General features: G+C 69.3%; 51 protein-coding genes, 1 tRNA gene and 1 pseudogene (1 of these 53 running past the window's edge). 28 read left to right on the forward strand and 25 right to left on the reverse strand.

Going from position 1 to position 57,671, the window contains the following annotated elements:
• From FLL47_RS44335 to FLL47_RS31780, 5 genes and pseudogenes are all read left to right on the forward strand, one after another.
• Positions 1-146: pseudogene (locus FLL47_RS44335) on the forward strand (non-reducing end alpha-L-arabinofuranosidase family hydrolase); the annotation flags it as partial.
• A gap of 129 nt (positions 147-275) precedes the next feature.
• Complete coding sequence (locus FLL47_RS31765) at positions 276-1,874, forward strand: endo-1,4-beta-xylanase (protein ID WP_222106292.1); 1,599 nt, start codon at positions 276-278, stop codon at positions 1,872-1,874.
• Positions 1,875-2,112: 238 nt separating this feature from the next.
• Positions 2,113-4,149, forward strand: a complete 2,037-nt coding sequence (locus FLL47_RS31770; RefSeq protein WP_144126508.1) for a family 43 glycosylhydrolase — start codon at positions 2,113-2,115, stop codon at positions 4,147-4,149.
• 234 nt (positions 4,150-4,383) lie between these two features.
• Positions 4,384-5,073: a hypothetical protein gene (locus FLL47_RS31775; RefSeq protein ID WP_144126034.1), complete on the forward strand. Its 690-nt coding sequence runs from the start codon at positions 4,384-4,386 to the stop codon at positions 5,071-5,073.
• A 77-nt stretch (positions 5,074-5,150) separates the two neighbouring features.
• Positions 5,151-5,633 carry a hypothetical protein gene (locus FLL47_RS31780; protein ID WP_144126037.1) on the forward strand — a complete coding sequence of 161 codons (483 nt, stop codon included), beginning with the start codon at positions 5,151-5,153 and terminating at the stop codon, positions 5,631-5,633.
• A 71-nt stretch (positions 5,634-5,704) separates the two neighbouring features.
• Here the strand turns inward: FLL47_RS31780 and FLL47_RS31785 are convergent, their stop codons facing one another.
• Positions 5,705-6,571: an alpha/beta fold hydrolase gene (locus tag FLL47_RS31785; RefSeq protein ID WP_144126040.1), complete on the reverse strand. Its 867-nt coding sequence runs from the start codon at positions 6,569-6,571 to the stop codon at positions 5,705-5,707.
• A 181-nt stretch (positions 6,572-6,752) separates the two neighbouring features.
• Between FLL47_RS31785 and FLL47_RS31790 the strand changes: the two genes are divergently transcribed.
• Positions 6,753-8,255: a class I SAM-dependent methyltransferase gene (locus FLL47_RS31790; protein WP_144126043.1), complete on the forward strand. Its 1,503-nt coding sequence runs from the start codon at positions 6,753-6,755 to the stop codon at positions 8,253-8,255.
• A 25-nt stretch (positions 8,256-8,280) separates the two neighbouring features.
• Here FLL47_RS31790 and FLL47_RS31795 read toward each other — a convergent pair whose 3' ends face one another.
• Both FLL47_RS31795 and FLL47_RS31800 read right to left on the reverse strand, forming a co-directional pair.
• Positions 8,281-9,072, reverse strand: coding sequence for a hypothetical protein (locus FLL47_RS31795; protein WP_144126046.1), 792 nt, complete (start codon positions 9,070-9,072; stop codon positions 8,281-8,283).
• A 146-nt stretch (positions 9,073-9,218) separates the two neighbouring features.
• The gene (locus tag FLL47_RS31800) at positions 9,219-9,902 is read right to left on the reverse strand and encodes a HEAT repeat domain-containing protein (protein WP_186316024.1); all 684 of its coding nucleotides are present in this window, start codon (positions 9,900-9,902) and stop codon (positions 9,219-9,221) included.
• Between the two features lie 157 nt (positions 9,903-10,059).
• On the opposite strand from FLL47_RS31800, the gene FLL47_RS31805 reads away from it, so the two are divergent.
• Positions 10,060-10,773 carry a GNAT family N-acetyltransferase gene (locus FLL47_RS31805; RefSeq protein WP_144126052.1) on the forward strand — a complete coding sequence of 238 codons (714 nt, stop codon included), beginning with the start codon at positions 10,060-10,062 and terminating at the stop codon, positions 10,771-10,773.
• Positions 10,774-10,827: 54 nt separating this feature from the next.
• Here FLL47_RS31805 and FLL47_RS31810 read toward each other — a convergent pair whose 3' ends face one another.
• The 8 genes from FLL47_RS31810 to FLL47_RS31845 form a co-directional block, all read right to left on the reverse strand.
• Positions 10,828-12,207 (reverse strand): thrombospondin type 3 repeat-containing protein, encoded by a 1,380-nt coding sequence (locus tag FLL47_RS31810; RefSeq protein ID WP_144126055.1) that lies wholly within the window; start codon positions 12,205-12,207, stop codon positions 10,828-10,830.
• Positions 12,208-12,485: 278 nt separating this feature from the next.
• The gene (locus tag FLL47_RS31815; protein WP_144126058.1) at positions 12,486-12,980 is read right to left on the reverse strand and encodes a hypothetical protein; all 495 of its coding nucleotides are present in this window, start codon (positions 12,978-12,980) and stop codon (positions 12,486-12,488) included.
• 70 nt (positions 12,981-13,050) lie between these two features.
• The gene (locus tag FLL47_RS31820; protein ID WP_144126062.1) at positions 13,051-13,548 is read right to left on the reverse strand and encodes a hypothetical protein; all 498 of its coding nucleotides are present in this window, start codon (positions 13,546-13,548) and stop codon (positions 13,051-13,053) included.
• A 273-nt stretch (positions 13,549-13,821) separates the two neighbouring features.
• Positions 13,822-14,808, reverse strand: a complete 987-nt coding sequence (locus FLL47_RS31825; protein WP_144126065.1) for a CU044_5270 family protein — start codon at positions 14,806-14,808, stop codon at positions 13,822-13,824.
• Positions 14,805-15,392, reverse strand: a complete 588-nt coding sequence (locus tag FLL47_RS31830) for an RNA polymerase sigma factor (RefSeq protein ID WP_144126068.1) — start codon at positions 15,390-15,392, stop codon at positions 14,805-14,807. The genes FLL47_RS31825 and FLL47_RS31830 overlap by 4 nt, the downstream gene beginning before the upstream one ends.
• A gap of 286 nt (positions 15,393-15,678) precedes the next feature.
• Positions 15,679-16,860: a DUF4241 domain-containing protein gene (locus FLL47_RS31835; protein WP_144126071.1), complete on the reverse strand. Its 1,182-nt coding sequence runs from the start codon at positions 16,858-16,860 to the stop codon at positions 15,679-15,681.
• A gap of 27 nt (positions 16,861-16,887) precedes the next feature.
• Positions 16,888-17,439: a DUF6036 family nucleotidyltransferase gene (locus FLL47_RS31840; protein WP_144126074.1), complete on the reverse strand. Its 552-nt coding sequence runs from the start codon at positions 17,437-17,439 to the stop codon at positions 16,888-16,890.
• Positions 17,436-17,939, reverse strand: coding sequence for a helix-turn-helix domain-containing protein (locus tag FLL47_RS31845; protein WP_144126078.1), 504 nt, complete (start codon positions 17,937-17,939; stop codon positions 17,436-17,438). The genes FLL47_RS31840 and FLL47_RS31845 overlap by 4 nt, the downstream gene beginning before the upstream one ends.
• A gap of 258 nt (positions 17,940-18,197) precedes the next feature.
• On the opposite strand from FLL47_RS31845, the gene FLL47_RS31850 reads away from it, so the two are divergent.
• Positions 18,198-19,610 (forward strand): MFS transporter, encoded by a 1,413-nt coding sequence (locus FLL47_RS31850; RefSeq protein ID WP_144126081.1) that lies wholly within the window; start codon positions 18,198-18,200, stop codon positions 19,608-19,610.
• Positions 19,611-19,686: 76 nt separating this feature from the next.
• On the opposite strand, the gene FLL47_RS31855 is transcribed toward FLL47_RS31850, so the two are convergent.
• Positions 19,687-21,093, reverse strand: coding sequence for a dihydrolipoyl dehydrogenase family protein (locus FLL47_RS31855; RefSeq protein ID WP_144126084.1), 1,407 nt, complete (start codon positions 21,091-21,093; stop codon positions 19,687-19,689).
• Between the two features lie 110 nt (positions 21,094-21,203).
• Here FLL47_RS31855 and FLL47_RS31860 point away from each other — a divergent pair, with 110 nt between their 5' ends.
• From FLL47_RS31860 to FLL47_RS31880, 5 genes are all read left to right on the forward strand, one after another.
• Positions 21,204-21,737: a hypothetical protein gene (locus FLL47_RS31860; protein ID WP_144126087.1), complete on the forward strand. Its 534-nt coding sequence runs from the start codon at positions 21,204-21,206 to the stop codon at positions 21,735-21,737.
• 13 nt (positions 21,738-21,750) lie between these two features.
• Positions 21,751-22,764 (forward strand): hypothetical protein, encoded by a 1,014-nt coding sequence (locus tag FLL47_RS31865; RefSeq protein ID WP_144126090.1) that lies wholly within the window; start codon positions 21,751-21,753, stop codon positions 22,762-22,764.
• Positions 22,765-22,777: 13 nt separating this feature from the next.
• A complete protein-coding gene (locus tag FLL47_RS31870; RefSeq protein ID WP_144126093.1) occupies positions 22,778-24,088 on the forward strand; it encodes a Dyp-type peroxidase in 1,311 nt (436 codons plus the stop codon).
• 28 nt (positions 24,089-24,116) lie between these two features.
• Entirely contained in the window at positions 24,117-24,986 is an 870-nt protein-coding gene (locus FLL47_RS31875; protein WP_144126096.1) for a bile acid:sodium symporter family protein, read from the forward strand.
• 164 nt (positions 24,987-25,150) lie between these two features.
• Positions 25,151-26,416: a serine hydrolase domain-containing protein gene (locus FLL47_RS31880; RefSeq protein WP_222106293.1), complete on the forward strand. Its 1,266-nt coding sequence runs from the start codon at positions 25,151-25,153 to the stop codon at positions 26,414-26,416.
• A 39-nt stretch (positions 26,417-26,455) separates the two neighbouring features.
• Here FLL47_RS31880 and FLL47_RS31885 read toward each other — a convergent pair whose 3' ends face one another.
• Both FLL47_RS31885 and FLL47_RS31890 read right to left on the reverse strand, forming a co-directional pair.
• Complete coding sequence (locus FLL47_RS31885) at positions 26,456-28,489, reverse strand: carboxypeptidase-like regulatory domain-containing protein (protein WP_144126099.1); 2,034 nt, start codon at positions 28,487-28,489, stop codon at positions 26,456-26,458.
• A 174-nt stretch (positions 28,490-28,663) separates the two neighbouring features.
• Positions 28,664-29,269, reverse strand: a complete 606-nt coding sequence (locus tag FLL47_RS31890) for a TetR/AcrR family transcriptional regulator (RefSeq protein WP_186316025.1) — start codon at positions 29,267-29,269, stop codon at positions 28,664-28,666.
• A gap of 66 nt (positions 29,270-29,335) precedes the next feature.
• On the opposite strand from FLL47_RS31890, the gene FLL47_RS31895 reads away from it, so the two are divergent.
• From FLL47_RS31895 to FLL47_RS31900, 3 genes are all read left to right on the forward strand, one after another.
• Positions 29,336-30,241 carry an alpha/beta fold hydrolase gene (locus FLL47_RS31895; RefSeq protein ID WP_186316026.1) on the forward strand — a complete coding sequence of 302 codons (906 nt, stop codon included), beginning with the start codon at positions 29,336-29,338 and terminating at the stop codon, positions 30,239-30,241.
• A 95-nt stretch (positions 30,242-30,336) separates the two neighbouring features.
• Entirely contained in the window at positions 30,337-30,483 is a 147-nt protein-coding gene (locus tag FLL47_RS43210; RefSeq protein ID WP_186316027.1) for a hypothetical protein, read from the forward strand.
• Positions 30,484-30,706: 223 nt separating this feature from the next.
• Positions 30,707-31,687, forward strand: coding sequence for a YihY/virulence factor BrkB family protein (locus FLL47_RS31900; protein ID WP_186316028.1), 981 nt, complete (start codon positions 30,707-30,709; stop codon positions 31,685-31,687).
• Positions 31,688-31,819: 132 nt separating this feature from the next.
• On the opposite strand, the gene FLL47_RS31905 is transcribed toward FLL47_RS31900, so the two are convergent.
• Positions 31,820-32,104, reverse strand: a complete 285-nt coding sequence (locus FLL47_RS31905) for a hypothetical protein (protein WP_144126111.1) — start codon at positions 32,102-32,104, stop codon at positions 31,820-31,822.
• Between the two features lie 133 nt (positions 32,105-32,237).
• The gene (locus FLL47_RS31910) at positions 32,238-34,406 is read right to left on the reverse strand and encodes a hypothetical protein (RefSeq protein ID WP_144126114.1); all 2,169 of its coding nucleotides are present in this window, start codon (positions 34,404-34,406) and stop codon (positions 32,238-32,240) included.
• 209 nt (positions 34,407-34,615) lie between these two features.
• Between FLL47_RS31910 and FLL47_RS31915 the strand changes: the two genes are divergently transcribed.
• The 4 genes from FLL47_RS31915 (at position 34,616) to FLL47_RS31925 (ending at position 41,619) form a co-directional block, all read left to right on the forward strand.
• Positions 34,616-36,094 (forward strand): tetratricopeptide repeat protein, encoded by a 1,479-nt coding sequence (locus FLL47_RS31915; protein WP_144126117.1) that lies wholly within the window; start codon positions 34,616-34,618, stop codon positions 36,092-36,094.
• Between the two features lie 361 nt (positions 36,095-36,455).
• Positions 36,456-39,065, forward strand: a complete 2,610-nt coding sequence (locus tag FLL47_RS31920; RefSeq protein ID WP_144126120.1) for a glycoside hydrolase family 97 protein — start codon at positions 36,456-36,458, stop codon at positions 39,063-39,065.
• Between the two features lie 265 nt (positions 39,066-39,330).
• On the forward strand, positions 39,331-39,492 hold the full coding sequence (locus FLL47_RS43215; protein ID WP_186316029.1) for a hypothetical protein: 162 nt from the start codon (positions 39,331-39,333) through the stop codon (positions 39,490-39,492).
• A gap of 147 nt (positions 39,493-39,639) precedes the next feature.
• Complete coding sequence (locus tag FLL47_RS31925; RefSeq protein ID WP_144126123.1) at positions 39,640-41,619, forward strand: HEAT repeat domain-containing protein; 1,980 nt, start codon at positions 39,640-39,642, stop codon at positions 41,617-41,619.
• A gap of 91 nt (positions 41,620-41,710) precedes the next feature.
• Here FLL47_RS31925 and mraY read toward each other — a convergent pair whose 3' ends face one another.
• Entirely contained in the window at positions 41,711-42,823 is a 1,113-nt protein-coding gene (mraY, locus tag FLL47_RS31930; RefSeq protein ID WP_144126126.1) for a phospho-N-acetylmuramoyl-pentapeptide-transferase, read from the reverse strand.
• Between the two features lie 484 nt (positions 42,824-43,307).
• On the opposite strand from mraY, the gene FLL47_RS31935 reads away from it, so the two are divergent.
• The 4 genes from FLL47_RS31935 to trhA all read left to right on the forward strand — a co-directional run bounded on the left by FLL47_RS31935 (position 43,308) and on the right by trhA (position 47,629).
• Complete coding sequence (locus tag FLL47_RS31935) at positions 43,308-45,317, forward strand: hypothetical protein (protein WP_144126510.1); 2,010 nt, start codon at positions 43,308-43,310, stop codon at positions 45,315-45,317.
• A 29-nt stretch (positions 45,318-45,346) separates the two neighbouring features.
• A complete protein-coding gene (locus FLL47_RS31940; RefSeq protein WP_144126129.1) occupies positions 45,347-45,742 on the forward strand; it encodes a hypothetical protein in 396 nt (131 codons plus the stop codon).
• 373 nt (positions 45,743-46,115) lie between these two features.
• Positions 46,116-46,958 carry a SigB/SigF/SigG family RNA polymerase sigma factor gene (locus FLL47_RS31945; protein ID WP_144126132.1) on the forward strand — a complete coding sequence of 281 codons (843 nt, stop codon included), beginning with the start codon at positions 46,116-46,118 and terminating at the stop codon, positions 46,956-46,958.
• Positions 46,959-47,005: 47 nt separating this feature from the next.
• On the forward strand, positions 47,006-47,629 hold the full coding sequence (trhA, locus tag FLL47_RS31950) for a PAQR family membrane homeostasis protein TrhA (protein ID WP_144126511.1): 624 nt from the start codon (positions 47,006-47,008) through the stop codon (positions 47,627-47,629).
• Positions 47,630-47,707: 78 nt separating this feature from the next.
• Here the strand turns inward: trhA and FLL47_RS31955 are convergent, their stop codons facing one another.
• The 3 genes from FLL47_RS31955 to FLL47_RS31965 form a co-directional block, all read right to left on the reverse strand.
• On the reverse strand, positions 47,708-48,487 hold the full coding sequence (locus tag FLL47_RS31955) for a GAF and ANTAR domain-containing protein (RefSeq protein ID WP_246158925.1): 780 nt from the start codon (positions 48,485-48,487) through the stop codon (positions 47,708-47,710).
• Positions 48,484-49,218, reverse strand: a complete 735-nt coding sequence (locus FLL47_RS31960) for a GAF domain-containing protein (RefSeq protein WP_144126135.1) — start codon at positions 49,216-49,218, stop codon at positions 48,484-48,486. Before FLL47_RS31960 ends, FLL47_RS31955 begins: the two co-directional genes overlap by 4 nt.
• A gap of 519 nt (positions 49,219-49,737) precedes the next feature.
• On the reverse strand, positions 49,738-50,157 hold the full coding sequence (locus FLL47_RS31965) for an STAS domain-containing protein (protein ID WP_144126139.1): 420 nt from the start codon (positions 50,155-50,157) through the stop codon (positions 49,738-49,740).
• 255 nt (positions 50,158-50,412) lie between these two features.
• Between FLL47_RS31965 and FLL47_RS31970 the strand changes: the two genes are divergently transcribed.
• Both FLL47_RS31970 and FLL47_RS31975 read left to right on the forward strand, forming a co-directional pair.
• Complete coding sequence (locus FLL47_RS31970) at positions 50,413-51,054, forward strand: carbonic anhydrase (RefSeq protein ID WP_144126142.1); 642 nt, start codon at positions 50,413-50,415, stop codon at positions 51,052-51,054.
• A gap of 389 nt (positions 51,055-51,443) precedes the next feature.
• Entirely contained in the window at positions 51,444-52,721 is a 1,278-nt protein-coding gene (locus tag FLL47_RS31975) for an MFS transporter (protein WP_281286755.1), read from the forward strand.
• Positions 52,722-53,217: 496 nt separating this feature from the next.
• Here FLL47_RS31975 and FLL47_RS31980 read toward each other — a convergent pair whose 3' ends face one another.
• Complete coding sequence (locus FLL47_RS31980; protein WP_144126148.1) at positions 53,218-53,889, reverse strand: hypothetical protein; 672 nt, start codon at positions 53,887-53,889, stop codon at positions 53,218-53,220.
• 222 nt (positions 53,890-54,111) lie between these two features.
• The gene (locus FLL47_RS31985) at positions 54,112-54,336 is read right to left on the reverse strand and encodes an SHOCT domain-containing protein (RefSeq protein WP_144126151.1); all 225 of its coding nucleotides are present in this window, start codon (positions 54,334-54,336) and stop codon (positions 54,112-54,114) included.
• A 338-nt stretch (positions 54,337-54,674) separates the two neighbouring features.
• On the opposite strand from FLL47_RS31985, the gene FLL47_RS31990 reads away from it, so the two are divergent.
• Entirely contained in the window at positions 54,675-54,899 is a 225-nt protein-coding gene (locus tag FLL47_RS31990; RefSeq protein WP_144126154.1) for a hypothetical protein, read from the forward strand.
• Between the two features lie 282 nt (positions 54,900-55,181).
• On the opposite strand, the gene FLL47_RS31995 is transcribed toward FLL47_RS31990, so the two are convergent.
• Together FLL47_RS31995 and FLL47_RS32000 are read right to left on the reverse strand one after the other, a co-directional pair.
• Positions 55,182-55,256 (reverse strand) — tRNA-Val (locus FLL47_RS31995).
• A gap of 206 nt (positions 55,257-55,462) precedes the next feature.
• Positions 55,463-55,894, reverse strand: coding sequence for an SsgA family sporulation/cell division regulator (locus tag FLL47_RS32000; RefSeq protein WP_120318938.1), 432 nt, complete (start codon positions 55,892-55,894; stop codon positions 55,463-55,465).
• Between the two features lie 293 nt (positions 55,895-56,187).
• Between FLL47_RS32000 and FLL47_RS32005 the strand changes: the two genes are divergently transcribed.
• Positions 56,188-56,616, forward strand: a complete 429-nt coding sequence (locus FLL47_RS32005) for a TIGR02611 family protein (RefSeq protein ID WP_246158927.1) — start codon at positions 56,188-56,190, stop codon at positions 56,614-56,616.
• A 198-nt stretch (positions 56,617-56,814) separates the two neighbouring features.
• Here FLL47_RS32005 and FLL47_RS32010 read toward each other — a convergent pair whose 3' ends face one another.
• A protein-coding gene (locus FLL47_RS32010) for a VWA domain-containing protein (protein WP_144126159.1) crosses the window boundary here: on the reverse strand, positions 56,815-57,671 show its 3' portion. 295 nt of this gene lie beyond the right edge of the window; 857 of the gene's 1,152 nt are visible here — the last part of the coding sequence; the start codon falls outside the window, past its right edge; it ends in the stop codon at positions 56,815-56,817.

The raw sequence follows: 57,671 nt of genomic DNA on the forward strand, positions 1-57,671 counted from the left end.
GCGAACTCATCCGCACCAACGCCGACCAGACCATGACCATCGACCCCTGCAACCTGCAGCTGCTCTACCAGGGCCGCTCACCCAACTCCGGCGGCGACTACGGCCTGCTGCCCTACCGGCCCGGCCTGCTGACCCGGCAGCGCTGACGCCCCGACCGCGTCCGGGCCGGGTGTCACCGCCGCCCGCCCGGACGCGGCCTGATCGGCAGGCCCGCCTGCCCGAGGCGAGCCGCCCGCCAATCCACGGAACCGCCGACCGCTCCTAGGAGACAGCACATGAACCCGATACTCGGAGGCCGCCCGTTGCGGGCGGCGTTCGCCGGCACCATGCTCGTGGCGATCGTCGCCGCGACGACTGCCGTCCTGGCCACGTCCGCCAGCGCAGGCACGACGCTGGGCGCGTCGGCGGCCGAACGCGGCCGCTACTTCGGCGCCGCCATCGCCGCAGGCAAGCTCGGTGACTCGACCTACGTGAACATCCTCAACCGCGAGTTCAACTCGGTCACCGCCGAGAACGAGATGAAGTGGGACGCCACCGAGCCGTCCCAGAACAACTTCAATTACACCAACGCCGACCGGATCGTCAGCCACGCCCAGAGCAGGGGCATGAGCATCCGCGGCCACGCCCTGGTCTGGCACTCCCAGCAGCCCGGCTGGGCGCAGAACATGAGCGGCAGCGCGCTGCGCTCGGCGATGGTCAATCACATCACGCAGGTCGCGACCAAATACCGCGGCAGGATCCACTCGTGGGACGTCGTCAACGAGGCCTTCGCCGACGGCAGCGGCGGCGGTCGGCGTGACTCCAACCTCCAGCGCACCGGCAACGACTGGATCGAGGTCGCGTTCCGCACCGCCCGAGCCGCCGATCCCGGCGCCAAGCTCTGCTACAACGACTACAACACCGACGGGATCAACGCCAAGTCCACCGGCATCTACAACATGGTGCAGGACTTCAAGTCCCGCGGCGTGCCCATCGACTGCGTCGGCTTCCAGTCCCACCTGACCAACTCGGTCTCCTCGGACTACCAGGCCAACCTGCAGCGCTTCGCCAACCTCGGCGTCGACGTCCAGATCACCGAGCTGGACATCTCCGGGTCCAACCAGGCCAACGTGTATTCCACCGTCACCCGTGCCTGCCTGGCCGTGTCCCGCTGCAACGGCATCACCGTGTGGGGCATCCGCGACAGCGACTCCTGGCGCACCGGCCAGAACCCGCTGCTGTTCGACTCCTCCGGCAACAAGAAGGCCGCCTACACCTCGACCCTCAACGCCCTCAACAGCACGCCGCCCACGAATCCGCCGCCGTCGCCTTCGACGTCGCCCCCCACGCCGGGCGGGCCGGTCGACACCAGCGCGTGGTACATCCTGGTCAACCGCAACAGCGGCAAAGCCCTCGACGTCTACAACTTCTCCACCGCCGACGGCGGACGCATCACCCAGTGGACCCGAGGCACCGCCAACAACCAGCAATGGCAGTTCGTCGACTCCGGCAGCGGCTACTACCGGATCAAGTCCCGCCACTCCGGCAAAGTCCTCGACGTCTCCGGCTTCTCCACCGCCAACGGCGGAGCCATCGTCCAGTGGACCGACAACAACAGCAACAACCAGCAGTGGCGCCTGGCCGACTCCGCCGGCGGCTACGTCCGCCTGATCAGCCGGCACAGCAACAAGGCACTGGAGGTCCAGGGCGCGTCCACCGCCGACGGGGCCAACATCGTGCAGTACGACGACTGGGGCGGCAACAACCAGCAATGGCAGCTCGTCCGCGTCGGATCGGTCACGGCCGCCTTCGGCGCCGCAGCCCACGACGTCGGGCTCACAGCGCAGCGGTCCATCGCGCTCGGCTCCCTGACCGCGGCGACGTCCCGGTCATGACACCGGACGAGACCACACCATGATCAGCCGCCGGTGCGCGGATCGCCGCATCCCCGCACCGGCGGCCTTTTACCTGCTCGGCGACCACGATCGCCGCGGACGTCCACGGCGACCTGCGCCACCCCCACATCCCGGCCCATCGCGGCCACGAGACAAGGAGGATGCCCCCGTGAGCGGCATCGGCACCATCCCGCGAGTCCTGCCCCCGCGACGACGCTGGCGCACCGCATTGATCACCATGCTGGTCACCGCACTGGCCAGCACGGGCCTGGTCGTCCTCGCCAACAGCAGCGCGCAGGCCGCGAGCGTCGACACCAGCGCGTGGTACATCCTGGTCAACCGCAACAGCGGCAAAGCCCTCGACGTCTACAACTTCTCCACCGCCGACGGCGGACGCATCACCCAGTGGACCCGAGGCACCGCCAACAACCAGCAATGGCAGTTCGTCGACTCCGGCAGCGGCTACTACCGGATCAAGTCCCGCCACTCCGGCAAAGTCCTCGACGTCTCCGGCTTCTCCACCGCCAACGGCGGAGCCATCGTCCAGTGGACCGACAACAACAGCAACAACCAGCAGTGGCGGCTCGCCGACTCGGCCGACGGCTACGTCCGGTTCATCAGCCGGCACAGCAACAAAGCTCTCGAAGTCCAGGGTGCCTCCACGGCCGACGGGGCCAACATCGTGCAGTACGACGACTGGGGCGGCAACAACCAGCAATGGCAGCTCGTGCGCGTCGGCACCGACCCGACCCCGAGCGCGTCGTCGTCACCGCCGCCCAGCGGCGGCAACTACACCAACCCGGTGCTGTGGCAGGACTTCGCCGACATCGACATCATCCGCGTCGGTGACGCCTACTACTACTCCGCCTCGACCATGCACTACTCCCCGGGCGCGCCGATCCTGCGTTCGTATGACCTGGTCAACTGGGAGTTCGCCGGGCACTCGGTGCCGGTGCTCGACCATTCCAGCGCCTACAACCTCAGCGGCGGGCGCGCCTACGTCAAGGGCATCTGGGCGTCCACCCTCAACTACCGCCCCTCCAACAGCACCTTCTACTGGATGGGCTGCATGGAGTTCAACAAGACCTACGTCTACACCGCCTCGGCCGTCGACGGCACCTGGACCAAGCGTTCCACGATCAACAACTGCTATTACGACGCCGGCCTGCTCGTCGACGACAACGACACCATGTACGTCGCCTACGGCAACAGCAACATCAGCGTCGCCCAGTTGTCCGCCGACGGACTCAGCCAGGTCCGCACGCAGCAGGTGTTCACGACGCCGTCCAGCGTCGGCACCCTGGAGGGCGCGCGCTTCTACAAGCGCAACGGCAGCTACTACATCTTCCTGACCCGCCCCGCCAACGGCCAGTACATCCTCAAGTCGTCCAGCCCTTTCGGCCCGTACACGATGCAGCAGCTCCTGCTCAACCTGCCCGGCCCGATCTCCGGCGGCGGCGTCCCCCACCAGGGCGGCCTCGTGCAGACCCAGAATGGCGCCTGGTACTACATGGCCTTCGTCGACGCCTACCCCGGCGGGCGCGTCCCCGTGCTCGCCCCGGTCACCTGGACCGCCGACGGCTGGCCCCAGATCCAGCTCGTCAACAACGCCTGGGGCGCGAGCTACCCCAAGCCGAACCTGCCCACCCGCGCGGTCAAACCCATGATCGGCACCGACACCTTCAGCGGCACCGCGCTGGGCCCGCAGTGGGAGTGGAACCACAACCCCGACACCAGCCGATACTCCGTCAACAACGGCCTGCGGCTGCAGACCGCCACCGTCACCAACGACCTCTACAACGCCCGCAACACCCTGACCCACCGCATCCAGGGACCGACCTCCACCGCCACGATCCAGCTCGACTACTCGACCATGCGCGACGGCGACCGCGCCGGGCTCGCGATGCTGCGAGACTCCTCGGCCTGGATCGGCGTCAAACGCGACAACGGCGCGACCAGAGTCGTGATGACCAACGGACTGACCATGGACGGCAGTTGGAACACCACCGGCACCGGCACCGAGAACGCCTCCGCGGCGATCTCCGGCGGCCGGATATGGCTGCGTGCCAACGCCGACATCCGGCCTGGCAGCGGACGCCAGGCACGCTTCTCCTACAGCACCGACGGCACCAACTTCACCTCGCTGGGCTCCGCGTTCACCCTCAACAACGCCTGGCAGTTCTTCATGGGCTACCGCTTCGGCATCTTCAACTACGCCACCCAGGCACTGGGCGGCTCGGTGACCGTGTCCCGGTTCGACCTGACCACCCCGTAGCGGGTGCCCCGGCCGCTACCAGTTCTGGATGCCGGTAGCTCGCCGCAGGCCCGCCGCCGACGGCCGGTGCGGATCTCACCGCTCCGCACCGGCCAAGTCGGGAGCGTACGGCGGCGCCTCCGCCTGCCCCAGCGAGATGCCCACGCGCCCACAACGCGACGGACGGCCGATACTACGCCGCATGCGCGGTGCGGCACCGTAGGAGGCTGCCGACTCGCGACCCCGAGGATGACCGTGCCCGACGCCGAAGACCTGCTGCTGATGTACTTCTTCTCCCTGCTCGTCAACGTGGCGCTGATCGCCCTAGCCGCCTCCCTCCTGGGCCGCATCGCCGACCGATCGGAGCGGCTCAGGAAGCGGCGCGCGGCGGACCTCGCCGCGGCGGAGATCTTCTACGCCGCGCATGGCGAGTTCCACGGCATCTGGCAGGAATGGAAGGCCGTCCGCAGGCAGGCGTTCGCCGCGGCCGACCGTGAGCAGCACCGGTGGGCGCTGTTCGGCCGGGCCTCGGCGGTCGACGCCCGCGTGGAGGCGCTGGTCGCCAGGCTCGCCACGGAGCGCCACCTCACCGACAAGGACCGCACGGTGCTCGGCTGCTACCGCCAGGCGTACCGGATGCTCGGCAGCTGCCTGGAGGCGGACCTGCCGCTCGGGGTCATCCTGCGACGCCAGCCGGACGGCGGGATCCTGCCCGCCGACCACGAGGCCTGGACCGACGCCAGGACCCGTTCGTACGTGACGTTCACCGAACTGGTGACCGCGGTCGGCGCGCTGATCGCCCACTCGGGCGTCGTCCCGTCGGAGGCCCACGCCCGAACGTCGATGCGCGTGATCACCGACAGCGGATTCGACAGCAGGTCCTGGGTGCCACGCGCCCGCGCCGCCCTCGATCTGGCCCCGATCAGCGAACCGACGCAGGGATAGGGCGTCCGGCAGAGGTTTCGCGAAGCCCACCCGGCATGATCGCAACGACCGATCCGCCCCGCTGCAGGGAGACGACCATGAACGACGGCCGCGCCGACTTCGACTTCATCTTCGGCCGGTGGCAGGTGCGCAACCGCAAGCTGCGCGACGTCACCGATCCCGGCTGCGACGAGTGGGTCGAGTTCGACGCCACGGCGCACGCCGAGCCGATCCTCGGCGGCCTCGGCCACGTCGATCGCATCTGGACCGACGCACCGCCCGGCGAGCAGCCCTTCGAGGGGTACACGCTGCGGCAGTTCGACCCGCAGGCCCGTGTCTGGCGGATCTGGTGGGCGTCCAGCCGCAACCCCGGCCACCTCGACCCGCCCGTCGAGGGCGCCTGGCGCGACGGGCGGGGTGTCTTCGACTGCGACGACGTCCTCGGCGGTCACCCGGTCAAGGTCCGCTTCGAGTGGACCCGTGACGGCGCGGACGCCGCCCGGTGGCAGCAGTCGTTCTCCTACGACCAGGGCGTGACCTGGCGGACGAACTGGATCATGGAGCTGTCCCGCACCGCCTGAGCAACCGGCTCCCTGCCACGAACATCGCAGCAGCAAGCGGGGCGGCGCTGCGGCCGCCCCGCCCGGGACCGTCAAGCCTTCTCGGCGAGCACCTCACGCAGCTTGGCGGCGAACTCCTCCGGCTTGCCCGGCATACCGAACTCGCCGCCCATGAAACCGCCGTGGTTGCTGGGGAACACGACCGCCTCGGTGCCGAGCTGCTCGGCGACCGCGACCCCACCGCGGTAGGCCATCTGCCCCTCGGATTCCTCGCCGACCGCCGACACGATCCGGGTCGACGCCGCACGCAGCGCGTCGAGGTCGTATTCGTAGTGCGTGCAGCTGATCAGGTTCTGACCCAGCAGCACGTCGTCACGGGAGCCGTCGTCCTCGGCCGGCATGCCGAACTGGGCAGGGTCCGGCGCCACGGCGTAGTCCGCGGGAAACTCGCCCTGGTGGCCGACCGCGGCGATGAACGCCGCCATGCCGGCACCCGAGCCCTTGGCCTGGTACAGGTCACGGATGAACCGGATCGCGGCCAGCGCCCGCTCCCGGTCCGGCAGCAGCTGCCCCGCCGGCGGCTCGTGCGCGACCAGGGTGCGCACGTCCGCCGGGTGCCGGGCGACCAGGGCCAGTGCGTTGACCGCCCCGCCGCTGCTGGCGAAGATGTCGACCGGTCCCCCGCCGAGCTCGGCGATCAGCCGGTGCACGTCGTCGGCGTGCACGTCGGGGGTCGACTCCCCGGCGTCGGCGGTGCGGACGCTGCGCTGGGCGCCCCGAGGGTCGTAGGTGACCACCGTGCGGTCGGGGAAGAACCCGGCGAGCGTGGTGAACCCGCGGGCGTCCATGGGCGAGCCGAACAGCATCAGGATCGGCTCGGCGCTGTCGGTGTTCTCGCGCACGTCGTAGTGCAGGACCACGCCGGGAACATCGAGTGTGTAGGTCTTCGACTCAGCCATCGGAGCAACTCCTTCTCGGGTCATGTCCAGGTAGACCGTCGCCGCCCGCGAAACTCATCGGTCCGGCGCCGAGAATTTCCCGGAGTCACCGAAACGGGCAAATGCCATCAAGCATAGTGCTGTGATGGGTGGACGCGCCCGCGGTGAACGGGCCCGATGCCGCGTGCGGTATCAACTCCGCATGGAATACGTGCTGTTCCCCGGACGACACCACCTGCTGACCCGCTTCCAGGCGGGCCGGCTCGTCGCGCTGGCCGCCCGGCACGGCGCGACCATCGTCTGGGCGGTGACCTCGGCGAACCACGACAACACCCGCCGCAACCCGGTGCCCTACCACCGGCGGGAGGCCGCGATCGAGCGGTTCAGCGCCATCACCACGCTGCGCTCGGTGGTGGTGCCGGTCTTCGACATGCCGCCGACCCCGCGCTTCGCCGAGGTGACCCTCAAGAACATCACCGTGGCCACCGGTATCGAGCTGACGCCGCACAACACCGTCGTGGCCTGCTCCACCCCTGACGTCGCCGCGCTGTACGAGCGGCTCGGCTTCGCGATCGACCCCGTCGAGGCCGGGCAGACCCCCGCCGCCGAGCGCCCCTGGGACGTCCTTCTGCGCCTGGCCACCGGTGACGAGACGTGGCGGGACCTGGCACATCCCGCCACCGTCGACGTCTTCGACCGCTACCGGCTCGTCGAGACCGTACGCACCGTCGTCAACGACCCGGTCGTCGGCGACGAGGGCGGGCTGACCGCGACCCGCGACTACCGCGCCTACGTGGAGGCGTTCGCCGACAGCGCCGCCCGCAAGTGGGCTGCGGCCCGCGAGCACGTGCAGCCCGGCCGGGTCGTCGACATCGGCTGCGGCGCGGGCGCGGTGCTCGAACTGGCCGACCGGGAACCGGCCCTGCGCGAGAGCGACCTGATCGGGGTCGAGGTCGCCCGCCACCTGTTCGACGAGTGCGTACACCGCAAGGCGCAGGGGGTCTTCCAGAACCCCAACGTGTTCTTCTACCGCCGCAACGTGCTCGGCGGCGCGGTGTTCCCCGCCCGGTCGATCAACACGACGCTGACCTTCGCACTGACCCACGAGATCTGGTCCTACGGCGAACAGGAGAAGTCACTGCGCGCCTTCGCCCAGGCCATCTACGAGCACACCGCGCCGGGCGGCGTATGGATCAACAGCGACGTCTGCGGCCCCGACGACCGCGACCGGCAGGTGCTGCTGCGCCTGGAACGTGGCGACGGCGAGAACCCCGACCAGCCGTGCCCCGACCTGGCCGGGCTGCCGTCGGCGCAGGTCGCGGACTACGTCGCCGGCCTGTCCACGCGGGCCCGCTTCGACCAGTTCACGGTCGATTTCGCCTTCCCGGTGCCGCACACACCGGTCGACGACACCGTCCGGCTGGCGCTGGGTGACGCCATGGACTACCTGACCCGCAAGGACTACTCGGCGAGCTGGCTGTCGGAGACCCGCGAGCAGTTCTGCGGCATGGCGTACGCCGACTGGCGGCGGCTGCTCACCGACGTCGGATTCGAGCTGGACCCGGCCTCGGGGACCAGCCGCAACGACTGGATCGTCGACAACCGGATCGCCCCCGTGGCCGCCCTGAGCGACCTCGACGGCACGCCGCTGGACTGGCCGGTGACCCATCTGCTGCTGGTCGCCCGGCGGCCGCTGAACTCCTGACGTGGGAGGTGGGTCGGCAAACTCGTCAGCGGATGCGGCCGCCCTCGGTGACCAGCCATTCGCCGGTCTCCCAGTCGGACGGCCCGTCCTCGCCGCGGTAGCACAGGTCGAAGCGGATGCCCAGGCCCGGCCACGGATGGCGGATCGGCACGACACGGAAGACGTCCGCCAGGCCCGGGAAGGTCAGCCCCTCGGGCTCGGGGAACATCAGCTCCAGCTCGGCCCGGGTCAGGTCGGTCCATAGGGCGATCTGCCACGTCGTCTGCGTCAGCCGCTGCTCCTGGACCAGCTCGAACCTCGGCTCGCGGCCGACGACGAAGTCGCCGATGTCGCCGGTGCACTCCTCGGACGTCGCGGGCAGGACGAACGGCCACTGCTCGCCGGTCGGGTAGCGGTACATCGCGGAGGCGGCAGCGACGGCGCCCACCAGGTCGTCCCACTGCTCGGCTGGGGTGCCGACCGGAAGGTTCACGCCCGTGTGGTCGACCCGGCGGACGTGACCGGCAAGGCGGCGGGTCAGCTCCGCCAGCTCGACCCGGCCCGGCAGGGTGACCGCTTCGGTCCCGGGGCCGCGGCTGACACCGATGACGTGGCCGGTGTCCAGCGCGACCTCGGGCTCGGGCACGTCGGCCAGCGCGAAGGTCGTGACGGGAAGGGCACCGCGAGGCAGCGGCGGAGTCAGCGTCAGGCGATCGGGACCCATCTCGGCGGAACGGGCATACGGCACGTCGGCCAGCAGCTGACGCAGCCCGTCGATGAAGGCGCGAGACTCGGTCGCCTCGGGCAGCCGGAAGGTGATCTCGGAAAGGCAGTCCATGCGCCAGACCGTAACCGCGTCCGTATCGCATCCGGTGTGACAATTTCCCTGCCTGCGACGCTTCGGCCGGGCGTGGAGCCGACGTCGTCTTCGACCCGCTGACCGTCTGGACCGTCCTGCTCGGTGCGGTGATCTGGCGCAGCGGCTCAGCCGAGCGCTGACCAGCCGCGATGCTCGGCGACCAGGTGCGTTCGAGCGAGTTCGCGGATCTGCTCATCGGGGTCGTCCAGCAGGTCGGCGAGCGACCGGGCGACGCGTTCGGGATCCGCGCCGGAGATCTCCTCAACCATCGCGTACAGGGCGTGGTAGCGGGTGTCCGCCTCCTCGTCCCGGCACAGTGTCCGCAGCGCCTCCAGCGCGCCCGGCTCTATCAGCTCCGGGTCCGCCAGCGACGGAAGCGCCGCCGCGACGTGGAAGCGAACCCACGCGTCCGGGTGCCCGGTGAACCGGAGGACCGCGTCGAGTGCCTCCCGCGCACCGTTGTATCCGAGTGCGGAGATCACCCACCTGAGCACCCGCGGGTCCTGCTCCTGATCGAGCCGCTCGACCAGCAGCGGTATCGCCTCCGCGCCGAACGGCCGAAGCCCTGCCTCGTCTCGCGGCCCCAGTTCGCGCAGGACTCGGGCGCCGAGTTCCCGTGCATGCGGGGCGTCGTCGCGCAGCAGCCGGATCGCGGTGTCGTACACCTCCCGGGTCGGCCGCTCATGCAGGGCGACCAGGTGCGGGACCGGGTCCAGGTAGTCGCCCTCGGGGACCTCCCTCGCCGCGGCGGCGAACAACTCCGTGTCCGACATCCGCGCCGGGTTCACCGGACCGCCGTGACTCCCCATCAGCCCATTGTCGGCGGGTGCACAACGCGATTTCGCTCCCGTCCCGCGTCGGCGGTGAGCGGGCCACGGCCGCGGTGTCCGCCGACTTACAATCCATTCACGACCTTGACTGTCGAGCTGGAGTCCGTGCCAGCCCTCACCCCGACCCGAGGACGCCATGGCCGATCCGCTTGACGACCCCGTGCGATCCGCGCTGACCGGAGCGCACGCCCACCTGGCGCAGCGGCGGGGCCGTATCGTGCGCTACCCGCCGGAGCTGTCCAGGTTCATCTCGATCCCGCATCCGACCACCGCCGACGACTGGGCGGACGCCGCCGCGCTGGTCGGCCCCGGGCAGGCCCCGATCGCCGGCATCGTCGTGGCTCCGCACGACGATTGGAAGGTCACCGGCGTCGGCCCGGGCCTGCAGCTCGTCGAGGACGGCGTCGAGCCGCGCAGCGACGACGAGGCGGTGCGCCTCGGTCCGGCCGACGTACCCGAGATCGTGGCGTTCGTCGCCCGCCACCGCAACGGCCGCCTGTTCACGCCACGCACCCTCGAACTGGGCACCTACCTGGGCATCCGCCGCGGTGGGGCGCTGGTGGCGATGGCCGGGGAGCGGCTTCGGCCGGTGGGCTGGAGCGAGCTCAGCGCCGTCTGCACCGATCCCGCCCACCGCCGTCAGGGCCTGGCCATGCGGCTGGTCCGGGCGCTGATCGCCGGCATGCGCGAACGCGGCGACTCCGCTTTCCTGCACGTGGGCCACGACAACACCGGCGCACGCGCCCTGTACGAGCGGCTCGGCTTCCGGCTGCGCCGCCCGATCTCGATGGGATCGGTCCACATCCCCGAAGACCAGCTTTCGGTTGCGTTCCGGCCGGGCCCCGGCTGAGGGCCGGTCCGGCCGCCGGAGGCGTGCGCGCCTCCGGCGGCCGGTCCGGGGTCGTCAGCGGCAGGACGGGCAGTCCTTGGGCGCGGGCTGACCCGGAAGAGGCAGGTCGTCGCGGAACTCAGGCTGGGCCTTGGTGATCCGGGGCGGCGACACCAGCATGAAGCCGGGAGACAGATCGGAGTCGATCAGCGCCACCAGGTTCGGGTCCTTCGGGTTGGCCACATCCCCCTCGAAACCGGGCGCGGCCCAGCCGGGCACGGTGTTCACCGCCGCGCCACGGGTACGCAGCACGTTCTTCTCCGCCTCGAACGTGACGATGGTGGTGTCGGCGTCGGGGTTGTAGTACTCCTCGTCATCGACGGTGTCGCTGTCCTCGTAGTCGGAGTCCACCACGGTGCAGTTGCCCGCGCCGTCGCAGTCCTCGACCGTGGTGTCCGCCGAGCCGTACTCGCCGTCGGCGGAGACGTAACTGACCACCGTCGTCACCTGCGAGCCGGTCACGTTGCCGTTCTCGTCCCGGACGTACTTGGTGGTCGTCGTCATCGTGCTGACCGCCCCGCCGGCGAAGCGGTGCTCGTCGGTGTAGGTGACGCTGTCCAGGTTGCCGTCGGCGTCGGTGGTGGTCTGCTTCTCCTCGTGCCGGGTGCCGCCGTCGCCGTCGCTGGATTCCCGGGACTGCCCGGTCGTCTGGGGACCCGCGCTCCCGTCGGCGTTCGTGGTGGTCCTGGTGAACCCGCCCTCGCCGTCGGACCTGGTGGTCTGGGAGGCGCCGTCGTTGAACTCGGTGTGGGTGCCGGTCCCGCCGTCGATGGGCTTGGTGCTCTTGACGCCGCCGTGTTCCTGGCCGAAGCGGTACTTCGGGTTGTCCGCGCCAGCGGAGATCAGCCCCATGGAGATACCGCCGATGCGGGCGCCGGGCAGCGAGCCGAGCCCGCCCTTGCCCGCCAGGCCGATGGTGAACCCCTGGGTGGGATCGACGTCGACCCCGCCGGTCTGGAGTTCGCCGAAGGTGAGGCCGAAGTGGGTCAGCGTGTCCCGCCGGGAGGCCATGTCGAACGCGCCGAGCACGTCCATGCCGACCTTGTCGCGCGCGTCCACGATCTCCTGCGGCACGGCGAGGAACGCGCCCAGACCGGCCTCGAAGGACGGCAGTTTGCGATCCAGCGCCAGCTCCACGACCAGTTCCAGGGGCGGGCGGCTGTTCGCGTCGTACGGATTGGTGCCCGCCATCAGCTCGTCGGCGTCGCTGATGCCGTCGTGATCGGAGTCGACCACCCGCCAGGCCGTGTAGCAGCCGGTCGGGTCGCAGACGCGCAGGGTGGACTTGGGTACGGGACGATCTGCCGCGTACGCCGGCTCGACCGCCACGGTGGCGGCCAGCAGCACGGCTGCGGCAACGGTCGCGGCGGTACGCCGCGGGATGTCGAACATCATGCGCCGAGCGTCGGCGAGCCTCCCGGCGGAAGCTCTGGACTGCGCAGTACCCGTCTCTGTCCGAAACCGGCCTGAGCAGCGGTGGCGTGACCACGCAGCAGGCCCGGCAACCCGTTGCGGGCTGCCGGGCCTTTGCCCCTGCCCCAGCGGTGGTTCATCGCCCGGCCCACCAGCGGCTGCCCAGCCCCAGCAGCACGAGGGCGAAACCGGCGATCAGCAGCGACACGACGTCGGGACCGCCCGTCACCGGGAGCACGCCGGTCGCCGCCGCCACCCGGTCAGCGAACAGCCTGAAACGTCACGCTCCAGTTCGTCGTCCACGTCATACCCTGGCAGGCGAGGGGCGCGTCGCCGAACTTCACGCCGTCGGTGACGGTGACGTTGGCGCTACCGCCGCTCTTGGCCAGCGTCGGCAGCGGGTCCGGCAGCGTCCCTTGGCTGGTGACGATGTAGTCCTTGCACGTGTTCACGGCGTCCGCAGGGATCCCGCCGATCGAGATCGGGCCGGGGCTGATGCCGGTGATCTTGGCCTTCACGTTGTCGTTCGGGTTGGCGATGGTCAGCTTCACGTTCGACGTCTCGCCGGGCAACAGCGGCGAGTTGAGCTGTAGCCCGACGACGGTGATCTCCTTCACCATCTCGGCGCCGCCGTTGGCTCCGGCCACGATGGTCGAGCCGAAGACGGCCCACGCCGCGGTGGCGACCATGACGGTGCCGACGATGGCCGTGCCGACGATGGCGGTGGTCCGCTTGGTGTTCCTGGCGTGCTTCATGGCGTCCTCCTGGACAGGGTGGGTCGACCCGCGCGCCCACACGACGCGCCGGCTGCTGGTTGACGTGGTATTACGCCGCGGACATGGGTGTCGCGGGGACAGTGGGCGACGGCTCGGCCGTCGCGTGTTCGGCCGTGGCGGTCGCGGCGGCGGTCTCCTCCGTCGCGGGCCCGGGTGGCGCGGTTTCGGTCGATGCGGGTTCGGGCGGCACGGAACCCGGCGCCGGATCCGGGAACGGCTCCTCAGCGGGTGTCTCCGGGACAGCCGAGGCCGTCGGTGTCGGCGTCGGGCTCGGACCGGTGGACGCGGAGGCGTCCGGAACGTCAGGGCTCGGCCGGTCAGCGGTGGCGGTCGGCACCGGCGCGCCGGGGGTGGCGGTAGGCACGGCAGTGGCCGACGGCGTAGGCCACCGCCCGGCGTGGCCGTCGACCGGGGTCTGCGCGGTACCCCTCCAGGCCGGAGCCGCGGCCGCGACGGCACCGGCCGTGACCATCACGGTGGCGGCGGCGAGCGCGCCGGTGATGGCGAGCGTGCGCCGGCCTCGCCGGGTCAGCGGCTGGTGCACCACGGGCGGCCTCCTGTGTCGGGTGCCGCTGCGCGGATCGCCGGGAGGCGTCCGGTTGCGGCCACGCGAACAACCCTGCCGCATCGGATACGGAAAGGGGCATAGAGCACACGGTGCGTTACAGCTGACACATGGGGCAGCTGAGCAGCGCGGATGTGTAGCCGAGCCCCTCCGGGCGAACTACCCAGAAAGGGTGAACAGTACATATAGATATGTACTGCAGACGATGCGGCGGGCCGCGGCGATGAGTGCCGCGGCCCGCCGTGCGAACGGGTGTTACGCGCCGACGCGGTCGACGATCCCGACCGTCAGCACCGCGCTGGAGAAGAGCACCTGCCCGGCCGTCAGCCCGTCGCCGTCCTGCAGCGCGACCGTACGGGTGCCGAGGTAGGCGTGGCTGGCGCGGTCGAAGATGAGCTCGGTGCGGGTGCCCTGCACCTCGCGCAGGGCCACCGCGACGCCGGCGCGACCGGCCTCGTCGGTGACCTCGCCGATCACGCTCACCCCGGGAATCTCCGCCACGGCGCCGAAGACCGCGGCCAGCGAAGCCGGAGCCAGGTACGCCTCGTCGACGAGGTCCGCCGCGGCGGAGAACGCCTGCTGGTCGCGGGGGTTCTTGTTCGGGTGGTCGTCGACGCCGCGGTAGAGGTGGGCCAGCATCGCGTCCGGATCGCTCGGCAGTCCACCGACGTAGCCCGGGGTCGGCGTGCACGCCTGCGTGCCGGTGACCCCGCCCTTGGACTGCGTCATGACCCCGTCGCGGCAGCCCGGCAGGGGTGTTTCCGACCAGTCTCCACCGCCTGAGCGCGGCCGCTGCCGGATGAGCCCGTCGTGGGTCCCGTCCGCCGACAGCCACACCTGGCGCGCGATCGTGCTCGTCGAGGACTCCCTGGTCGCCTCGTTCATGCCGAGCACCGTCGCGACGGACTCGACGCGGACGAACTGGTCCCCGCGCACCCGCACCTCCGGCTGGAGCCGGGCCTGCGCCGCGGCGCCGGCGAGGATGTCCGCGGCCTGCGCCTGGGCCGCCGGCTCGCCACCGCCGATCGGGATGACCTGCGCCGCCAGGACCACCGCGGTGAGCACCGCGGCCAGCCCACCGACGACCGCGACCCGCGTCCCGGCCCGTCCGGCGAGCAGGCGACGCCACAGCGGCTGCGGGCGTACGGCCCCGGTGAGCACCCGGCGGCGCAGATCCTGCGGCAGCGGACCGGCCGGGTCCAGGGCCGAGCCCAGCTCGTCCAGCAGTTTCATCTCGTTCATCGCTCCACCTCGAAAAAGTCGGTCATCGTGTCCTCGCCGAGCGCCTCGCGCAGCTTGCGGCGCGCCCGGTGCAGCCGGGAGCGCACCGTGCCCACCTTGATCCGCAGCGTCTGCGCGACCTCCTCGTAGCTCAGGCCGCTCCACGCGATGAGCAGCAGCACGTCGCGGTCGCCCGCCGCGAGCCGGCCCAGCCCGTCGGCGAGCGCACCCCGGGCCGACTGGGCGCTGACCGCCGCGTCGACGTCGTCGGCGAACCCCTCGACGACGTCGCCCTCGGCTGCTCGGCTCAGCGCCCGATATCTGGCCTGCTCGGTCCGCCACCGCCGGGCTATCTCCTTGGTGAGGATCCCGAACAGCCACGGGCGGGCGTCCTCGCGGGCGAGGTCGTAGCGGCCGCGGTGGCGGAAGGCGGCGAGGAACGTCTCCGCGACCGCGTCCTCGGCCGACTGCGGCCCGAGCCGCCGGTACGCGTACCGGTGCAGCCCGGTGGCATACCTGTCGTAGATGACGCCGAACGCCTCCGCGTCGTGCCGTGACGCCGCGATGGCCGCCGCGTCCCCGGCGTGCTCGGCCGTCGCCGTCATTGCCGTAACCAATGCACTGTGGTCCCTCCCACCGAATCCGACCTGACACCCGTGTCTCTGCGCCAGGACCGATTCGAGTTCACGGCCGCGCGGCGGCCGCGTCGCGCGACGGCAGCGCCCGGCGGACCCACCGTGCCGGATCATCGTTGCCTGATGCCGTACAACCTGCGGTGTTGCAGGTTCGCGAGATCGCGGCGAAGGTCATCGCACAGAGCACCGTGTGACGAGGACGGCCGAGTCCGTCGGACTCGGCCGGTTCCCCTCCCCCGGCGGCCGTCCGCCTCGGTCAGGCGTCGTCGTCCTCGTCTTCGTCGTCGGCGAACAACAGCATGTCCGCCACGAAGCAGGCGACATCGCGGCCGCCGTCACGGCCGATCCACACCGGATAGGCTCCGTCACCCCAGCCGCTGGACCAGGCCGCCATCGTGTCGTCCTCGACGACGGTGAAGCGCGGATCGACCAGACCGCCCAGGTCCCTGCCCGCCGCCACGAGCCGGCTGCTCGATGCGGCGTCGGTGAAGCAGGCCGTGCCGCCGTCGACACCGAAACCGAAGTACTCGCGATACCCCAGCGCCAGCGGGTCCTGTCCGTCCCGCAGCGCCAACTCCCACGTGACGACGGGCCGTTGCGTGATCGCGAGCCGGACGGCCGCGACGCGGGTGTGCTGCGGGTCGTCGACGAAGCGGGCCAGGCTCACCGTCACCGGATACACACCCGGCGGCACGCCGACGGTGTACGGCCTGGCATCGAAGTCGAGCGCCGACGGGTCGGCCGCGACCACCCGCCCCGACGGCAGCCGCAGGGCGCCCGCCTCGTGCAACTCGATCCGCAGCACACGGCCTGGAATATGGTGCTCGGCGCCTGCGTGGAACAAAGCCTCCACGTCCCCGGCCGCCAACGGCGACGGCGGCCGCCACGGCGGCGCGTCGGCGACCGCGACCGGCAGCATCGGGTCGGTGGCGTCGGCCACCTCCACGGGCCCGAATCCCGCGACCGCGAGCAGTTCGTGCCACCTTCCGAACGTCGGGACCGGCAGCCGGCGCGGCTCCCCCTGCTGCTGCGTGTGCGTACTCGGGCCGCGGTCCCCGAGCGGCTCGTCGACGTCGGTCCGATGGCCGTCCAACCTGTACCAGGTGTGCCGGCGCGCGGCCACGTGCGGGAACTCGTGCTCTCCCGCATCGTCGGGACCGTCCCAGGTGCGGCTGTCGAACAGGAACAGCTCGCCGTCGCCCGCGCGCCGGAACACCTGGGCCGCGACGGTCCGGCCGCGAGCGTCGAAGCGGACCACCTCGCCGTACCCGTCACGCCACGACAGCTGCAGCACCGCGGCGACGTGGCCGTCTCCGACCAGCACGACCGCGTACGGGTCACCGCACGCGTCACGCGCCTGCGCCTCGGCGGGCGTCATCGGGTTGACCACCGCTTTGCGCCAGCCGTCGCCGTACACCGCCGCCAACGTGATCGCCATGACGCAGCAGCGTAGTGGCAGAGCACGTCAGAGGACTTGCCCCGGTCGTGCGTGGTAGTCGATCCATTGGCGCAGGCGCTGGCGGTGGGCCTCGGACACGTCGACGGTCTCCACCCGTTCGGCGAGCACGGCCGCGTCGATCAAGCCGTGTTCCAGCAACGCCGCCGCGAACACATGGTCCTTCTCCCTGCCCGCGACGAGCTTCGACACCACACAGTCGTGCGGGTCGAGCAGGTGACCACGTCCGGGCGCGGTGCCCGGCGTGTCGACGATCACCAGCCGCTGCCGCCAGCCTGCCGGAAGCACCGCGGTGGAGACGCTCACGCCCTGGGCGTAGTAGCCGAAGGTCTCGTGGAAGGGCGACAGCTCGCCGATCGCCCCGTCCACCCGGTCTGCCTTCGCATCGTCCGGGTCGTCGAAGAACGCGACGTCCACCTCGATCGACGCCGTCGCCGCGGCGGGCAGCCGGTCTTCGGGGATCGCGCCCAAAATCGACTGGCTGCCGATGACCAGGATGTCCGGCTCCTGCGCGATCTGCGACGCGGCCCGCAGCACATGCTCCAGCTGCTGCCGCTTCACGCCATCCGCTCCCGGCGCCAGCGCTCGGCGAACGCGGCCAGCACAGCCTGGCGCGTGCTTTCGGGCAGCACGCCGGCGAAGGGCGAGTTCTGGCGCAGCTCGGCGGCGTCGCGGCTGCGCGACGTCAGGACTTCGAGCACCGCCTCGACTCCGGCGTCGAGGACCTGGCGCCAGCGTTCGAGCCACATCGCCGCCATGCCGTCCGGGTGTACACGCTGGAGCCGGCGCAGGTTCTCGGCGGCGTTCGCCAGCACGTCGTCGGGGTCGGCGACCAGGCGACCGGCCACGGCTCGGTGCAGCCACAGCGACTTGAGCTGGTCGCGGGTCAGTTCCGGACGCAGCAGCGCGAGCACGTCCGCCCGCGCGAGCCGTCGGTGCGTCCCCACCCTGACGAAGGGGAGGACACCTCGCTCGCACAGGTCGACGACGTGCTGCCGGGACGAGCGCAGCAGCGTGGCCGCCTCGGTCGTCGTCAACAGGTCGTCGGGACTGCTTTCCATACGTCCACCATGCCTCAGCAAACACCAAAAACGCAACCAGTCCCGCGCCTGCTTGGTCATCGGGGAGTTGTGGCAAGGACACGCCGCCGACCCGTGCCATAGGTTCATGATCATCCCGAGAGGGGGGACCGGCGGAGGATTATCCGGTATAGCGGCATGAATCGGACAGGTTTACTACGCTGTAGCGCACGGACGGTTTCCGCCGGCCGTGAGTCCGGACGGCCGGCTCGACGGGGCCGGGCGATCGAGGAGGCATCCATGTCCGCGGCCGAGTCCATCGCTGCCGGGCCGCCGGCGGGGTCGCTGCGGCAGATGCTCGTCCCGCTCGCGCTGGCGCAGTTCATCTGCAGCTTCGCCGGATCCAACATGAACGTGATGATCAACGACATCAGCACGGACCTGAACACGACCGTGCAGGGCGTACAGATCGCCATCACGATCTTCCTGCTGGTGATGGCCGCCCTCATGATCCCGGGCGGCAAGCTGACCGACCGGTACGGCCGCAAGCGCTGCTTCCTCGCCGGACTCACCCTCTACGGCATCGGCGCGCTGCTCAGCGCCGTGTCACCCGGGCTGGGCGTGCTCATCCTCGGCAACTCGATCCTGGAGGGCGTCGGCACCGCGCTGCTCATCCCGCCCGTCTACATCCTCACCACACTGCTGTTCACCAGCACGACCTCACGCGCCAAGGCGTTCGGCCTGATCAGCGCGATGGGCGGCGTCGGCGCCGCGGCGGGTCCGCTCATCGGCGGCCTGATCACCTCTGCACTGAGCTGGCGTTGGGCGTTCGTGTTCCAGGCGGTCGTGGTGGGTGTGATCGTCGTGCTCGGCCGCAAGGTGCACGACCCGCTGCCCCCGGACCCGACACGGCCGTTCGACACCCGCGGCGCGGTGCTGTCGGCCGCCGGGCTCATCCTCATCGTCGCGGGCATCCTCGCCGCCGACCAGAACCTCTGGCTGATGCTCGTCCTGATCGCCGCGGGCGTGCTGCTGCTGTTCCTGTTCTTCCGCTGGGTACGCGCCCAGGAACGCGCCGGCCGCGAACCGCTGCTGTCCACCACGCTGTTCCGCAACCGCACCTCCAACCTCGGCCTGGTCACCCAGAACGCCCAGTGGCTGATCCTCATGGGCACGTCCTTCACCGTGGCCGCATACCTGCAGGTGGTCCGCGGCTACGACGCGATCCAGACCGGCGTCATTTTCACCGCCGCGACGGTCGGCCTGCTGATCTCGTCACTGGCGGCCGAGCGCCTGGCCAAGCGCCGTCCGCAGCGCACCCTCATCCAGGCCGGCTTCGTCCTCACCGCGATCGGCGTGGTCGTGCTGCTCGCCCTGGTCACCGGCACGCCCAGTGTCTGGGCGTTCGCGCCCGGCCTGCTGCTCATCGGGCTCGGACTCGGGCTGATGCTGACCCCGTCGGTCAACGTCGTGCAGTCCAGCTTCAGCGACGACCAGCAGGGTGAGATCTCCGGGCTGTCGCGCAGCGTGTCCAACCTGGGCTCCTGCCTGGGCACCGCCGTCGCCGGCACCATCCTCGTCGCGGGCATCACCGCGACCCCCGAACGCTCCTACGGGCTGGCCATGGCCGTGCTCGCCGTGGTGGCGGTGGCCGGGCTGTGGGCGGCCGCAAAACTGCCGAGAGCCGCCGCGACCGCGGCGCCGACGACCTGACCGCGGGCGAGCCACGCGACGGCAGCCTGGACCGCGATCCGCCGTCACGTCGGACGCCCGGAAAAGGTGACCTCCGTCAGGTCAGGCTGCTCCAGAACAGCCGCGACATGGGGCGGACGCCGAGGTCGCGGGTCAGCATCTGGGCGGCCATGGCCACCCCCTCGGTGAAGGTCGGGAAGGCGGGCCGCAGCTCGGCGACGTCCTCGACGCGCATCCCCGCCGCCATGCACGCGGCGACCATCTGGATCACCTCGGCGGAGTATTCGCCCAGCACGTGGGCGCCGACGAGCTGACGGCTCGCAGTCTCGACGATCAGCTTGCAGAAGCCGTCGGGACGGCCGTCGGCGACGGGCCGCAGCAGGTCGGCGTACGGGGCCACGGCGACCGCGCACTCGTATCGCGAACGTGCCTGCTCCTCGGTGAGCCCGACCCCGGCGTACTCGGGATCGGTGAAGCTGCCCACGGGCACGATCGCGTGATCGGCACGGCGATGCGCGCCCAGCACCGCGTTCTCACCCGCGACCCGGCCTTCGAGGGTCGCGCTGGCCACGAGCATGCTGTGCCCGTTGACATCGCCTGCGGCGAAGATGTGCGCGACCTCGGTACGCAGGAACTCGTCGGTCATGACGTAGCCGCCCTCGACCGCGATCCCGGCCGCGTCGGCGCCGATGAGATCGGCGTTTCCCGGCCAGCCCACGGCGAAGAACGCCGCGGCGACCGCCACGTCGGCGGCCTGCTCCCCCATCCGGAACACGACGCGCACGCCTGCGTCGCACGTTTCGAGGCGCTCGACGCGGGCGCCGGTGTGCACGTCCATGCCACGGGCCCGGAAGGCCTGCTCGAGCGCGGAGGAGATGTCGGCGTCGGCGCGCGCCACGATCCGCGGCGCGGACTCGATCAGCGTCACGCGGCTGCCGAAGTCCGCCAGGATCGAGGCGAGCTGGCACCCGGTGTCCGCGCCGCCGATGACCGCGACCCGGTCCGGCAGCGCGGTGAGCGTGCGTACGTCCTCGTAGGTCAGGCCCAGTTCGGCACCGGGGATCGATGGGCGCGCGGCCCGCCCGCCGACGGCGATGATCAACCGGTCGGCGGTGAAGGTGCGGCCGTCGGCCGTGGTGACCGTGTTCGCGTCGCGGAACCGCACGTCGCCGGCGTCTTCGACCAGGTCGACCCCCGCGGCGCGGATGTGGTCGGCGACCCGCCTGCGGTGGTAGGCGTAATCGGCGACCCGCTGGGCGTTGGCCAGGGTGGCGGCGAGGTCCACCTCGGGCCGCGGTCCGCGCAGACCGAACGTCTCCCAGGAGTTCCAGTCGCGGACCAGGCGCGCCGCCCGGGCGAGGGTGCGCACCGGTGCCGGTCCGCTGTTGAGCGCGGTGCCGCCCACCCGTCCGCGTTCGACCAGCGTGGCCCGCGCCCCGAGCGCGGCGGCCTGCAGCGCGGCGTTCACCCCGGCCGGACCGCCGCCGATGACCAGCACGCGCATGCGGCCCCCTCCGCCCAGTTGATGCAGTTTTGCATGTTTCACAAGTGGTATATGGGCATAATCGGTTGGTCGCCACGTGATCACGGGGTGTGCCTGCGATGGGAAGCGCGATGGAACTCAAGCCTGCGGCAATGGTCATCCCCAAGGACACCAGCCATCTCGAACAGGGCAAGTACGGCCCGGTCTTCCCGCGCACACCGGCCTGCTACGGGTTCACGATCATCGCGAAGGTCAAGCCTGGCCGCGCGGACGTCATGCGCGAGTACGGCAGCACCCTGGCCAAGGCGTTGGAGTCCGACCCCTACCTGCTGGCGCCGCTGAAGCTGCACTACCTGCGGTGGGTCCTGTTCGACGACGACACCCGGTTCATGTACCAGGGCATCTTCGATACCGACTTCGACAAGTACACCGAGGACGCCGTCGCCCTGTTCACCAAGTCGGGGGTCAACACCGCGTTCGAGAACCTGGAGGGCTTCCCGGAGGACTGGAAGACCAACCCCGAGGCGTTCATCCGGTTCGTGCGCGAGCACCAGTGCCCGAGCTTCATCGAGTACGGCGAGTACCCGTACGTCACCGCCGACGAGATCAAGAAGGCGTTGAAGATCAAGAACGCGTTGTCGGAGATGCTCGACCAGCTGCAGTGAGGACCCGGACCCGATGAACGACCAGCGCCCCGCCCGCGTCTACAACACCCGCCACCAGCCCCGCCCGTACACGCCGGGACGGCGGCGGGTCAGCATCTACGTGGCGTGGAGCTACCCTGCCGAAGCCGGGCGCAACCCGGCCGAGCTCGACAACCGGTTCTCCACGATGACCGAGGTGCGCCGGGTCACCTGGCCCGCCTACGAAGATCCGAAGTGGTCCGACCCGATGCGCTTCCAGCAGGGCATCGCCGGCGCGCTGGAGCTGTTCTTCTGGGCCTGGGTGCCGTTCCAGGACTTCGTCGCGGAGACCACCGGCCACCCGGTGGCGATGTACCAGCGCGTCGACCAGGCGGGTGTGGTCACCCCGCTCGACGAGCGGGTGCTGGCCGACACCGACACCCTGTTCGTCTTCGGCCTCGACCACATGGTCACCGGCCAGGACGCCGCCGCCGAGGAGGTGCAGGCGCTGCGCGACTGGGTGGGCAGGGACGGCACCCGCCTGGTGCTGGGCCCGCACCACGACGTCGGCGCCGGGGACGACCTCGCGGTGCGGGACGTCGAATACCACCACCACGGCGACGCGCTGGTGCCACGCCAGCAGCGCTTCGGCCGGTACACCCGCTCGCTGATGGAAGGCCTCGGCGTGCCGGTGGAGAACCGCTACGGCCTGCGCCCGGCCGTCGCGGCGCCCAGGCGCATCGCCCCGCTGTCGATCAACCGCGACCTGGACACCAAGGGCTGGCTGGCCGACGTGACCAGCTTCAACTTCCACATGCACCTGCCGCACTACGCCGTGACCACCACCGACGAGCAGTCCGTACGCGTGCTGGGCCGCCAGCCCATCGACCTGTCCAAGCCGCACCCGTTCACCGACGCGGGCAACACCGAGTTCAACATGTTCCTGTGGCTGCCCCCGGCGGGCGAGCGGGCCGGCGACATCCTGATGGCCGACTCCACCATCTTCAGCACCCTGTTCGGCGCCGACGACAGCCTGCGCAACTTCTGGCGCAACATCGTCACGCTCTGACGGAAGGTGTGACGTGGAACTGCACGACATCCAGCGCGGGATTCTCAGCCCTCGCCCGTCGCCGTACGCGGCGACCTACCTGCTGTTCCGCATCGACGACCGCGCCGACGGCCGGGAACTGATGCGGCGTTTCGCCGCCGCGGTCACCAGCGCCGCCGACACCGTCAGCCCGCTGGGCGAGACCTGGGTCAGCGTCGCCGTCACCTACCACGGCCTGCGCGCCCTCGGCGTGCCCCAACCGGCACTGGACACCATGGCCTGGGAGTTCCGCCAGGGCATGGCCGCCCGCGCCACCGCCCTGTCCGACACCGCCGACAGCGCCCCCGAACACTGGGAAGCACCACTGGGCAGCCCCGACCTGCACATCGTCCTGGTCGCACTGGCCCCCGACGAGGCGACCCTCGAAGCCGCCATCGACCGCGCCCGGCCCGCCTACGAGAGCCTGAGCGGCGTGACCGCGATCTGGCGGCAGAACTGCCACGCCCTGCCCACCGAGACCGAACCGTTCGGCTACCGCGACGGCATCAGCCACCCGGCCGTCGAAGGCAGCGGCATCGCCGGCTCCAACCCCCTGGAAAAGCCGTTCGCAGCAGGCGAGTTCGTGCTCGGTTACCCCGACGAACTCGGTGGCGTGCAGTCCACCGAACCCGAGGTGCTCGGCCGCAACGGCAGCTACGTGGCGTTCCGCAAACTGCACCAGGACGTAGCCGGGTTCCGGCGCTTTCTCAGGGACAACTCGGCCGGCCTCGAGGAGGAGGACCTTCTGGCCGCCAAGATCATGGGACGCTGGCGCAGCGGCGCCCCGCTGGCCCTGTGCCCGCTGCACGACGATCCCGAGCTCGGCGCCGACCGCGATCGCAACAACGCGTTCCTCTACCGGCAGGACGACCCGGACGGGTTCGCCACCCCCGGCGGCAGCCACGTCCGCCGCGCCAACCCCCGCGACGCGGCCGTGGCCGGTGAACCCCGCCTGCACCGCATGATCCGTCGCGGCACCGCCTACGGGCCGCTGCTGCCCGAAGGGGTGCTCGACGACGACGGCGCCGACCGCGGGCTCATCTTCGCGTTCGTCGGCGCCCACCTGGGCCGGCAGTTCGAGTTCGTGCAGTCGCAGTGGATGAACGACGGCGTGTTCTTCGGCGGCGAGGACGCCCGCGACCCGATCGTCGGCTCCGGTGAGGGCCTGTCCGACTTCACCGTCCCCCGCCGGCCCGTGCGGCGGCGGCTGCCCGCCGTGCCGCGCTTCGTCACCACCCGCGGCGGCGAGTACGCGTTCATACCCGGCCTCAGCGCCCTGCGCTGGCTCGGCGAACTCACCGACTGACACACCGGATCGCAGGCAGGAGACCAGGGTGGACACGCTGCATCTGCTGCTCAACGCCGTTACCGTGATCTTCATTTCGACGACCATGTTCGCCGCCGGCCTGGGCGCGACCCTGTCCGCGCTGCGCGCGGCGTTCACGGACGTACCCCTGCTCGTGCTGGTGCTGCTGGCCAACCTGGTCGTCATTCCGCTGCTGGGCTGGGGGCTGGCCGCCCTGTTCCACCTCGCGACCGCACCGTTCATCGCGCTGCTCCTGATCGCCGCCTCGCCGGGCGGTCCGTTCGGGGCCAAGCTCGGCATGATCCAGCGCGGCGACGTCACCACCGGTGCCGCGATGCAGGTCCTGCTCGCCGCCATCGGCAGCGTCACCTTCGCCGTCACCGCCAACGTCCTGCTCACCGCAGCCGACGTGGGCGGCGGCATCTCGCTCGACGTCGGCGTGCTCGTGCGCACCGTCGCGATCCTGCAGCTCGTGCCGTTCGCGATCGGCCTGCTGCTGCGCCACTACACCGCCGACACCGCACTGGCCTGGCACCCGGCCGCGGTCAAGGTCTCCAACGTGACGTTCCTGATCGTGCTGGCCGGGATGCTGCTGGGCAGCTGGCGCGACGTCGTCGAGCTGCTCGGCTCGCGGGCGCTGCTGGCCGGGTTCCTGTTCTCCGCCCTCGCCTTCGGCCTGGGCACGCTGCTGTCCACCGGATCACCGGCCCGGCGCACCACCATGGGCGCCGTCACCGCCGTACGCAACCTCGGCCCGGCCCTGGCCGCCATCGGGATCGCCTTCAACGACCAGCCCGCCGTCCTCGGCGCGCTCGCCGCCATCCTGCTCAGCGGTCTCTGCGCCGCGATTCCCATCACCGCGGCCCTCGCCCGCCGCCGAACCGGCAGCCGGACCTGATCGGCCGCCCTGCGCCGGGATCACCGCTGCGCAGATCACGGCCCTGCCGAGGGGCATTTTTCCCATTGCTGCCTATACATTCGATATCCGCCGATACGCTCAGATGTGACGCGACAGTGGCGAGGCGGTCCACTCCGGACGCCCGGACCGGAGGCGAGGACCGAGTGATCGAGCGGAACCGTCGGGGCCGGCACCGCGCCGCGCCGGCCACGGTCGTCGCGGCCGTGCTCCTGCTGGGGGCGTGCACGGCTCCCGCGGACGCATCCGTGAGCGTGGCCGCACAGGCCCCGACACCCCAGGCGGAGGCCATCGCGAAGATCGTGCAGGACGCGATGGGCGCGCAGTCGCTGCGGGCCGTCATCGTGAAGGTGACCAGAGGCGACGAGGTCGTCACGTCCCAGGCGTTCGGCCCATCCCTGGACGGCGTGCCCGCCACCACCGACATGCGCTTCCGCAACGGCGCGGTCGTCTTCGCGTACCTCGGCACGCTGCTGATGCTCTTCGTCGACGAGGGCAAGGCCGCCCTCGCCGACACGATCGACCGCTGGCTGCCGACCCTGCCCGAAGCCGGCAAGGTCACCCTGAAAATGCTGGCGAACCAGACCTCGGGCTACCCGGACTACGAGACCGACCCCGGCTGGAACGCGGCCTTCAACGCCGACCCGTTCCAGTCGTGGACCGTCGAGCGGCGGCTGAAGTACGCGTTCTCCCGCCCGGTGCAGTTCGCCCCCGGCACGAACTGGAGCTACTCGCACACCAACTTCATGCTCCTCGGCGAGATCCTCGCGAAGATCGGCGGCAAGCCGCTCGACGTGCTGCTGCGCGAGCGGGTCCTGGAGCCGATGGGGCTGAGCGACACCGTCGCCGCCCAGACCGGCGCCATCCCGTCCCCGGTCCTGCACTCGTTCAGCTCGGAGCGCCGCGAAGCGCTCGGCGTCCCGCCGAAGACCGCGTTCTACGAGGAGTCGACGTTCTGGAACTCCGACTGGGGCACCCCGCCCGGCGCGAACCAGACCTCGACCATCGACGACCTGGCCACCACGGCGATCGCCGTGGGCACGGGCAAGCTGCTGTCGAAGGCGAGCTACCAGGCGATGACCGATACGAACCTGCTCGGATTCGGGCAGGCGCAGGCCGACTGCGCACCGTCGTGCTTCAAGCAGGTCGACGGATACAACTTCGGCCTGGGCGTGATCCGCTCCGGCGCCTGGATCATGCAGAACCCGCTGGTGGGCGGTTACAGCGCCACGGAGGCATACCTGCCGCAGGAGAAGGTCGGCATCTCCGTCGTGACCACGTTCCTGCCGGGCGCCTTCGACTGCAAGGGCGACTACCCCGATGCCAGCGACCACGTGTTCCGGCTGATCGGCGCGTACGTGGCACCGGACTACGCCCCGCCGATGCCGAAGCCGTTCGCGAAGGCCTGCTGATGAGGCCGGGGCAGGCGGATCGCCTGCCCCGGCCTGCGCTCAGCGGGTGATGGTGACCGTCTTGGTGTCGGTCGCCGGGATCCGGACCGTGGTCGCGGAGGCAAAGTCGCTGCCGCCGTACCAGTACTCCCCGTTGTAGGAGTCGAAGACCCTGAACCGGACCTTCTGGTCCAGCACCAGCATCTGGCAGGTGGACCCGACGCCGCCGTCGCAGGCTCCGGCCTCGTCGCCAGTCGTCGCGTTGTACGCCACGTACCAGCCCGAGGCCGGCGCGTTGACCGTGACCGGGGTGCCCTTCTGCAGCTGGATGTCGTAGGTGACCGTCTTGCCGGGCCGGACCTTCACCCGCGTGGCGCCGGGCCGCCCGCCCGAGTTGCCGCTCCACTGCGTGGCGTGGTCGTCAGCGTAGAAGCGCAGCGGCCACTGGTACGGGCCGAGCCAGTCGACCGTGTACGTCCCGTTCGCCGCGGCGGGGAACTCGAGGACCCCGGATCCGATGCGGTAGCCGAAGTTTCCGAAACTTACCCCGGCGTGCTTCGCGGGAGTGCCGTCGGCGGCCCGGATGGTGCCGGTGATGGCGCCCCGGCGGTCCAGCTTGATCGTCGGCGCGGTGACCGTCTGCCCCGGCACCGCGGTGATGACCGCGGCCAGCGACTGGTTGCCGGTGCCGCCGTCGGCGGTGACCCACTGCGCGCCGTACGGCGACGGGGTGTCCCCGTACGGGTTGCCGAAGGCGAACAGCTGGTAGCCGCCGCCCTTCAGGCCGTTGAGGATCACCTTGCCGTCCGGACCGCTCCGGTTGCAGCCCTCCCCGAAGGTCGGGCTCGTCGGCACCATCGCCTGCACGCAGATCCCGGAGACGGGTGCGCCGGTGCCGGCGTCGACCACCGTGGCGGTGAGCTTCGCGACGGGGGTGAGGGCGACGGCGACCTCGGCGGTCCCGCCCTCGGTGACCGTCACCCGGAACTGTTCCGACGAGAGGTAGCCGTTTGCGTAGACGTAAACCCACTGGTTGCCGACGGTGACACCCTCGGCCGTGCCGGTACCGTTCACGCCGCTGACCTCGATCTGACCGGCACGGGCGTGGAACGACGGCAGCGGTGCGCCGGTGAGCGCGTTGGTCACCGTGAACCGCACCGAGCCGGTGGGCAGCAGCACGTCGTCGACCGTGGTGGTCGCGCCGTCGGTCACGGTGAACAGGTTCGCGGTCTCGTACTCGAACTGCCCGGTGGCGTACTGGTCGATGTGGCGTTCGCCGTCGTAGAACCCGACCCGGTAGCCGGAGCCGACCAGCACGCCGTCGATGCGGTATGCGCCGTCGGCGTCGGTGGTGGTCTGGTAGTAGGGCCCGTTCTGCATGCTCACCGACACCGACAGGTCGGCGATGCCGGCACCGGCGCGGTCGGTGAAGCGGCCTGCGACGGAGCCGGTGGCCATCAGGGTGTCGTCGACGGTCACCGTCTGGCCGACCGCGACCTGGTAGCGGGTCGCCTCGGCGACGTTCGCCGTGCCCACCGCGTACTGGTAGGCACCCGGAGCGGTCTCGAACCCGACCCGGTATTCACCGGGCAGCACGTGCATGGTGTACGTGCCGTCGGACTCGGTGTAGCCCCAGGCGCCGCCGGTGTCGGACTCGGCCCGCACGCCGACCGACAGGCCGTTGCCCGCCCGGTCCCGGAACGTGCCGGTGATGATGCCCGTGGGCAGCAGCTCGTCGTCGACCGTGACCTGACCGCCCGCCGGGACGGCGATACGCGCCGCCTCGTTCCATTCGATGGCCTGGTACGCATACTGGCTCGGGTGACCGGACGCGTCGAACTGCACGGTGTAGTCACCGGCGGGCAGGTCGGTCATCTCGTAGCGGCCGTCGCCGTCGGTGCTGGCCCAGCCCGAGCCGTCGCCGTTGACGGACGAGGCCGACACGGAGGCTCCGACGACCGGCTGGCCGCCGTCCGTGAGCCGCCCGGTGATGGAGCCGTTGGCGGCCGCCTGGGCCGGCAGCGCCAGCCCCAGGGTCGCCATGCTGATCGCGAGGGCCAGCACGCCCGCGCGTCGCATAGAGGATTTGAACATGCACGTCCTTGAGGGGTGCGCGAAGCGTCGCCGCGTTCGCAGTGTGGAGCCGCCCCGTGATTTCAAACTGCGGCAGCAGACATTCTCCACACTGGATCGCCTTTTCGCGTGCCCGTTATCGGGCCGGGAGCCACAGCGGCAACGAGGCGGTCCGATCACGACATAAGGCCGTGGTCAGACGTGCGCGTTTCCGGCCGGGAGCTGGGCGAGGTGGCGGTCCACGACGGTCAGCGCGTCCCGATGTGACAGCGCACCGACGAGCACCGGCAGGCGCAGCCCGTCGAGCAGCGCGGCGAGCCGCTGCGCCTCGGCCGGCGCGTCGATCGCCCACCCGGTGTTCCGGAAGACGGCGCCCAGCGTGTGGATGAAACCCGCGAAGGCGGGGGCCAGTGCGGTCGCGAGTGCAGGTGCGACCGCGGCCCGGGACAGGAACGCGATGCTGACCTGCACCTCGGCTCGGCTGGCTGCGTCGTAGGGCAGGTATTCGGCCGCGATGGCGCGGAGCACCGCGGCGGGCTCGCCGGCGGGTTCGCGGTCGAGCCGGTCGCGGACGCGTTCGGCGAAGCGATCATGCACGCTGAGACTCAGCCAGTGCTGCAGCGCGAAGAGCAGCATCTCGTCCTTGCTGGCGAAGTAGTGCTGGACGGCGCCCATCGACACCCCGGCCTCGTGGGCGACCTCGCGCAGGGAGACCGCGTCGAGGCCCTGCGTGCCCGTGATGCGCAGCAGCGACTCGACGATGTGGCGGCGGCGCTGATCATGGTCGACCTTGCGGGGCATGGCCAGAACATATCCTTCTCGGTTACAATGCAGTTGCATTGCAAACACTACCGCGGGGAGACCACCGTGACCCTACGGACGGCGCACAACGGCGATGTCCAGCTCGCGTACGAGACGTTCGGCGCGCCCGGCGGCGAGCCACTGCTGCTCATCATGGGCCTGGACTTCCAGATGGTGTACTGGCCGGACGGTCTCTGCCAGGCGCTGGCCGAGCGGGGCTTCCACGTCGCGCGCTTCGACAACCGGGATGCCGGGCTGTCCACGCACTTCTCCTCACCGGAACCGGAGAACCCGTTCCGGGTGCTGTTCCGGGGCAGCAGCAAGCCGGCCTACACCGGATCGGACATGGTCGCCGACGCCCTGGCCGTCATGGACGCCCTCGGCTGGGACTCCGCCCACGTGTGCGGCACCTCCCTGGGCAGCGGACTCGCACTGGCCACCGCCGTCCTGCACCCGCAGCGGGTGCGCACCGTCACCGCGGTCATGGGCGCGCCGCCGGGGAGAATCAACATGCTGCGGTACGTGAAGTTCGGCGTGTTCCCGCGCTTCGCCCGGATCAAGCACCCCGACACCGACGAGGGCGCGATCAGCACCCTGGTCGACATGATCCGGCTGCTGTCGTCCCCACATCATCCGTTCGAGCAGGAGTGGGCCCGTTCCGTGGCGGAGATCAGCCACGCCCGGTCCCCGCGCGACCCCGGCACGACGCAGCGCCAGACCGCCGCCGGACTCAACCTCGGCACGACCGGCCGCCGACTGGGCGAGATCACCGCACCGACCCTGATCATCAACGGCGCGGACGACCCGCTCATCCGACCGTCCGCAGGGGCCGCACTGGCCCGGCAGATCCCCGGCGCGCAGGCGGTCGTCTACCCCCGCATGGGCCACATCCTGCCCGAACACGTGTGGACCACGATGGCCGACGCCATGACGGCACAGGCCGGGCTCGCGGCGGACGACCTCTGCCGCTGAGCGCAGACCGACTCCTGCTGACGCGTCCGACCGGCACTGACCGAACTCCCGGCAGTTTCTCAGCGGCAGCACACCACGGGCCCGGAAGATCCGGCATGACACCTCCTGCGGCAGACCCGTCGCCCGTATGCCACGACGCACCGCCATCCGGGCCACCCGGCACCGTCGACAGCTCGCCGATGACCTTCTGGCTGCGGCTGCGGCTGCGGACGAGCTGGCTTTTCGGCAAGCTGGAGCAGTAGATGACGTTGACCGACGAGGAGCGCTCGATCAACTGAAGGGAAAGGCAGGCGCACGGTTCAAACCACCGCCAGCCGGGTACGCCCCGATGATCGAGGGTGTCGGGCGACGGCGTCGGTGACTCCTCACGGCGTGGTCGACCCGGCTCGTTCCACGACGCCCCAGGGATCGCGGGAGGACGACTGCCGTGCATCCGGGACCCGTATGAGCCCGCCGGAGGAGACCGTGTTTCTGCGACCGAAGAATGGCGAGGGCACTCCGCCCGAGGGTCCGGCCGAGCTGAGCCGCCGCGACTGGAAGAACGTGCTCAAACGCACCGCAAAGGAGTACCAGTCGGACAACCTCAGCGACTGGGCCGCGGCGCTGACCTACCGCTCGGTCATGTCGCTGTTCCCCGCCATCCTGGTGCTCGTCGCGCTGCTCGGGCTCACCGGCGAGGACACCGCCCAGCGTGCTGTCGACCAGGTCGGCCGATACGCCCCCGGCGCGGTACGCCAGGTGGTCGAGAACGCCCTCGCCGAGCTGCAGCGTGGCCGCTCCGGCACCGCGGGCCTGGTCGCCCTGCTCGGCGTGCTGCTCGCACTGTGGTCGGCCTCCGGCTACGTGTCGGCGTTCACGCGCGCCGCCAACGTCATCTACGACGTGCCCGAGGGCCGCTCGTTCCTGAAGCTGCTGCCCGTCCGGCTCGGGGTCACCGTGGTGGCCAGCCTGGCCATCACCACGGTCGCGCTGGCGCTGGTGTTCACCGGTCCGGTCGCCCGGCAGGCCGGCGAGTTCCTGCACCTGGGCACCGGTTTCGTGCAGGTGTGGGACATCGTGAAATGGCCACTGGTCCTCGGGGTGATCGCACTGATCTTCGCGTTGCTGTACTGGGCGTCGCCCAACGCTCGCCAGAGCGGTTGGCGCTGGATCACCCCGGGCAGTGTGCTCGCCGTGCTGATCTGGCTGATCGCCTCGGCCGGCTTCGCGCTGTACGCGGCCAACTTCGGCTCCTACAACAAGATCTACGGCAGCCTGGCCGGGGTCATCGTGTTCCTGATCTGGCTGTGGATCGGCAACATCGCCCTGCTGCTGGGTGCCGAACTCGACGCCGAACTGCATCGCGAGCGCGCCATCACGACCGGGCATCCAGCCGGCGAGGAGCCCTATCTCGAGCTTCGCGAACAGCCGAAGGACCCCGACCACGACGACCCAGGCCGACGTTGAACCCGCTCGACACACGCCACCTTTGAGCCGGGAGCCGTTCCAGCCCGCAGTCCCCGCAGACGAAAGCGGCGACATCGACAAGAACGCACTCGCGAACAAAGCCGCGTTCCGGGTGGCCCGGGTGACCACGCCTCACCCGGACTCATGGCCCGGGGACGGCCCGCGGTGTGCCGCGTCGGGATCATCGGTCTCCGATGTGGCCAGGGCCGCTCGCCAGAGACCCTGGCGGAGAGCTTCGTTGGCCTCCCGCCGGTCCTGCCAGGCCGGGCTCATGTCGATGGCCTGCTTCCCTTCGGCGAGGTTCAGGTCGGCCGCGTGCATGAGCACCCTGATGGAGCCGATCTCGTTGAAACCCTCCGCGCGCAGGAAGGCGATCACATCGTTCAGCGGGATGCCCGCCGCGAGCCGGCCGGACACAGCTGCGACCGCTGCGTCGAACTCCTGATCCTTGAGCACGGCTCAGTATCGCTCGGCGTGGCCGCTACCTTGGCCACGGACCGGACGGCAGGTGACCAACCGACGCGCTCGGTACTTGCCGAGTGACGGGTCGCTACTCGCCCGACAGGCAGGCACTGGCCACAGCGCCCAGTTGGACGATCCTGGCCGACTCGTCCTTGATTCGCATCGCGGCGAGGTACGCCTGCACGAGCACCAGACGGCGTCGTTCGGGACCGACCAGCTCCGACAATCGGATGTAGGCGGCTGCTCTGCGCCTCGGCTTGCCGATTTCGCCTGCCGCCGTGAGCGCCGCGGCGACTGCTGCGGCACGGACGGGGGCGGGCAGGAGTTCGGCGGCGCGCGCCAGGTGTTCGCAGCGCCGTGCGGGATCGTCGATGGCGATGAGCGCCGACAGCGCGGCCTGCTGCTGCTCGCCGTCGAGGTGTGGGATGAGGGTGGTGAGGACGTCGGGGTGCTCGTCGGCGTCGTGGAGGAATGTCGCCAGGACTCGGTCGAGCTGGTCGTGGTTGAGGAACGCGCTCAGTCCGACGACGATTCGTGCCCGGTCGTCGCGCCGGGAGAGGATCTCCAGGAGCGTGTCGATCTGCCCGGCGGTCATGGCCGGCGCGATCCGCATGAGGTCTTCGGGCAGCAGCAGGCCACGATGCGTACGCAGCGTCGCGAGCGCCCGGTCGATGCTGGATCGCTGCTGGTCGGCAGGCAGGTGCGAGATGCTCACGGACATTGACCGGAACGGGTCGGTGGCGCAGGCGCGGCCGGCGACTTCCAGGACTTGCTGCTGCTGTTCCGGCTGCAGATACGGCGCGAGCAGCTCCCGTCGCCAGGGATCATCAGTCGCCTGCAGTGTGTCCACGACCTTGTCCAGCTGTTCGGGCCGCAGGTGAGGGAGTAGGTCGTGCAGTGCGATGTTGCTGATCAGGTCGTCGGGGTCGGCGTCTTCGACGGCGGACAGGGCGGCGCGGACGGCACTCGCCCGCTCTTCGTCGGGCAGGTGCGGGATCAGCGCGGCCAGTGCACGGGCACGACCGCCGCAGTCGGTGAGCCGGCAGACGGCGTTCAGCGCACGGACCAGTTGTTGTCGGTCGAGGTGTGGCGCGAGCCTGCCGAGGTGCGCGGCGACGATGTTGGCGTCGGTGGGGGCGATGGCGTCGTCCAATACGCCGTCACGCTGTTCGGCGGTCAGGTGCGGTGCGGCCAGGATCAGCATTCCGGTGCGTTCGGCGGGTTTGATCGCTGCTCTGATCCGGTCGAGCGTGACGGCGAGTTCGGGGGCGCTCAGGTGCGGCGCGAGCCTCTGGAGCAGGTCGTCGGTCAGCCCCCACGCGTCGGCAATCCAGGTGGTGGCGGCCGGTACGGCGATCGCTCGCTGCTCGGGCGTGAGCCGGGGCATCAGGGTCGCTATGGCGCCGACGAGGCTCAGGTCTTCGTCGGTGATGATCGCGTCGAAGACGATCCCGACTTGTGCCGCTGACAGTGGCACTTCCGCAAGTGCGCAGATGAGGCGGCCGCGTGGGTGCTCGTCCAGGACGGGGATCAGGTCGAGAACCTGCTGCACCTGGAAGCCGTGAAGGTACGGCAGCAGGTCTTCGAGCAGGCTCACCTGAGCGTGCTGGTCCTGCAGTCCGGCGACCGCGCTGAGGAGCAGGTCGGCGGTCACCTCTGTCGGCGTCGGGCCGCTGGAGAAGAACGCGGCCGGCGGGTGTACGAAGGCCACCCGGTCTGCGGCGTCACGGTGCAGTTTGACCGCGCGGTTACTTTGACGCGCATCGCTCATGCCCCAAATCGCATCGGCGGCTACGGCTCCGTAACGACGTGCCTTCTTGCTTTTCGAGCGCTGGTCCGAGCATCTGTACTGCTGAACTCCGGGAACAGCGCTGTCACGGACCTTGACGAGCTGTCGCGGGTCCGCGACATTGCTTCCCCGCATCTTTCTGGGCAGTCCGAGGGTCTCGAAACCGGGTCCAGCGCAGGGCTTGATTCCCAACTGAGCCCACTTCTCGTCCTGCTCGATCGAAGCGAGTACCGCCTGAAATTGTTCCTGCGCCTCATCGACATCGCGGTGGTAGATGAAATGCCACACCCAGAGGTGTCCATCGGACACAACGGCCAGGTGTGGAAGCACATCGAAGTGTTTGACAGCGTCGGCCAGCAGTCGGCTACCGGGCCGAGCGTCCATCAATGCCGATCCGCGCAGGGCAATCGCGACACTTCGCGCCGGATCGTTGGGATTATCGCCGGTCAGGTCCCCGAACACTGTCATTGAAGCTTTCTCCAGGAAATCTCCAGGGCTGCCGGCCCGGACACGTCCCCGGATATTACTGCAGAGGGTTTGACGGTTTCCGATGCCGCTGTGCAGAACCGGAACGTCATTCCGGAGTTGACTGCATGTGATGCCGGACGCGTCGGTGCGGGCCGTCGCGACTGATCTTGCCCCCACGGTGTCGTTCCCGGCACCTAGACTCCCGCGACGTGACGTCACCCCCCACCCCGATCGAGGCGGCCTTCTCCCTGTTGCAGCAGGGCCGCCTGGGAGAAGCCGAAGAACTCATGGCGCGTGAACTGCAAGCGGTCACCGCGAAGCACGGTCACGGCAGCCCGGCCTGGGCCTCGACCCAGTGCGACCTCGGAAACGTGCTGCTGAACGCCGATCAGATCAACCGTGCGATCGAGTGCTACCGCAACGCGACCGCCGCGTCCACCGACGACCCGCAGTTCCGCAAGGAACACCTGACGTACCGGCTCAACCTGGGCCTGGCCCTGCGGATGGCCGGACGGCTCGACGAGTCCGAGGAGGAACTCCGCCGCGGCGCCCAGGACCGTTTGACCTTCTACGGCCGCGGGCACGCCGGATACGCGTTCGGCCTCGAACCGCTGGCCGACGTGCTGCTCCAACGTGGCGACGTTCGGCAGGCCCGCCAGGTCGTCGAGGAGACGGTCGACAACCTCTGGCGCAACGGCCACCCGCACGTCGCGTCCGCGCTGGCGCTGCGCGCCGAGGTCGTGGCGGCCGGAGCCACCGGGGACCCGCTGTTCCCCCCGATGGACCAGCTGCCGGACCCGCTCATCGAGCAGGTGGCGCAGGCCGTACTGAACCGGCAGGGCCAGGGCGACCCGGCGACCTTCCCGACCGTCCTGAAGGCCCTGGTCACCACGCTGGAGGCGCGACTCGGCGCGGACCACCAGGCGACCCTCAACGCACTGTCCATGCTCGCCAACAGCGGACGCGACCGCGGCGACAACGCCGGGCGCGTCGACGCGATCCAGCGGGTCCTCGCCTCCTACGACCGTCAGGGCCTGGCCGAGCAGGCGCTCATGGCGGCCCTCGGGCTGGCGATGGCGCAGAGCGAGGTGGGCGAGAAGGACGCGGCGCTGCACACGTACGCGTCGGCGTACTCCCGGGCCGAGCGCATCGGCAGTCCGGAGCTCGCGAGCCAGGTGCTGCGCAACTGGGGCCTGGCCCTGCGCGAGGCCGGGCAGACACACCTGGCCGAGCAACGGCTGGGCGAGGCGGTGGCACAGGCCCGGCAGGGCGGCGACGGTGAGACGCTCGGCCGGGCGGATGTGGCCCTCGGCCTGTTCCTCCAGCACGAGGGACGCCTGGAGCAGGCGCGAACGATCCTGGAGGAGGGACTGTCCGTCCTGGACCCCGTGCACCCCGACGCGATGATAGGCCGCAGCCACCTCGGCGCGGTCCTGGACGGCCGCACCTGCGGCTGCGGCGACATGGAGACGACGATCACGGAAGCGTTCCGCGACTTCGTCGCCGGCAGACTGCCTGCTGACCTGCTCGCCCGCCTGGACGTCGCGATCGCGGACGGCGATTTCAAGATCGATGTCGAGCTGCGCCGCGAGCCGACCCAGGACGAACTCGAACGGCTGAACAGCGTGATCCAGTCTGCCCACGCAGAATTCCGCCGCCGCCTGAAAAGCCCTCGATACGCAGGCTGACCTCGGCCTGACGGTTTCGGGGAGACTGCCGGAAGCAGACCGTCGGGAACGCGGTCTCCCCGAAACCGGCCCGTCATCAGGCACACCCCCGCGGGACGTCGCCGCTGGGACCCGCTCGCGGAATACCGTGCTGCCCGCCGTCAGCCATCGCGCGATGGCTCCGTCGGCCCTCTGGGCGCACGAATGCGTGACCGCGCTGCCCTCGCCACCCGGCGCCCCGTCCCGGCCATCAGGAATTCAAAGATGGGACTTGTTCAATATTGTCGGGTTGTGATGAAATCAGACGCGCTTCTTCTGAGGGCGCACCAGAACGCACGTCTCGGCGGACGTGTGACCCGTCATCGCCTCTGAAGGAGACGGCATGATCCGCCGCAGACTCCGCGCGTGCATCACGCTCCTCACCGCCCTGGCCGCGAGCGCGACCGTGGTCGCTCTCACTCCCGCTGCCGCGGCGGCCGCCGTCACCTGGACGGTCACCGGGCCGTCCGGCGTGATCTCCGCCCAGGTCACGCTCGACAGCGGCGCACTCACCTTCGGCGCGTCGAGCCGGGGCAGCGCCGTGCTGCTGCCCTCGCCCATCGGCATCGAGACCGCCACCGCAGACCTCACCCGCAACCTGGTCTTCACCGCCCGCGCCGACCAGTCGGTCACCGAGTCCTACACGATGCCGACCGGCAAGAAGCGCAGCCGGCAGACCACCTACACCCAGACGACGCTGTCGTTCACGGGCACGGCCGGCGCCCGGCTCGACGTCGTGGTGCGCGTCTCCGACGCCGGGGCCGCCTACCGCTACGTCCTGCCGGGCAGCGGCCCGGTCACCGTACGCCGGGAGGCCTCGTCCTGGGCCCTGCCCGCCTCGGCACCGGCCTGGCTGGTCCCGCCGAACATCGAGGACCAGGGGGTCTGGTTCGAGACGACGGCCGGTGGCGCCGCGGCCAACAACTACGGCGTGCCCGCCCTCTTCGACGTGGGCGGTGTCTTCGCCCTGCTCGCCGAGTCCGACCTGGACGGGCGGTACGCGTCGAGCGCGCTGTCGCACCAGGCCGGCTCCGGCACCTACACCACCTCGATCACCGCGGCTCCGGTCACCGCCACCCTGCCGCTGGCGACACCGTGGCGCACGGCGGCGATCGGCGATCTGAAGACCGTCACCGAGTCGACCATCGTCGACGACCTCTCGGCTCCGGCCAGGTTCGCCGACACCTCGTGGGTCAGGCCCGGCACGGTGGCCTGGTCCTGGCTGACCGAACACGCCAGCCCGTCCGACGCGGCCCGGCAGCGGCAGTACATCGACTTCGCCCAGCGCAACGGCTGGGGCTACGTCCTCATCGACGAGGGCTGGCAGTCGAGCTGGCTGCCGGGAGTGGTCACCTATGCCCGGGACCGGGGGGTAGGGGTGATCGTCTGGTTCAACTCGGCCGACCTCCAGACCGCCCAGCAGCGCGAGGCATGGCTGCCGCTGGTCAAGAGCTGGGGCGTCGCGGGCGTGAAGATCGACTTCAGCTACCAGTTCACCCAGCCCACCCTGAAGTGGTACGACGCCGTACTCGCCCGCACGGCCGAGCTGAAGCTGATGGCCAACTTCCACGGCAGCGCCACCCCGCGCGGCATGCAGCGCACCTGGCCCCACGTCATGACGGCGGAGGCGGTCTTCGGCGCCGAGCAGCAGCAGAACCGGGCCGCCCTCAACACGATGCTCCCCTTCACCCGCAACGTCATCGCCAGCATGGACTTCACCCCGGTCACCTTCAGCGTCAACCGCGACACCACCGACGCCCACGAGCTGGCGACCGCTGTCGTCTTCGAATCCGGCTGGCAGCACGACGCCGACAACCCGGCCAGCTACGAGGCCCGACCCGAGGCGCTGCGTATCCTCAACCAACTCCCCGCGGCCTGGGACGAGACCCGGCTGCTCGGCGGCCGCCCCAACCGGGAGGCCTACGTCGCCCGGCGCAACGGCACGAAGTGGTATGTCGGCGGCATCTCCGCCCTCGCCGCGAAGACGTTCCAAACCCCGCTCGCCTTCCTCGGCACCGGCCAGTGGCTCGCCGAGACCGTCCGCGACGGCTCCGGCGGTCTGCTCCGCGAGATCAGGATCGTCACGAGCTCGGCCACCCTGTCCGTGCCGCTGGCGACCCGGGGCGGCTTCGCCACCGTGCTCTGCCCGTACACCGCCGGGATGCTGAGCTGCGGCACCGGCGATCCGGGCGGCATCCTCAAGGGCCAGGAGTCCGGCATCTGCGCCGACGTCCCCAACAACAGCCAGACCAACGGCACGGCCGTCGCACTGTGGGACTGCCACGGCGGCGCCAACCAGCGGTGGACGGTCAACCCGGCCGGGCAGCTGCTCGTCTACGGCACCAAGTGCCTGACCGCAGCCGGAAGCACCGACGGCTCCGCCGTGCAGATCAACGACTGCACCACGGCCACCACCCGGCAGTGGACGGTCAACGGCGACGGCTCCGTCGTCAACGCGGCCTCCGGCAAGTGCCTCGACGCGTACGCCAACGGCACGGCCAACGGCACCGCCCTGATCGTCTGGACCTGCAACGGCGGCCCGAACCAGAAGTGGCACCGCAACAGCACACCCGCCTTCCTCAAGGGCGCCGCGTCGGGACGCTGCGTGGACGTGCCCAACAGCAACCAGGCCAACGGCACCCGGCCCGCGCTGTTCGACTGCCACCGCGCCATGAACCAGACCTGGACCTCGACCCCCGGCAACCAGCTGCGGGTCTTCGACGGCAAGTGTCTGGCGGTAGCCGGCGGCGCCACCGCCGACGGGACGGCCGTGCAGATCTTCGACTGCAACGGCTCGACCGGGCAGCAGTGGCGGGTCCGGTCCAACGGCTGGGTCGTCGGCGTCGGCTCAGGCAAGTGCCTGGACGCCTACGACAACGGCACGGCCAACGGCACCCAGCTGATCCTCTGGCCCTGCGGGCCCGGCGACAACCAGAAGTGGAACCGCGCCTGACGGTCCGAGCACCTGCCGCCCGCGGTCCCAGGAATTCGGCCGACGAAAATTCGGTCGATGCGCAACCTGGGGAGTGGGGATGTCGTGTTGTCCCCGTCCGGCCTGACGGGGTCGGCATGACGGATCGGATGGACAGGGATGGCACCTCGATGAAGGCGGCCGAGGCAGGCTCGGCAACGCCTGCGCACGGTATCCTCCGCGCTCCTGAGCACACGCCGTCCGCCTGACATGTGCCGGCACCGGCACGATCAAGGTAACGCTCCAGATGGCCGACGCCGGCAGCACCAGAACAGTGCGCTGCTCCGACAAGCCCTCTCAGATCACGATCACGATCACGTCGAAGCGCGACGCCACCCTGAAGGTGCGGATGGAACGCGACCCCAAGGCACCGGAGGTGGCCTTCGACTACAACGTGTGGATGAAGTGACCCGCATGGGACCGGCCGCGTTCCGCGGCCGGTCCCGGTCAGCGCGGCAGCCGCGCCCGACAGGTCGGACTTCATGCCAGGTGATACCCACGACGAGGTTCCGATGTCCTGCCCATCAGCGGACCTCCTCGTCTACAGTCTCCGCTCATGCAGGATGCGATGGACCGGATCGCCTGGTCGGAGCTGGAGCACAACTACGGCGACGCCGCCGACATCCCGCAGCACCTGCGTGCGTGCGCAGACCAGGACGCGGCTGCGGCCGGCGATGCGCTGGGCGAGGTATACAACCTGCTCTACCACCAGGGCGGCTGGATATGCCCGGCGGCCTCCGCAGCGCTGCCGTTCCTGCTCGATCTGGCCTGCGGGACGGCCAGACACCACCGGCACGAGATCGTCGAGCTGATCGGCAGGCTCGCCCGCGAAGCCACCACCGTCGAACGGCGCTTCCTGGACGCCGGGTGGCAGCCGGCGCTGGACACCGCGAGGCCAAGGATCCTCGCTCTCCTGGATGATCCGGATCCGCGGGTACGCAGGGAGGCCACGCTCCTGGTCGCAGACGGCATCCGCCACCCCGATGCGGTACGGGCGCTGCGCCGGCGGTGGGAGGTCGAGACGGACCGGGTGACCCGCTGGGACCTCGTCCTGGCGCTCGGCGTCGTATGCGCGCGGCAGCCAGCGGACGAACCGCTGCGGGCAGCACTGTTGCCGCTGCTCACCCACGACGACCTGCAGATCCGCCTGGCTGCGGTGCACGCGCTGACCGGATCCGAGCCCGGTGCCGCCGTGTCGCACGTGGATACGCTGGTACGAGCCGTCTTGCACGACGACGCGGCAGGCTGGCAGGAGTCGGCATGGATCGGCGGCAACCGGTCCACGATCATTCACAGCACCGGCGCGCTGATGCGCCCGGACCCGGTCGCTGCAACGGCATACACCATCGGCATCAGCCGCGGTGGCGACACCGACCAGCTTGTCGCGACCATGGATGAGGCCGGGCGGGTCCTCACCGAATGGCGTACCGTCACCGGCGCGATCCTCCCCTTCCTTGCCGATCACCTCGACCATGCCGCATCCGAGGTCCGCTACCGCGCGGCGTACCTGCTCGCCTGCCTCGGCACCGAGGCCACCGCCTTCGCCGACCAGCTCGCCACGCTTGCCGCCGACTCGGCACTGCGCGACTCCCGAAAGCAGGTCACCGTCGGCGATGCAGCCGTGTGGGCGCTGGCACGCCAGCACGACCCGCGCTGCCTGCCAGGACTCATCGAGCGGCTGACCAGCCGACGGCTCGGCTTCGACACCGCCGCAAGCCACTTCGGCCGCGACGCGTTCGTGCTCTGGCAGCCCGGCATCGACGAGGTACTCATCCCGCTGCACGAACACACCGAAATCCTCATCGGCGCCGTCGCTACCCGCCTGGCCGCCGCCCGTGACGACAAGGCGTTGGCGTCAAGCCTGTGCAGGGTGATCGAGCAGTGGGGTCCGTCGGCTGAAGCGGCCCTGCCCGCCGTCGCACCGCTACTGGAAACGGGGGACAAACACCTGTTCGGCACGGCCGCCCGTGCCCTCGGCGGAATCGGCCCGGCCGGTGCCGCCTTCGCCGGCACCCTGCGGCGCAGATCCGGTGAGCCCGACGCCGCATGGGCACTGTGGCGAACGGGCGCCGACCTGGAACTCGGCAAGGACATGCTGGTGCGCCACGTGGTGGAGCATCGCGGACAACACCACGGAATCCGCCTGCTGGCAGACCTGGGCTCCGAGGCTGCCTCGTGTACCGACCTCCTGCGGCAGGTGATGCACGCCGGCGACGATTGGGCACGCGTCGAGGCGGCTCACACGCTGTGGCGCGTCAGCGGCGACCCGGGCGGGCCGGCGGCTGTCCTGACCGACGTGGCGCGACCGCTCGCCGAAGGCACCGGCCTTCCGGTCCGGCTGGCAGCAATGCGCTATCTCGCCGCGATCGGTACGACGATTGAACTCGCGACCGGCATCGCACAGGCCGTGCTCGACAACCCGCGGCGGATTGCATACTTCGGCGGGTGGCGCGCCTTCACCGAAGATGAAGACCTCCGAACCGCTGCCGCTCGCCTGCTCGTGCCCCGTCAGGGAAGAGCCGACGGCTGTCCGTGACGATGCGAAGGGGTCTTGGAGGCTTCCCGGCTGGTCCGGTATGACGCTCGCATGAATCGCCGTACCGGCTGCTCTGCTGTCGCGGCACTTGTCACGGCATGTTCTGAAGGAAGTCGCCGTAGAACAGACCGAGGCCGATGGCGACACCCGACGCAGCGACGATCCAGAATCGCACGACGATGTTGACTTCTGTCCAGCCGCCGAGTTCGAAGTGATAATGAATCGGCGACATCCGGAAGACCCGCTTGCCGGTCGTGCGGAAAGAGATGACCTGGATGACCACGGACATCAAGCTCATCGCGAACAGGAACGCAATGATCAGCAGCAATATACTGGTGCGTGTGGCCATGGCAAAGGCGGCCATCAGCCCGCCGAGGCCAAGCGCGCCGGCGTCCCCCATGAAGATCTTCGCAGGCGAGGTGTTCGACCAGAGGAAGCCCAGGCATGCCGCGGAGATGGCAGCGGCGATCATCGCCACTTCGAGCGGATCGCGGACCGAGTAACAGTAGGCGTCCGGGTTGGCCGCATAGCCCGTGGTGTCGGCACACCAGTGCTGATACTGCCAGTAGCCGATGATCGCGTACGCGCCGGCGACCAGGACCGACGCGCCGGTGGCCAGACCGTCCATACCGTCGGCCAGGTTGACCGCGTTACTCATGAACATCACCATCAGCACGAACAGAACGACCGCGCCGATTTTGGTGATGTCGAGCCACGAAATATCTTTTACGAACGATATCTTGGTGGAGCCGACCGTCTCCCCGTTGGATGACGGGTAGTACATCGCAATAATCCCGAAGATGGTGCCCACCAGCAGCTGGCCGAGCAGCTTGCCCTTTGCGCTCAGCCCGGCGCTACTCTTTCCGGCCACCTTCATGTAGTCGTCGATGAAACCGATCGCGCCGCAGAAGACGAACACGCCCAACAGCACGAGACCGGTGACGGTCGGACTGACCTGGCCCATCTGGGCCTCTGGCAGCCCGAGAAGCGCAAAGTGCCCAGCCATGTACGCGACGACCGTGGCCAGGATGAACGCCAGTCCACCCATCCCCGGCGTACCACGCTTGCCTTCGTTGGATTTGAGAGCCAGCTCATCCCTGATGGGCTGGCCGGCCTTCAGCCGGTGCAGAGCCTTGGCGAGTAGAGGTGTGCCAAGCAGCGACAGCACGAACGCCACCGCCGCCGCGACGATCACGGCTCTCACGGACGTACACCGCCGTGCGCAGCGGCTGAGCCAGGGCGCTGTGGTGAGTCCGCGATCTGCCATGCCCGGTATCGCGAGCCCATCACCAGCACCACCCCATCCGCACGCACCCCCGAGTTCTCGACTCGGCCGAGCGGCAGAATAACGGCTCAACGAAATCAGCGGGGGGCGGCGGTGCTGGATGGGGCGCCACCGCGGGTCGGTGGTCACCGTCGGTCGTCCGCCGCAGCCCCGCCACGCCGTTCCTAGGCACCATAAGCACCGGCGGGGACCGCATCGGCTGACCGCCGCACAGAAACGTCGAGCTGCCGTCACGGTTCGCCGAATGTGCCGGGCGCTGGCTCGGCACCCCACCGTCGTACGCGGATCCGGTCGACTGACCGCCGGCCACGGGCGCCCGTCCGTGACCGTGCGACGACCGGAAATGCGTTTCTCCGATGGCGTGTGCCCCATAGGATCTCCGGTGATCAAGGGAGATGACATGGTGGGCGATTTCCAACAGTTCGTGACGGATGTAACTGCACGTCTGGCCGCGATGTCCAAGGGCGAGTTGTACGTCGTCGGCGACGGTCTTGACCGGGACTCACTCTGGCTCACCTTTCTCGATTCCTTCCCCGCCGGCACCAATCTCCGGTTCCGTGAGCGGTCCGAGTACGACTGCTCGACCTGCCGCGGCTTCGTCAAGAACTTCGGCAACGTCGTCGAGATCCACGACGGACAGATAAGCACCGTCTGGTCCGGGGTGTCGGCATCCGACCCGGTCTTCTCCGTCGTCGCCGCCGCAATGGACGAATTCGTCCGCTCGCTGCCGTTGTCCGGCGTTTTCCGGTCCACCGAGGCGCAGTACGGGACGAGGACGACCCGGTCGCTGCGCGACGGCCAGGTCGAGGTGTGGGACCACCTGCACGGCCGGGTGGAGAAGCGGCACCGCATCAAGGACGTCGGCGCGGCACGGGGCACCTTCGACGCCGCGGTGCAGGTGTTCCAGCGTGGCCTGGCCGAACTGACCCTGCATGCTCTGGACACCGTCGTCGACCTCATCGACGACAATGCGCTCTACCGCGGCACCGAGCATCGCCGGGCGGTGACCGAGTTCCGGTCGCTGCAGAACCGGTGGACGCAGGCGGCCGATGGCCGGGCCTTCATCTTCGCCAACGCCATGAACCCGGCGGCCCGATTCCGCAACACGGTGATCGGCACCCTCGTCCAGGATCTTTCCGCGGGCGTCGACCTGGAGCAGGCGGTCCGGTCGTTCGAGGCGAAGGTGGCACCACAGAATTACCAGCGCCCCAAGGCGTTGATCACCCCGGCCATGGTCAAGGCCGCCATGAAGACCATCGACGAGTTGGGCATCGAGGAGTCGTTGCAGCGCCGGTTCGCCCGGCTGTCCGACGTGTCGGTCACCAACGTGCTGTGGGTCGACAACGACACACAGGCGCGGATGAAGGACGGCATCGAAGGGCTGCTCATGCAGGCGGCCACCACCAGGTCCGCAGGTGCGCGCCTTCGTGACGCGAAGCCGGAGGAGATTCCCGTGGTCACCTTCATGAAAGACATCCTGCCCGGCGCCGCGACCATCGACCTGTGGGTCGCCAACAGCCACGAACCGCACTTCGTCAGTCTCACCACCGGCCGGCACCCGGCCGCCCCGCGGCTGTTCACCTGGGACAACGATTTCGCATGGTCCTACCGCGGCAACGTCACCGACTCGATCAAGGAAAAGGTCAAGCGGGCCGGGGGCAACGTCACCGGCAAGCTGCGGGTGAGCCTGTCCTGGTCCAACCACGACGACCTCGACCTGCACGTTTTCGAACCCAACGGGGTCCACATCTGGTACAGGGACAAGCGCAACAAACTGGACGTCGACATGAACGCGGGCGGGGCGTTCTCACGCGAGCCGGTGGAGAACATCACCTGGACCGGCCACATCCCCGACGGCGAGTACCGGATCGAGGTGAACCAGTACAACAAGCGGGAAAGCACCGATGTCGGCTTCGTGATCGAGACCGAGAGCAACGGGAAGATCGAGCAATACAGCCACGAGCGTGCGGTCGGTCACAAGGACACCGTCGAGGTGGGCCGGATGACGGTCGTCGACGAAGTGATCACGGCTTTCCGGCCGGGTAAGGACATGCAGCGGGGCAGCGCCGGCAAGGACCTCTGGGGCATCACCACCGAACAGTTCGTGCCGGTGTCCACCATCATGTACTCGCCGAACCACTTCGACGACAGCGAGGTCGGCAACCGCCACTACTTCTTCATCCTGAAAGGGTGCGTGAACGACCAGCCGACCCGAGGAATCTACAACGAGTTCCTCCGCGGCGACCTGCAACCGCACCGCAAGGTGTTCGAGGTTCTCGGCGACCGCACCAAGTGCGAGCCGTCCCCGGATCAGCTGTCCGGCCTCGGCTTCAGCTCCACGGTCCGCAACTCTGTGGTCGCCAAGGTGACCATGACCGGCGGTCGGCGCCACCTCATCAGCATCCAGTTCTGATTCCCTACCCGGACATCCGAGAGGCCACCATGACCATTTTTGAAATAGCCACGCGGGAGAAGTTCCGCTACCCGTCGGCCAAGGGCCTGCTGACCACGGAACAGCTGTGGGAGCTTCCGCTGACCGCCAAGTCCGGCTTCAGCCTCGATGACGTGGCCAAGGCCGTCAACGCCGAGCTCAAGGCCATCGACACCGAGTCGTTCGTGGCCACCGAGGCCAATCCGGCCAAGGCAACCTTGGAGACCAAGTTGGAGGTCGTCAAGCACGTCATCGCGATCCGCCTCGCGGAGGACCAGGTGGCGAAGGCAGCGGCAGCCAAGAAACTGGAGAAGGAAAAGCTGATTGCAGTCCTCGGGCGCAAGCAGGACGCGGTCCTGGAAAACCTGACCGAGGCAGAACTGCTTGCCCGAATCGACAACCTGTAGCCCGCCGACAATCAACGTCTGCCGGCAGGCCAGCACATCGCCGAGAAGTACGCCGCCCTGCAAGTCTTGCGTGACCACGCCGAAACCCACGGCTACTTCTCGGCGAAGCCATCGCGAGTCGAGTACATTCGACGATCATGGCGGGCAGTCGGGAGCCCCGCCGGTCGGTGCAACCCGCTTCGTCGGCCGGACGGAATAGTCCGACAGAGATGGTTTCTGAAGCCGAGGCGTTGGCCGCCGCCAGCCCTTCGACCACATATCGAAGAAGTCGGATAGTTGCGGTGAGGAGCCCCTAGAGGTACGGTCGCCGTGTCACCCCGGTCCTCGGTGGCGGTTCCGCTAGTCCGGATTCGCCAACCGTTGGAGGGTCGGCATGAGCACATCCGTGCGTGTCACCACCGCACCGATCTCGCCGCCCGAGCAGCCCGACCGCTGGCAGCCTCGCCCGGGGCGCGGCAAGCCCGTTGACATCACCGCCGACTGGCCGAGCGAAGCCGATCCGCTGCTCGTCCTGCTGCACGCCCTGCCGGCCGACGACCCGCGACGGGCTGGCACGCGGGCCAGGGCGATCGAGTGGTACCTGCCCATGACCGGCCACCTGGCCCGGCGGTTCACCCGCCGCGGCGAACCCCTTGACGACGTCACGCAGGCGGCGGTCATCGGGCTGATCAAGGCAGTCGACCGATTTGACATCACTCGCGGCGTTCCCTTCGTCGGCTACGCGGCCCCTACCATCGTGGGCGAGATCGTGCGGCATTTCCGCGACAACACCTGGGACGTGCGGGTGCCGCGCCGCGTGCAGGAGCTCTACCTTCAGCTCGCCGTGGTGACCGACGAGCTGACCCGCGATCTGCAGGGCTCGCCGAACTCTGCGCAGCTGGCCGAACGCCTTGCGGTGAGCGGGCGCGAGTTGGGCGTCGCCCGGCAGGCCAGCCAGGCCTACCGGCTGCTGTCGCTGGACAACACCCGACCCGACGGCGACGAGCAGCTGTCGGACTCGTTCGGGGCGTGCGACCCCGGCCTCGGGACCGTGGAGAACCGGATGCTGCTGCAGCGGCGACTGGCCCGCCTGTCGGTGCGCGACCGGCGGATCATCGTCATGCGCTTCGAGCACGAGTTGACCCAGTCAGAGATCGCTGCGCAACTGGGAGTCTCACAGATGCACATCTCACGGCTGCTGGCCCGCTGCCTGTCGCGGTTGCGGCAGATGGCGTGACCCTCACCGCACGTCGACCCGCTCTGGCCGATTTCGGCCAGCCGCGGATGCGCGGCCGGCTGCACGCGTACGGCTTTTTCGTCGCCGCCGTCTGCGGCGTGGTCATGGTCGGTGTTGCCGCCACCCGGCCGGGTCTCGCACCGGCCGTCAGCACCGCGATCTACAGCGTCACCGTCTGCGCGCTGTTCGCCGTCAGCGGGCTCTACCACCGCCGGGTCTGGAGCGAGCGGGGCTACCAGCTCATGCGCCGACTCGACCATGCGATGATCTTCGTTTTCATCGCCGGCACGTACACGCCACTGTGCGTACTGCTGCTCAGCCAGACCAAGGCGACGGTGATGCTGTCGACGGTATGGACCGGTGCGTTGGCCGGCGTCATGGTGTCGATGATCTGGCCACACGCGCCCCGCTCGGTGACAGCGCCGTTGTATCTGGCTCTCGGCTGGGCGGCGGTCGTGATCCTGCCCGAGGTCGCGCACGTGGGCGGAATGGTCGCGCTGGTCATGCTGGCTCTGGGCGGCATCGCCTACAGCGTCGGCGCAGTCCTGTTCGCACTGCACCGACCGGACCCCTGGCCTGCGGTGTTCGGCCACCACGAAGTGTTCCACGCCTGCACGCTGGTCGCCGCGCTCAGCCACCACATCGCGATCTACCTCGCCGTGTACGCCTGAGACAGCTCGCAGGTCGGCGGATCGCGCCCCTGCCGCCGGGCCACGACCACGTGCGTCAGGTCGAGCAGCGGGTCCTGATCACGGACTCGCGAGTTCGGGAATGCCGGCCAGGTCGGTGGTGATGGCGTTGGCAACTTCGCCCAGCCGCAGGTTGTTGCTGCGGCAGTAGGCGCGGATCAGCCGGAAAGCCTCGTCGACACTGACGCCGCGCGATTGCGCGACCGCACCCTTGGCCTGTTCGATGACGATGCGGCTGTTCAACGCCCCCTGCAGCTGCTCGCTGAGCCGCTCCCCGCGGCTGATCGCCCGCTCCTGGAGCAGACCTATCGACGCCACGTCGGCCAGGGCCTGCACGATCTCCACATCGGTATCAGCCAGGCGCCCACCCACCCGGCTGCTGAACACGTTCATCGCGCCGATGCGTTCGGCGCGCAGCCGCAGCGGGAACGCGTGCACGGAGCGGAACCCGGCCTGCACCGCCCGCGGTGCGAACAGGGGCCACCGATCGGCGGCCTGCTGCAGATCGGCGTTGACCACCGGTGTGCCGGTGAGAAAGGCGTCCAGGCAGGGGCCTTGCTGATTCTGGACCTGGAACAGCTCCAGCAGTTTGACGTTCTCATCCGAGGCCGCCATGAACTCCAGCCGGCCGTGTTGGTCGGCCAGCAGCAGCCCGACCGGTGAGGCGTCCAGCAGATCTGCGGTGCGGCCGGCGAGCAACTGCAGAAACTCGATCAGGTCGAACTCGTCGACGAGGGTGTCGGCGATCTCGACGAACACCTTCGCGAGTCGTTGCGCGGATACGGTGGCGGTCATGGCTGCCTCCTTCCCCTTCCCGGGATAGGTGAGGTGATCGTTCATGGCTGTGGAGTGTCGAAACTGAGGCGCCGGGCGACGACGTCGGCGGCGACGTCGTACAGCCGCAGGTCGTGCACGAAGGCGTGGGCGCGCATCCGCACCATCGCCTCGGCCAGGCTCACCCGCAGCTGGACCATGACCATCCCCTGGGCCTGGAACAGCTCGGCCCGTGAACCCAGCGGGTCGTCGAGCCAGCCGTCCGCCGCGCCCCCGCGGTCGTGGCCGTCGAGCAGGGTCGCCACCGCGATCTCGGCGAAGGTGAGCGCCAGGGTGAGTTCGTCGGGGGAAAGCATCCCGGTCTCGCTGCGGAACACGTCCATCACCCCGAGGCGGGCGGCACCGACTTGCAACGGGAACGCGAACACCGCCCGCACACCTTCGGCGTGCACCGCCGGGGCGTAGACGGGCCAGCGGGTCATCGCACCATCGGCCAGATCGGGGACCAGCACGGGGCGCATGGACCCGTACGCGTCGATGCATGGGCCTTCACCGAGGGTCAGTTGCAGCTCTTCCAGGCGTTCGGTGGGGGCATCTGACGCGGCTGTCACGCCCCGCAGCCCGCTGTCGGCCATCACGGTCAAGCCGGTTCCTGAAGCGGACAGCGCACGCGCCGCGGCGCTGCACAGCCGATGCATTCCGGCGCTTACACCGTGCGTGTCGCCATCGGCTGCGGGCTCGCTGCTGATGAGCGCTTCCACCCGGGCGTAACGGTCCCCCACCGCTGTCACCCGCATCCGCGGGTGACAGCGCCGGTTGCCAGGCCATCTGTCACCACGCGGCGCGCTGTCGGTTGCATCGCTTCACCCTCAACGTGAGTTTATGCCGCCGAGGGCCAGGGCAGCCGCGCCGGTTGCACGCAGCCGGCATCGGCCGAACCGTACCACTTCGACGCCGACAGGTGCCGATCTCGATCAAGCGGTGCGGTTTGTGCCGTCGGCAACCGGGCATCGCGTACAGTACGAGCACCAAACCGAGCATTTGGCTATGCCCGGACCCCGGCAGACCCCAGCAGGCGCCCGGAGGTGACCGGTGCGCAACCCACCCCAGCAAACCGATGATCATCCCTGTGGCTGGCAGCGCTCATATGCAGGACGCCCAGGACGGGGTCCTGCGCGATCAGGGCGCCACCAAGCCGCTCACGCTGCAGCGACGACCACGAGAGGGCGTCGCAACCGGGTGAGCCGCCACCGCGACTGAACCGCTGACCGCAGCCAGGCGCGCTGCGGCGGAACGTGCGTCCGGATCCTTGATGTTCACCCCGCCGGTTGCGGACGGACAGGTGCGGCCCGTCCCACGAGTAGCCGCTGCGCAGCAGCCGGGGACATCACCCGCACTGTCGCCCAGTCTGCCGGCAGGCTTTCGCGCAGAGTGGTCACCTGGTCCAGCCCTGTCAGCTGGATCAACTCGCGAGTGATCGCCGACGGTCCACACAGCGTGACGGCCACGCCCGGTAGACGTGCCAACAGGTAGAGGTAGCGGACCAGGCCGGCTCCACCGAAAGTGACGCCGGCGAGATCTACGTACAAAGACTCGCAGGACACGCCGTCCAGCTCACGCTGCGCCAGACTTACGTCCGCGGGGTCGATCAGGTCGACGTCCCCCGCTATACATATGCACGCCACTCGTCCCTGACAGGTGCGAGTAACACTGATGTTCATGGGGTGCTCGTTCACGTGCCCCACCTCTGGCGTACCTATCGGCTGCCGAGGTCTTGGGCAGAGGGATCAAACAGTCAACACGAAGGACTTTACTCTTTCCGCAGCGGCGGAAAGGCGCTGCCAGCCGATCGGATTTCTGTCGCCCGCTGCCGAAACAGGCACTGATATGAACTGCGTGTGCCTTTAGAACCCACCGGTATCAGCGCGCTCCGGCAGACCAGGCAGCGCATGGCCCGCGATGGCCGAGGCCCGGCCACCTAGACTGCGACCATGGCCGAGATCATGTCCCCGACCCCTCAGAAAGCCTTCGAGCTGCTGCTCGCCGGTAACAAGCGCTTCGTTGCCGGCGCGCCGGAGCACCCGAACCAGGACGCGACCCGCCGTGCCGAGATCGCACCGGGCCAGCGCCCGTTCGCAGTGGTGTTCGGCTGCTCCGACTCCAGACTGGCGGCAGAGATCATCTTTGATCGTGGCCTGGGTGACCTGTTCGTGGTGCGCACCGCGGGTCACGTGATGGGCGCGGAGGTGCTGGGCAGCATCGAGTACGGGGCAGACGTACTCGACTGCCCGCTGGTACTGGTCCTCGGCCATGACTCGTGCGGCGCGGTGGGCGCCGCCTGCGCCGCGCTGGAGGACGGGATCGCACCAGCCGGCTACGTCCGCGACGTCGTCGAGCGGGTGACCCCGAGCGTGCTCGCGGCCCGAGCCGCGGGCCTGTTCGAGCCCGACGAAATCCTGGCCGAGCACATCAGGCATACAGTCGATCTTCTCCTGGACCGCTCTCGGATGCTCGCCGAACGAGTAGAAGCAGGCCAGGCCGCCGTCGTTGGCCTGTGCTACCGGCTGGCCGACGGCAGCGCCCAGGTGGTATCCGCCCGCGGCCTCGACCTCACCGCCAACTCCGCGACCTGACCGCTGATCTGATCAGGCGTCGGCGACGCAGTGGCCAGATCGCGGAGAACTCTTCCTGCTCAAGGAAGCGCGCTCCGCATCCGAGCCTCCCGAACGCAAGCCGCTGACCAGGCACGGCGTGATCCTAACCACACTCCAACAGCTCAGGGTCCAGTTGTGACTACTGCGCCAGTCCGAACCCGGCGGCCATAACGGAGCGGCAGGCTCAAACCTCCGGTGGACCGAATGTCCAAAGATCGATCGCATTCAAAATTGCCAGCGCTCATCGAGAATTGCCCGCCGCGGCGTTGATGATCGACGTCGGGCGGGCCGAAAATGATGTCAGGGCACGAGTGGGATGTGCTTGACTCATCGCCGTCTGCAAGGCGGTAGATGGAGGACTGCGCCCTGTGTTCACTCATGGACCATTGAGGTCGCGACCGTTCCGCTACGTGTGGGGCGGGGAAACCCTGTCGATGGTGGGCGATGCCGCCTACCAGATCGTGTTCATCTGGCTGGTCTTGTCGATCTCTGACTCGCCGGCCGTGCTGGCCGCGGTGCTCGTTGCGACCGGGATCCCCCGCGGGGTGCTGCTGCTGGTCGGCGGGGCGGTCACGGACCGGTTCTCACCCCGCGCCGTGATGCTCGGCTCGCACCTGGTGCGCGGCGTCCTGCTCACCATCCTGACGGTCCTGGCCGCCTCGGGAGGCCTGCGGGTCTGGCATTTCTTCGCGATCGGGATCGCCTTCGGGATCGCGGACGCGTTCTTCTGGCCGGCAAGCGGCAGCATCGTCCCTTCTCTGGTACGGGAACCCGACCTGCCGCGGGCGAACGCCCTGATCGGTGTCGCGGAGCAGGCCAGCGGCTTCGTCGGGCCCATCCTGGGCGGCGTGCTGCTGACCACCACCAGTTCAGCGTTCGCTCTGGCGTTCAACGCCGCAACGTTCTTCGTCGCCGCCCTGACCCTCCTGGCCGCGCCGAAGGCATCGGGCGCTCCGGTGCAGGACACCCGTTACTCGGTGGCGCAGTTGCTGCGCGAAGTACGTGGCGGCCTGGCCCACGCCGGACGCAACACCGAAGTGCGCATGGTCCTGCTGCTCATCTCCGCCGCGACCCTCAGCTACAGCGGCCTGTTCGCCGTAGGGCTGCCAACCTTGGCCGGACGGTTCCCTGACGGCCCCATTGTCCTGGGCGTCATGGTGACCGCGTGGGGCCTGGGGCAGCTGGTCGGGGCCACGTCAGCGAGTGTCACCGGGCTGCCCCGACGCTGGGGGCTGCTGATCATCGCCATGGCGATCGTCGAGGGCACATGCTTCGCGGTGCTGGGATTCGCCCCGCACTACCTGGTAGCAGTCGCACTCCTGGCGGTCCTGGGCATCGGCGTCGCCTACTCCACGGACGTCGCGCTCCCGACGTTCATCCAGACCCGGACGCCACCGAACATGCTGGGTCGGGTCAACGCCGTCATCAACCTGCCCCGCGTCGTACTGGAACCGGTGTCCATCGCGGCAATGGGCGCCTTGGCCGTCCTCGACGTCCGCTGGACCTTCGCCCTGGCCGCGGTGCCGATGCTCCTGGTCGGCATCGGGCTTGCCACCAGCGCCACCGCCCGCCGCCTCAGCACGAGCACCCCGCAAGCCCTCGACACCGACCTACCTCAACGCCTCGCCGTGACCGTCTCGCCGTGACCGTCACGGCACGTCCGAGGCAGTGCGCTCGTTCTGCGGCCTACATCAATGATCCGGCCCACGATTGGCCGTCCGAAAGCGCACGCCGGTTCGGGACGCACCCGGTCCAGGTCGGGATTCACGGCGATCCGCTGTGGCAGCGGAACGAGGTCGATGAAAAAGTCAATGGGCTGGCACAGCGCGCAGATGGACATGGTGGGTTGTCGTCCGCCGCGCGCCGGTGCAGGTGCGGTGACGGCACAAGGAAGTCATGCCTTATCAAGGCCGCGATACTGGGATCGAACCAGTGACCTGTTCCGTGTGAACGCGGTCCTGGCCTCTCCTCCGATGTCGCCCACTGTCAACGCGACTGGATCAGGGCGTACTTCCCACCGGTTGGAAGCGCTCGGACCGGACCGCGGTCAGCGGGTTCGCTGACTTCTGCTGACTCTCGGCGGACAGCTCCGCCGCCTGGTTCCGCCGTCAGCCGTCCTAATGCTCGGCCCACGGGTCGTCGCTAGCCCATACGTCGAGCGGCCACGGCGAGGGCATAGGAAGAATCCCGGGGATCCTGGACGTCGACGTCTGTGGCGGCGAGGCAATCAAGAGCGATGCCGGCGCGCTCGGCGATCTCTGTCCGGTGGTGGGCAAGTTGAGGAGCCTCCACCAGGAGTATCGCGGCAGCAAGGGCGGCAGAGCGAATCGAGGCGTCATCGTCGTGAAGGAACGGCGCGATGACCGTGAACAGCGCTGGCCGCATCGCCAGCACAGCGGATACGTCAGGATCGTCATGAGGGCTGTCTTCTGCGTCCCATATGAGGTCTCCGAGCCAGATAATCAGTTCAGAGCGAAGCGGGGCTCGTCGGTTCTTCTGCCCTCGGCGCCTCCCGAACATGCATTCGGTGGCGGTACGGGGGTCGGCGAGGATCGCGGCGATGTACTGGGCGGCGGGCACGGTGGCTGGGTAGATGCTGTTCTGATGGCGTACGGGCTCCAGGTCGTTCAGGGCTTCGGACTGTGCGGCCGGATCAGGGTCCAGAAGCGCGCGAAGTGCGGCGGGTACCCACTGCGCGTCCCCAATTGAGGTAAAGAGATCCAGATCCGCCCAGTCGGTGTATCGGAGCAGGGCATCGGGGTCGGGCAAGCCGGTTGCGGTCGGATACTCCGAGGAATAGTTGCCGCTCGTCACGGGCGAAGACTACGCCAGCGAAGACGCCGCACCAGCGGTGGCGCTGTTCGTCAAGCGTCTACACGACGGTCAGCTTGGGAAGCCCGATCTGGCGATGGACGGCGCGTCGCTTGATCTGGTACGCCGCAGCTTAGGCGCGGTCACATGGGTACCGCCGACATCCGAGATTCCCCGCCGATTCCCTCGACACCGAACACGCAACGGGCACGCTCGTGCACTCGGCTACCTATCGAGTATGCGGGCCTTCTGAGCCTCATACTCAGCATCCGTCAACGCTCCAGCCTCCCGCAGCTGATGCAGCTTCTCCAGAAGGACGACCGGATCGTCGGACCCATGCTGGCCGCCTACCTCTTCACCGATCTTCTTGGCAAGCGAGCTGTCCCGCGCGCGGCCGAGGAGGAACGCGATAAACGCGAGGACGATTACGACCGGCACGATGACTTCCATGACGGGTCAGGATAGGCGCCTCAAGCAAGGTCTGGGAGCTGCACTACACCGTGACCTAGGTAGCGGTGATCTCCTTGCGGCGGCAGTCTCTGACCGAGCCGGCGGTTCTCGGAGCGGGCAAGGGCTCGGCGGAGGGTAAGGAGCCGACCGCGGAGCGGCTTGGCCCTTGATCGGTCCGAGGTTCACCGGTACGCCCTTGTGGTGTCGCCGCAAGGAGATCACCACCCCGACCACCCCATACAACCCGCACCAGTCCGGCTGGATCTCTGCAGCGGTGGCCTGGGTCTGGGGCGGAGCCCCAGTGCGCTCTTGCCCACCTGAGGCCGCAGGATGAATGGGTGGACCTGCCTACTGTGACCGTCAAGCTGTGGCGTGCTGACGCCGTGGTGTTGTTCGACTGGCTGATGGAGACCGACCTGAACTCCGTGCCGATTACCCATCCTGCCCAGAAGCAGGCCTTGGCCGATCTGCTGTCGGTGTTCGAGCAGGAGTTGCCGTACACGACGGACGCGGCGGAGATCGCCTCAGCGAAGGACGAGGTTGCGAAGGACATGGGCTGGTAGGCGTCAACGGGCCTGTCGGCGTCGCGGGAGGGACGGTCAGGACCACGACGGGCATCCGACATGGCTTGGATCTCAGTCGCGGAAAAGTGGCTGCGCGCCCCGTCCCCCGCGCGGGCCGGAGGCATGAGCGCGGGGGAAGACGCGGGCGCGCGGGCCGCGCTTGCGCGGCCCCTTGATCTATGAAGCGGCTTATTCGGCAGACGGCTCAGAGCCCAAGCCACTCAGATAGACACTCAGACATGAAAAGAGAGCACATCCAACAATGGGATGTGCTCTCTGAGCTGGTGGGCGATACTGGGATCGAACCAGTGACCTCTTCCGTGTGAAGGAAGCGCGCTCCCGCTGCGCCAATCGCCCGCAACGGAATGGAACTCTACAGCACCCTCGGCATCCCGCGCATCTCGGTACCCCTTCGGCGTGGCGGACCCGACAAAACACCCGGAACAGCACGAGACGAGGTGCTCATCTTGAGCACCTCGTCGGAGTGCTGACCGGGCGTCCGGCCGGAGTTGCCTAGCTCAAGGGAGTGATCATCCTGCTGACCGTCACTGGTCAGCAGTTGATCATCGTCCGGCCAGCAGCCGGTTGACCGCCGCGTCGACGTCGAGGTGGTCGGTCTCGCGACCGCGGGGAACCACGACGTAGGTGCGGCGCAGGAAGCGTACGAGCACGCTTCGTGGGACCTCGAAGAGCGCGTTGCCGTCGGGCGACGACAGGGCGAGCGCGACGAAGTCTCCGCGCGGGGTGGCCCAGGGCCAGACCCGCACGTCGCCGATGCCGGCCGGTTCGTCGAGTCCGGTGACCAGCAGTTCACGGGCGAACGACCAGCTCACCGCCTCGCCACCGGCGGACTCGGCATGGAAGAGCACATGCACCGCGTACGGGTCGACCGGGTCGTAGCGAAGACTCGCCCGCACCGGAAGCGAAGTCGCGTCGGGCGCGACCAGCCGCAACGATGTCTCGACCTCGACGGTCGTAGGACGGATAGCACTCATGGACGTACTCCCCCCGGCACTGCGGCGGAGCTTGACCGCCCCGCCCCTCCCATACTCAAGGTGACCCTCCCCTATACGCTCCGTCATCGTACGATCTCACCCGATAGCGGGAAGATCGAGGATTACGTGGGCACGGACCCACCTACAGGGAGTAAGATGCCGTGCTTTTGCCCGGTATTACCGATCGTGCGATGCCGGCCAAGACCGTCGACACACTCCGGTAACGTCCAGTCATCGGGGTTGGTGACGGGTGATTCCGCGACCCTGGCGACATGGCTGACAAGGGTGGGGAGATGAGCGACAAACCGGACTTTCCGCAGGGCTCCAGCACCTGGCGGGACCGGGCACGGATAGCGCATCGAGCCGTTCGGGCTAATCCGACCGGGGCAGCCGTCCTCAAAGTGATCGTCGGAGCGCTGGGCGCCGTGGTGGTGGCCATCGGCATCCTGCTCATCCCGCTGCCGGGGCCGGGCTGGCTGATCGTGATCGGCGGCCTCGCGATCTGGGCGATCGAGTTCGTGTGGGCGCGCCACCTGCTGCAGTTCACCAAGGACAAGGTGCGTGGCTGGACCGAGTGGATCAAACGCCAGTCGCTGCTGGTCCGGGTGCTGATCGGCCTGGCCGGACTGGTGTTCGTGGCCGCGGTGCTGCTCACCACGCTGCGTTACAGCCTCGGCATCGACGTGGTCAGCCAGGCCTGGGGCTACGTCAGCACCCGCTGACCGCGGGCGAAACATGCCCGATGCAGCAGCGAAACCACCGGTGAGTGGCAGCGTCGAGCGCTCCGGACAGCACGGCCCGTACGTCCGGAGGACTTGACCGGACGCCCGGCAAGCGGTGTGATCAGAGTGATCCGGCCGCGCCCGTCAACCTCCCCAGGTCAGCGCGGCCGGGTCCGTGCGTTGTGGCTGATCCCCGGCTCAGCGGCCCGTCTTCTCGATGATCGGCTGCAGGTCCCGGCGTTCGATCGCCGCCGCCATCAGCTCAGGGAAAGCATCCGGTGTGCACGCGAAGGACGGCACCCCCATCGCCGCCAGGGCCGAGGCGTTGCTGTGGTCGTACGCCGGCTGTCCTTCATCGGACAGTGCGAGCAGGACGATCACCTGCACCCCGGCGGCTTTCATCGTGGCGACGCGGCGCAGCATCTCGGCCCGCACCCCGCCCTCGTAGAGGTCGCTGATGAGGATGAAGATGCTGTCCCGCGGCCGTGTGATCAGCCCCTGGCAGTAGGCGATGGCCCGGTTGATGTCGGTGCCGCCGCCCAACTGCGTGCCGAACAGCACCTCCACCGGGTCGTGCAGCTGATCGGTGAGGTCCACGACCGCGGTGTCGAACACCACCAGTGACGTACGCAGGCATTTCATCGACGCCAGCACCGCGGCGAATACTCCGGAGTAGACCACCGACGCCGCCATCGAGCCGGACTGGTCCACGCACAGCACCACGTCGCGCTGCACGGACCGGGTCTGCCGGCCGTAGCCGATCAGCCGCTCCGGCACGACGGTGCGGTGTTCGGCCTGGTAGTGCTTGAGGTTGGCGCGGATGGTGCGGTTCCAGTCGATGTCGCGGTGGCGCGGGCGGTTGATCCGGGCGGCCCGGTTGACCGCGCCGGTGATCGCGGCCCGGGTGCGCTGCGCGACGCGGCGTTCCAGCTCGGCGACGACCTTCGCGACGACCATCCGCGCGGTGGTGCGGGCCTTGTCCGGCATGACCTTGTTCAGCGACAGCAGCGTGCCGACCAGGTGCACGTCGGGCTCGACGGCCTCCAGCATCTCCG

It is taken from the genome of Catellatospora sichuanensis, from assembly GCF_007483665.1.
In the GTDB taxonomy this organism is placed as follows: domain Bacteria; phylum Actinomycetota; class Actinomycetes; order Mycobacteriales; family Micromonosporaceae; genus Catellatospora; species Catellatospora sichuanensis.

Bases quoted from the DNA above. Each gene is read 5' to 3' on its own strand.
- FLL47_RS31765 (WP_222106292.1), top strand. From the start codon at position 276: ATGAACCCGATACTCGGAGGCCGCCCGTTGCGGGCGGCGTTCGCCGGC.
- FLL47_RS31770 (WP_144126508.1), top strand. From the start codon at position 2,113: ATGCTGGTCACCGCACTGGCCAGCACGGGCCTGGTCGTCCTCGCCAAC.
- FLL47_RS31780 (WP_144126037.1), top strand. From the start codon at position 5,151: ATGAACGACGGCCGCGCCGACTTCGACTTCATCTTCGGCCGGTGGCAG.
- FLL47_RS31785 (WP_144126040.1), bottom strand. From the start codon at position 6,571: ATGGCTGAGTCGAAGACCTACACACTCGATGTTCCCGGCGTGGTCCTG.
- FLL47_RS31790 (WP_144126043.1), top strand. From the start codon at position 6,753: ATGGAATACGTGCTGTTCCCCGGACGACACCACCTGCTGACCCGCTTC.
- FLL47_RS31795 (WP_144126046.1), bottom strand. From the start codon at position 9,072: ATGGACTGCCTTTCCGAGATCACCTTCCGGCTGCCCGAGGCGACCGAG.
- FLL47_RS31800 (WP_186316024.1), bottom strand. From the start codon at position 9,902: ATGGGGAGTCACGGCGGTCCGGTGAACCCGGCGCGGATGTCGGACACG.
- FLL47_RS31805 (WP_144126052.1), top strand. From the start codon at position 10,060: ATGGCCGATCCGCTTGACGACCCCGTGCGATCCGCGCTGACCGGAGCG.
- FLL47_RS31810 (WP_144126055.1), bottom strand. From the start codon at position 12,207: ATGATGTTCGACATCCCGCGGCGTACCGCCGCGACCGTTGCCGCAGCC.
- FLL47_RS31815 (WP_144126058.1), bottom strand. From the start codon at position 12,980: ATGAAGCACGCCAGGAACACCAAGCGGACCACCGCCATCGTCGGCACG.
- FLL47_RS31825 (WP_144126065.1), bottom strand. From the start codon at position 14,808: ATGAACGAGATGAAACTGCTGGACGAGCTGGGCTCGGCCCTGGACCCG.
- FLL47_RS31830 (WP_144126068.1), bottom strand. From the start codon at position 15,392: ATGACGGCGACGGCCGAGCACGCCGGGGACGCGGCGGCCATCGCGGCG.
- FLL47_RS31835 (WP_144126071.1), bottom strand. From the start codon at position 16,860: ATGGCGATCACGTTGGCGGCGGTGTACGGCGACGGCTGGCGCAAAGCG.
- FLL47_RS31845 (WP_144126078.1), bottom strand. From the start codon at position 17,939: ATGGAAAGCAGTCCCGACGACCTGTTGACGACGACCGAGGCGGCCACG.
- FLL47_RS31850 (WP_144126081.1), top strand. From the start codon at position 18,198: ATGTCCGCGGCCGAGTCCATCGCTGCCGGGCCGCCGGCGGGGTCGCTG.
- FLL47_RS31855 (WP_144126084.1), bottom strand. From the start codon at position 21,093: ATGCGCGTGCTGGTCATCGGCGGCGGTCCGGCCGGGGTGAACGCCGCG.
- FLL47_RS31860 (WP_144126087.1), top strand. From the start codon at position 21,204: ATGGAACTCAAGCCTGCGGCAATGGTCATCCCCAAGGACACCAGCCAT.
- FLL47_RS31865 (WP_144126090.1), top strand. From the start codon at position 21,751: ATGAACGACCAGCGCCCCGCCCGCGTCTACAACACCCGCCACCAGCCC.
- FLL47_RS31885 (WP_144126099.1), bottom strand. From the start codon at position 28,489: ATGTTCAAATCCTCTATGCGACGCGCGGGCGTGCTGGCCCTCGCGATC.
- FLL47_RS31890 (WP_186316025.1), bottom strand. From the start codon at position 29,269: ATGCCCCGCAAGGTCGACCATGATCAGCGCCGCCGCCACATCGTCGAG.
- FLL47_RS43210 (WP_186316027.1), top strand. From the start codon at position 30,337: ATGACACCTCCTGCGGCAGACCCGTCGCCCGTATGCCACGACGCACCG.
- FLL47_RS31910 (WP_144126114.1), bottom strand. From the start codon at position 34,406: ATGACAGTGTTCGGGGACCTGACCGGCGATAATCCCAACGATCCGGCG.
- FLL47_RS31920 (WP_144126120.1), top strand. From the start codon at position 36,456: ATGATCCGCCGCAGACTCCGCGCGTGCATCACGCTCCTCACCGCCCTG.
- FLL47_RS43215 (WP_186316029.1), top strand. From the start codon at position 39,331: ATGGCCGACGCCGGCAGCACCAGAACAGTGCGCTGCTCCGACAAGCCC.
- FLL47_RS31925 (WP_144126123.1), top strand. From the start codon at position 39,640: ATGCAGGATGCGATGGACCGGATCGCCTGGTCGGAGCTGGAGCACAAC.
- FLL47_RS31940 (WP_144126129.1), top strand. From the start codon at position 45,347: ATGACCATTTTTGAAATAGCCACGCGGGAGAAGTTCCGCTACCCGTCG.
- FLL47_RS31945 (WP_144126132.1), top strand. From the start codon at position 46,116: ATGAGCACATCCGTGCGTGTCACCACCGCACCGATCTCGCCGCCCGAG.
- trhA (WP_144126511.1), top strand. From the start codon at position 47,006: ATGCGCGGCCGGCTGCACGCGTACGGCTTTTTCGTCGCCGCCGTCTGC.
- FLL47_RS31955 (WP_246158925.1), bottom strand. From the start codon at position 48,487: ATGAACGATCACCTCACCTATCCCGGGAAGGGGAAGGAGGCAGCCATG.
- FLL47_RS31960 (WP_144126135.1), bottom strand. From the start codon at position 49,218: ATGCGGGTGACAGCGGTGGGGGACCGTTACGCCCGGGTGGAAGCGCTC.
- FLL47_RS31970 (WP_144126142.1), top strand. From the start codon at position 50,413: ATGGCCGAGATCATGTCCCCGACCCCTCAGAAAGCCTTCGAGCTGCTG.
- FLL47_RS31985 (WP_144126151.1), bottom strand. From the start codon at position 54,336: ATGGAAGTCATCGTGCCGGTCGTAATCGTCCTCGCGTTTATCGCGTTC.
- FLL47_RS32000 (WP_120318938.1), bottom strand. From the start codon at position 55,894: ATGAGTGCTATCCGTCCTACGACCGTCGAGGTCGAGACATCGTTGCGG.
- FLL47_RS32005 (WP_246158927.1), top strand. From the start codon at position 56,188: ATGAGCGACAAACCGGACTTTCCGCAGGGCTCCAGCACCTGGCGGGAC.